Here is a 56391-nt window from a genome sequence, read left to right on the forward strand (position 1 = left end):
GTGGCGATGAACACTACCCCGAGCAAGGCCAGGGTGAAGTTGTCGAGCAACATGCGCAAATACTTCATAACTACTTCCATCTTGTCGTTGTGCAGGGGCAGACAATAAGGTGTGGCGCTTTTTCCTGCTAACGCCGGAACCCCCACCGGTGTCGCTCAACGGACACATACCAGAAAAGGAACGCTGCATGCCCCCACTTCGCCTTGCGTCGATTACGCTAGCCACGGCTCTGGCCTTGAGCAACATGACGGCGCACGCCGCCGACCCGTTGCAGGCGCAGGTCGACCAAGTCATCCGCCCGCTGATGCAGAAGCAGGACATCGCCGGCATGGCAGTTGCGTTGTACGTCAACGGTCAGGCGCACTACTTCAACTATGGCGTGGCCAGCAAGGCCGACAAAAAGCCGGTCACCGCCGATACGGTGTTCGAGATCGGGTCACTCAGCAAAACCTACACCGCGACCCTCGGCGCCCTGGCCAGTGCTGAAGGCAAGCTGGACCTTGACGCCCCCGCCCGGCGCTACCAACCCGCCCTGGCCGGCACACCGCTGGGCGAGGCAAGCGTGCTCGAACTCGGCGCGTACAGCGCCGACTGCCTGCCCTTGCAGTTTCCCGACGCCGTGCAGACGCCCGAACAGGTCCTGGACTTCTACCGCAACTGGCAGCCCCGCTCCAAGCACGGCACCCAGCGCTGCTATTCGAACCCAAGCATTGGGTTGTTCGGCGACCTGGCCGCGCGTGCTCAGCAACGGCCCTTTGCCGAGCTGATGAACCAAAGCCTGCTGCCGCAGATGGGCCTGAAACACACCTACCTGCACGTTCCGGCATCCGCCCAGGGCCTCTATGCCCAAGGCTACGACGCACAGAACCGCCCGGTGCACGTCGGCCCGGGGCCCTATGCCGACGAAGCCTATGGCATCAAGACCAGCGCCAGCGACCTACTGCGCTTCGTGCGCCTGCACATGCAGCCTGGCGAGCTGTCACCGGCGTTGCAAAAAGCGACTGCCATCACCCAGGCAGGGCACTTCCAGGTGGGTGCGATGACCCAAGGCCTGGGCTGGGAACGCTACCCCTATCCCACCACGCTCGAGACCCTGATCGACGGCAACGGCCCCCGGCTCATCCGTGAACCCCAAGCTGCTCGCCGCCTCGCCCCAGCGCTACCGGTACTACCCGCCGCCTGGTACAACAAAACCGGCTCGACCAATGGTTTTGGTGCCTACGCGGTGTTCATTCCAGCCGAAGGCAAGGCCATCGTCATGCTCGCCAACCGCAATTACCCCAATGAAGAACGGGTGCGCGCCGCCTACCGAATCCTCACCCACATTGGGGGCTGACAGGCCGTTCATGGTGGATTGTCCGACAAGATGTAGTGAGCAAAAATATTCACTACAAAACGATTGACGCCGCCGATCAGCCTTGGGCATGATGAAGCCGTCTCCCTGATCGGGAGCGGTGGCAAGGGTATTCCAGTCGGCTTGCGCGGTAACGCAGCCGTCCGTGGAGAGGGAACTGTCCAAAAGGCAGCGTGAGAAAGCCCCTGTTGCGATGCTGCGGTAGCAGCCTTGGTAGCGCGCTACATCTGTAGCGCCAACTGTGAAAACACCAACAAAAACGGGTAATGGGGGCTTTATGATGAACTTGAACAACAATCCAACCATCGACCAACTGGCTCAGCTGTTCGCCGCACGCAAGGACAGCCTCGACGACCACCTGCTGTGGGTCAACCAGACCGGCGAGGTACGCCTCGACCGCCTGCCGCCGAACACGGTCGAAGATGAATTCGATGCGCACCTGCCCAGCATGCGCGCCCGCTTCAAGGTCTACCGCCGTGGCCAGGGCTACGTCGGCAAGAAGGCCGCCGCCGACACCGAATTCGTCGGCCGCGTGCTGCAGACCCTGCAACAAGAATGGCCCGCCGCCCGTGAGCGGCAGGCAGTCAAGGTGATCGAGCCGCTCAACTGATTTGTCAGTAAGCAGCCTCACCACTTCCAGAGCCCGGCCTGCATAGGCCGGGCTTTTTCATGCCTGCCGACGCTGGCGTTGCCGCGGCGGCAACGCCAGCGCACCGGTCGCCAACGCCCTGGCCCGGTCGACACCCCACACCAGGGTCCGGGTCATGGTCTCGCCTGGCCGTGCTGGGTAGTACTCTTCCAGCAACGCCCTGCCATCCTGGCCATACAGCCCAAGAAACAGCTGCGTGGCGCCAAGCCGTGACAGGCGCACCTGAACATCCAGGGTAGTGCCGTCGCTGAGCGCTTCATCATGGCAGCGGCTGTGCAATTGCGTATCGGCCCACTGCCAATAGGTCTCTTCCCTGACTCGCATGGAACACAATCCTCCTTTCCTGAAATTTCACGCAAGAAAAGCACAGCATCATCGATTCGGCGAGTGCAACCTGCCAATACCATGAGCAGGGTCAATCAAGGCCAACAAAAACCCCGCCAGCGGGCGGGGTCGTGTGAACGGGTTCACTTTCTGGTCGGAACCCGCGGCGTGAAGCGGCCCTTTTTGCTGCGCTGCAGGTGTGCCGGCTGCAGCTGCTCCGAATCGTCCAAGGTCATGTGGGCGAAGCCCAGGCGGAAGGCCGCCTGACCGCAACGCACCTGGCTGTTGATCGGGAACGCATCATTCATGTCTTCGAAAAAGGACTCACTCATGCCCTGTTCTCCCTTCAGTGGCGACCGCGCCGGCACGTTGAGCGTTGCCTGGAAAAACGCGACCCGTGAAAAAGAGACTAGCCGGTCACATGCGGACCGCCTGGCCAAAAGCGCCAGAACCGACCAGTGGCACTTCGCCTTATTTCAAGCGCACAGCCGTGCCCGTGGCGAACACCACGACCATGCCGCCTTGCACCGAGGGCATGCTGATCTCAAAATCGACACCCACTACCGCATCGGCTTGCAACTGCCGTGCCCGCGCCATGAGTTCTACGGTTGCCTGCTCACGGGCCTCGCGCAGTGCGCTTTCCAACGTTTGTGAGCGGCCACCGAAGAAGTCGCGAAAGCGCGCGAAGAAATCGCGCACGAAGTTGATGCCCTGCACCGATTCGGAGCTGACTACACCGAGGTATTCCGCAATCGGGCGGCCTTCGAGCTGGCTGGTGGTGGAGATGATCATCGGGAAGCTCCGTTGGCTTGGCAAAAGAGGCCAAGTCTAACAAAGCGTTGGCCCCTTCGCGGCGGTCTGCCGCGAAGGGGCCAACGAGCAGCGCCACGGGCAAGCAGCCACTGGACAACGCGATGCATCTACTGATTGCAAGGAGATCCCCGAACCATCAACCCGCACTTGCCGCCCGCAACCGCTGCCCCAGCTTCGGCCCGAACACATTGACCAACAACCCAAGCATGACCAGCAGCGCGCCCCACCCTTGCACCGCTGTCAACCGCTCCCCCAGCAACCACGCCGAAGAACTCAACCCGATTACCGGCACCAATAAGGAAAACGGCGCCACCTTGCCCGCCGGGTGGCGTGACAGCAGCGTGCTCCACAGGCTGTACCCCAGCATGGTGGCAACGAACGCCAGGTAGATCAGCGCCAGCACCGAACTCCAGCCGATGTTGGCCAACGCATGGCCAATACGCTCCGGCCCTTCCAGCCACCACGACAAGGCCAGAAACGGCAGCGGCGGGATCAGCCCACCCCAGATCACCAGCGCCACCAGGTCCACCGAACCGAAACGGCGGGTGATGATGTTGCCCATGCCCCACATGGCACCGGCGCACAGGGTCAGCACCAGCGCCACCAGCGGTACATGGCCGCTGTCTTCACTGCCGATCAGCGCCAGGCCGCTGGCCGCCACCAACAACCCCAGCACGCTCGCCAGGCGCAGGCGCTCACCCAGAAACAACGCTGCAAAACCGAGCGTGAAGAAGGCCTGCGACTGCAGCACCAGCGAGGCCAGGCCTGGCGGCATGCCGCTGTACATGGCCTGGAACAGGAAAGCGAACTGGCCCAGAGAGATGGTCGCACCGTAGGCAATCAGCCAGCGCCACGGCAAGTTCGGGCGCTTGACCAGCAGGATGGCCGGAAACGCGACCAGCAGAAAGCGCAATGCCCCCAGCAGCATCGGCGGCAGGCCGTCGAGGCCCACCTTGATGACCACGAAATTGACTCCCCAGGCGACGATCACCACCAGGGCGATCAGCAGGTCCTTGAGCGGCATTGCGACTTCCTTCTTCAGGCGTTCTAGACATATTTCGTAACAGCATAAGGCCAATTCACATCAGCGGACCGGCACAGTTACCCGCCAGCCTTGCACAACAGTCCATCTGCAAAGGCCTGCAAGCTTCACTTGACCGGACTTGTATAGACATGCTCATATCGATGACAGGCCATTCGTGCCGCGTCCTGCCAATGGCCCTCTCCCACACAAAAACAATGAAGCGGAGCCGTCAATGTCCAGCAAACCCGTGCTCGAGCGGCGCTCGATCGACTACATTCCCGAAACTGAACGCCATGGGCGGGTGTATAGCCAATTCACCCTTTGGCTCGGCGCCAACCTGCAGATTACCGCCATCGTCACCGGCGCCCTGGCCGTGGTGCTCGGCGGCGACGTGTTCTGGTCGTTGATCGGCTTGCTGCTGGGGCAATTGATCGGCGGCGCCGTCATGGCCTTGCACGCCGCCCAGGGCCCACGCCTGGGCCTGCCGCAGATGATCTCCAGCCGCGTGCAGTTCGGCGTCTACGGTGCGGCCATCCCGATGGTGCTGGTGTGCCTGATGTACCTGGGCTTCACCGCCACCGGCACGGTGCTGTCCGGGCAGGCCATCGGCCAGTTGCTCAGCGTCAGCGACAGCGCCGGCATCCTTATCTTTGCTGCCGTAATCGTCGCCGCCACGCTCGCCGGCTACCGGGTCATCCACTGGATCGGCCGGGTCGCCAGCGTGTTGGGCATCATCGCCTTCGTCTACCTGTTCAGCCGCATCCTGGTGCTCGCCGACATTGGCCAGTTGCTCGACAACCGCCACTTCAGTTGGGCGACGTTCTTGCTGGCGGTTTCGCTGTCGGCGTCCTGGCAGATCGCGTTCGGCCCCTATGTGGCCGACTATTCGCGCTACCTGCCAAGCAGCACTTCGGCGGTCAAAACATTCTTCGCCGCCGGCCTGGGTTCGGTGATCGGTGCCCAGGCCTCGATGATCCTCGGCGTGTTCGCTGCAGCCACCGCCGGTGGCCAGTTTTCCGGGCGCGAGGTGGCCTACATCGTCGGGCTGGGTGGCGCCGGCACCACGGCGGCGCTGCTGTACTTCTGCATCGCCTTCGGCAAGGTGACCATCTCGACGCTGAATTCCTACGGCAGCTTCATGTGCATCGCCACTATCATCAGCGGTTTCCGGGGCCACCTGGCCATCAGCCGCACGCAACGCCTGGTGTTCGTGCTCGCCATCGTCGGCGCCGCCACCTTGGTGGCATTGCTCGGCCAGCATTCGTTCCTGAGCGCATTCAAGTCGTTCATCCTGTTCCTGCTGACCTTCTTCGTGCCCTGGAGCGCAGTCAACCTGGTGGATTATTACTTCATCACCAAGGAACGCTACGACATCCCTGCCCTGGCCGACCCCGACGGCCGCTATGGCCGCTGGAACTGGCCGGGCATCAGCGTCTATACCGTGGGCGTGCTGATTCAGATGCCGTTCATCGACACCAAGCTGTACACCGGGCCCATGGTCGCCTACCTGGGGGGTGTGGACGTGTCCTGGCTGATCGGCCTGGTGGTGCCGAGCGTGTTGTATTACTGGGTGGCGCGCCGCCGCGCGGCTGACGCGCCGGCCAGCATGATCGTACCCGACGCACTGTGACTGCCATGGCGCGAAAAATCGCGTATTAAGCTCCCGTTAAGCATCACTTCATAGACTGGCCAGGAAAACGGCGCTGAGCGTTCGCCTCCATCCTGGATACTGGAGTGATGCAATATGGAAGCTGCATTGATGAGCAAATGGAAATGCCTGTCCCGTACCATAACCTATGTCGGCTGGTCGCTCTTCTGGTTGATGGTGTGGGATATCGCGGTCACCTTCGATGCCATGCTGGTAGAAGGTTACGGCATCGAGTTACCGCTCATGCCGTTGACGCTCCTGTGTTCGGCACTTGTCGTGTTGATCAGCTTTCGCAACTCCAGCGCTTACAACCGTTGGTGGGAAGCCCGAACCCTGTGGGGTTCCATGGTCAACAGTTCAAGAAGCTTCGGCCGTCAGGTGTTGACGCTCATCGACGATGAAGACGGCATCAACCCGTGCAAGGCTCTGCTCATCCGACGTCACGTGGCTTACCTGCATGCTTTGCGCATGCACCTGCGGGGCCAGAAGAATGTTGCTGCGCTGGCGCCATTGCTGCATGACCAGGACCTTGACCGGCTGGCGGCAACCCACAATCTCCCTAACGACATACTGAGCGGTTCGGCAGAGCTGATCGCTGCGCAGTTCAAACTAGGGCATCTGGACAGCATCCGCTTGGCCCGCCTCGAGTCGACCCTGGTCGACATCTCCAACTGGCAAGGCGGCATGGAGCGGATAGCCAACACGCCGCTTCCTTATCCGTACACCTACTTCCCAAGGCTTTTCAGCGCCCTGTTCTGCGTCATCATGCCACTGAGCCTTGTGCCGACACTGGGCTGGTTCACCCCGATCGTTTCCACGGTGGTGGGCTGCATGCTGCTGGCCATGGAGCGCATCGGCACCGACCTGCAAACGCCTTTTGGCTGCAGCCAGCACAGCATTCGCACAGATGAGTTGTGCCGCAATATCGAGCACAACCTGCGGTCGATGTTCAACTCACCCGAACGCGGTGCGTTGTACCTGTGCAGCGATGTCGAGAGCCTTCAGCTGCAGCGCAGCGGAGCAGCCGCGTAGCGCCGAGGGTTGATACCCGTGGCCTGACAGTTGCCTGGGCGCGCCGAGGCTGTCCATACTCGTTGGACCGAAGCGCCTCTCAGCCAGCGGGCCCAACCATGACCGATATCGCCGCTCAGCTTGAACCCCCGCTCCTGCCCATCGACCACCCCCGGGTGGTGGTTTTCGTCGCGTATGAGGCCATGGGCCTGCTCGACCTCAGCGGCGCACAAACAGTGTTCTGGGCTGCCACAAAGGCCATGGCCGAGCGTGGCTTGCCGGGCTATCGCCTGCACACCGCCAGCCTCGACGGTGGCCTGCAGCCCACTGCCGAAGGCCTGACGGTGGCCACCGAGCGCCTGGATGATGTAATGGCCCAGGCCGTCGATACGCTGATCGTGCCCGGCGCCCCGGACATTATTCGTACCCTCCCCGGCCACGGCCCGCTGGTGGCCTGGCTGCGCCGCGCCAGCCTGCACGCCAGGCGCACCGCGTCGGTGTGCAGCGGCACCTTTCTGCTGGCCAGCGCCGGCCTGCTCGATGGCCGCCGCGCCGCCACCCACTGGGCCATGTGCGAAGTGCTGCGCCGCGACTTCCCGGCGGTGCAGGTGGACCCTGAATCCATATTCGTCCAACACGGCACGGTGTGGACCTCTGCAGGGGTGAGTGCCGGTATCGACATGGCCCTGGCGCTGGTCGAACTGGACTGCGGCCGCGACGTGGCGATGCAGGTGGCGCGCGAGCTGGTGGTGTTTCTCAAGCGCCCGGGCGGCCAGGCGCAGTTCAGCGAGCTGCTCAAGCTGCAGGGCCAGGACTGCGCCGAATTCGAAGCCTTGCACCTGTGGCTCAACGCCCACCTGGGCGACCCGCAACTGACCGTCGAGCGCCTGGCCGAACAGGCGCACATGAGCCTGCGCAACTTCACCCGCGTGTACAAACTCAAGACTGGCCGCACCCCGGCCAAGGCCATCGAGGTGTTCCGCCTTGAAGCGGCGCGGCGCCAGCTGGAAAACACCGACAGCCACATCGAACAGATCGCCCGGCAGTGCGGTTTCGGCAGTGAAGAGCGCATGCGCCTGGCGTTCCAGCGCCACCTGGCAGTCACCCCGCGCGACTACCGCGCACGCTTCGCCCGCTGTGTGCCGCTGGCCGAAATTCAGGGTTCTTTGGCCTAGGGTGCGCGCTTCGTCGCCCGTAACATCGTTGACCGCAAACACGGACTACCTTGTTTATCCGGACCTTCCAGGAGCACAACGATGAAAAATATCCTGATCATTGGCGCAGGCTTCGCAGGCCTGTGGAGCGCCCTCGGCGCCGTCCGCCAACTGGACCTGCACGGGCGCACGGATGTCGAGGTGACGCTGCTCGCACCGCAGGCCGAACTGCACGTGCGCCCACGCTTCTACGAACCCGAAGTGCACACCATGGCTGCCCCGCTGGAGGCGCTGTTCGAAACCGTGAATGTACGCTTTGTGCAAGGCACGGCGTTCCATATCGATGAAGCCAGCAAGCGCGTCAGCTACCGCACCCAGAGCGGTACCGAATGCAGCCTCGGTTACGACCGGCTGATCATGGCCTGCGGCAGCGTGCTCAACCGGCCGGACATGGTCGGCATCGAGCATGTGTTCGATGTCGACAAGATAGACAGTGCAGCGCGTCTTGAAGCGCACCTCAAGTCGTTGGCCAACCAGCCCGACACGCCCGCACGCAACACCGTGGTGGTGGCCGGCGGCGGCTTTACCGGCATCGAGACCGCGACCGAACTGCCGGCGCGCCTGCGCGCCATTCTTGGCGAGCAGGCGCAACCGCGGGTGGTGGTGATCGACCGCGGGGCCAGGATTGGTGCGGCCCTGGGCGACGGCATTCGCCCGGCCATCGAGCAGGCATCCGAGGCGCTGGGCATCGAGTGGATCTGCGGTGCTACCGTAGCGTCGGTAGACCGCGACGGTGTGCTGCTGGACAACGGCCAGCGCATCGACGCGAGCACGGTGGTGTGGACCGTGGGCTTCAAGGCCAACCCGTTGACCGAGCAGATCAGCGGCGAACGAGACCGCCAGGGCCGCTTGCATGTGGATGGCAACCTGAAGGTCAAGGGCAACGGTGCGGTGTATGCGGCAGGTGATGTGGCCTATGCGGCGTGCGATGAAGCCGGCAACTACGCGGTGATGTCGTGCCAGCACGCCATCCCGCTGGGCCGCTATGCAGGGAACAATGCCGCAGCCGAATTGATCGGCGTGGCACCGATGACCTACAGCCAGCCCAAGTACGTGACCTGCCTCGACCTGGGTGCCTGGGGCGCGGTGTATACCGAAGGCTGGGAGCGCACGGTGTCGCCGCCGACGGACAAGGCCGAGGCCAAGCTGCTCAAGTCGCAGATCAACACGGTGTGGATCTATCCACCAGCCGCCAATGACCGCGCCGCGGCGCTGGCGGCGGCAGACCCGACCATTCCGGTGGCGTAGTCCACACAGCGCCTGCAGGGGCGGGCCCGCCCGCTCCTGCAGCGCCCATTGCATTTGCACATCGCACAGAACCCATGGCATAGATGCAGGTCCACGTCTGTACGTGACCGCATTGCGCCTTTGAAGGAGTTCCAGGCATGAGCAAGCACCCTTACGTCCCGCCCAAGGTCTGGCGCAACGACGCAGCCTCCGGTGGCCAGTTCGCCAGCATCAACCGGCCGATCGCCGGCCCTACCCATGACAAGGACCTGCCCGTCGGCAAACAGCCGCTGCAGCTGTATTCGCTGGCCACCCCCAACGGCGTGAAGGTCACCATCCTTCTTGAAGAACTGCTCGCCCTTGGCCACAGCGGCGCCGAGTACGACGCCTGGCTGATCCGCATCGGCGAGGGCGACCAGTTTTCCAGCGGCTTCGTGGGGGTCAACCCCAACTCGAAGATCCCCGCCCTGCTCGACCGCAGCGTCGAGCCGCCGGTACGGGTGTTCGAATCGGGTTCGATCCTGCTGTACCTGGCCGAAAAGTTCGGTGCCCTGCTGCCCAAGGCGGGCGCTGCGCGCACCGAAAGCCTGAACTGGCTGTTCTGGCAGATGGGCTCGGCGCCATACCTGGGCGGTGGTTTTGGCCACTTTTATGTCTATGCACCGGAGAAAATCGAATACGCCATCAACCGCTTCACCATGGAAGCCAAGCGTCAGCTGGATGTGCTGGAGCGCCGCCTGGCTGAAAGCCGCTACCTCGGTGGCGATGAATACAGCATTGCCGATATCGCCGTGTGGCCCTGGTATGGCCAGCTGGTGCGCGGCAACCTGTACGACGCTGCGCAGTTTCTTGCGGTGCAGGAGTATCCGCACGTGCAGCGTTGGGCTGAAGACATTGCTCAGCGGCCAGCGGTGCAACGGGGTACCCGGGTCAACCGCACTTGGGGCGATGAACAAAGCCAGGTGCCCGAGCGGCATTCAGCGGCGGACCTGGCCTGAGTGTATCGGGGCCGCTCTGCGGCCCGCTTCCGACCGGTCGGGCGGCAAGGCCGCACCCATAGATTGGGCTGCGGGCGGGCGGGGCGAATCGCACCGACAATGCCGGGTTGCAAAAATCCATTTGCCCCGGCGCAAACCTGCGTCCCCCGTGCCCTTCTTGTACACTCCTCGCAAAAGCCCCCACCTGCACAAATTTTGGTGAAAGCATGATCGAGGTAACCGAGGTTTCCATTGCCGAGCTGCGCGACGCGCTCGAAGCCGGCCGCACGACGGCGGTCGAGCTGGTCCAGGCCTACCTGGCGCGTATCGACGCCTACGATGGAGCCGATACCGCCACTGCGCTGAACGCCGTGGTAGTGCGCAACCCAGAAGCACTCAAAGAAGCCGAAGCCTCCGACGCCCGCCGCGCCCGTGGCGAACTGCTCGGCCCGCTGGACGGCATCCCCTACACCGCCAAGGACAGCTACCTGGTCAAAGGCCTGACCGCCGCCTCCGGCAGCCCGGCTTTCAAAGACCTGGTCGCCCAGCGCGACGCGTTCACCGTCGAGCGCCTGCGCGCTGGCGGCGCCATCTGCCTGGGCAAGACCAACATGCCGCCCATGGCCAACGGTGGCATGCAGCGTGGCGTTTATGGCCGCGCCGAAAGCCCGTACAACGGCAACTACCTGACCGCACCGTTTGCCTCTGGCTCGTCCAACGGCGCCGGTACCGCCACCGCCGCCAGCTTCAGTGCCTTTGGCCTGGCCGAGGAAACCTGGTCGAGCGGCCGCGGCCCAGCCTCGAACAACGGCCTGTGCGCCTACACGCCGTCGCGCGGGGTGATCTCGGTACGCGGCAACTGGCCGCTGACGCCGACCATGGACGTAGTGGTGCCTTACGCCCGCACCATGGCCGACCTGCTGGAAATCCTCGATGTCGTGGTTGCCGACGACGCCGACAAGCGCGGCGACCTGTGGCGCCTGCAGCCATGGGTACCGATCCCGGCTGCCTCTTCGGTGCGCCCGGCTTCCTACCTGGCCCTGGCCGTTGACGCCAGTACCCTCAAGGGCAAGCGTTTCGGCGTGCCGCGCATGTACATCAATGCCGACGCCGAAGCTGGCACCTCCGAAAAACCTGGCATCGGCGGCCCGACCGGCCAGCGCATCAACACCCGCGCGACCGTCATCGACCTGTGGCAGCAGGCGCGCCAGGCCCTGGAAGCGGCCGGTGCGCACGTCGTGGAAGTGGACTTCCCGCTGGTGTCCAACTGCGAGGGCGACCGCCCGGGCGCACCGACCGTGTACAACCGCGGCATCGTCAGCAAGCAATTCCTCCACGACGAACTGTGGGAGCTGTCCGGCTGGGGCTTCGACGACTTCCTGCGCGCCAACAACGACCCCAAGCTCAACCGCCTGGCCGACGTCGATGGCCCGCAAATCTTCCCCCACGACCCCGGCACCCTGCCCAACCGTGAGGACGACCTGGCGGCCGGCATGGACGAATACGTCAACATGGCCAAGCGCGGCCTGAAGACCTGGGACCAGATCGAAACCCTGCCCGACGGCCTGCGCGGGCTGGAAAAAACCCGCAAGCTGGACCTGGAAGACTGGATGGACGCCCAAGGCCTGGACGCAGTGCTGTTCCCCACCGTCGCCGACGTGGGCCCGGCCGATGCCGACGTCAACCCGGCATCGGCGGACATCGCCTGGAGCAATGGCATCTGGGTGGCCAACGGCAACCTTGCCATCCGCCACTTGGGCGTACCGACCGTCACCGTGCCGATGGGCGTGATGGCCGACATCGGCATGCCGGTGGGCCTGACCTTCGCCGGCCGCGCCTACAGCGACAACAACCTGTTGAGCTTCGCTGCGGCCTTCGAGGCGACCGGTTCGCGCCGAATCATCCCGCCGCGTACGCCTGCTTTGGGGTAATCGTGCGCTGAAGGTTTGCGCCATTGCCCACATCGAGCGCCGCCCATGCGGCGCTCGATTTCAACAACATCACAGATTCAACGACATACACCCCGCAGCCCGCGTTACCATCCAGCTCTTACTGAAGCATGGAGCTACGTGATGACGCTGCATATCCACACCCCCCTGATCGAATCCCGCCCGCTGTCGCTGGCCGCCGGCCGTACCGTGTGGCTCAAGCTCGACGCGCTGCAGCCTTGCGGCTCGTTCAAACTGCGCGGGGTAGGCCATGCCTGCGAAGTGCACCATGCCCGTGGCGCACGGCATTTCGTGTCCTCGTCTGGTGGCAACGCCGGCCTTGCGGTGGCCTATGCCGGCCGCAAGCTTGGCGTGCCGGTGACCGTCGTGGTGCCTGAAACCACCACCGAGCGGGCAAAGGAACTGTTGCACCTGGAGGACGCCAAAGTGGTCGTGCATGGCAGCTCCTGGCAAGAGGCCAACGCGCTGGCACAAACCCTGGTCGGCCCCGACGATGCCTTTATCCACCCGTTCGATGACCCGTTGCTATGGGCGGGGCACACCAGCCTGGTGGATGAAGTCGCCGCAAGCGGATACAAGCCCGATGCGGTGGTGCTGTCGGTGGGCGGCGGCGGCTTGCTCAGTGGTGTGGTCGAAGGGCTCAAGCGCAACGGTTGGGGCGATGTGCCGGTGCTGGCGGTGGAAACCGAGGGCGCAGCGTCGCTGCATGCGGCAGTGCAGGCGGGCCATCCGGTGGAGCTGGAGCGCCTGGCTTCGGTGGCGACATCACTGGGCGCCAAGCGTGTGGCCGATCAAGCCATGGTGTGCGTACGCGAACACCCGGTGCACAGTGTTCTGGTCAGTGATCGTGCAGCACTCGAGGCATGCGAACGGTTTTTGGCGGACCATCGGGTGCTGGTGGAGCCGGCCTGTGGAGCGGCGCTGGCGGTGGCTTACAACGCCGAAACGCTGGGTGATTACAGCAATGTACTGATTGTGGTCTGCGGCGGCGCGACGGCGACGCTGGGGCAGATTCAGGCATGGTTGAAGCAGGTCGACTGACATTGACTGTTCTGGCCTCATCGCGGGCAAGCCCGCTCCTACAGAGGCGGCGCTGGGTATGTAGGGGCGGGCTTGCCCGCGATGAGGCCGGAACTGTCAATCCAGTAACGGAATGATCCGCGGTACCAGCCGCTCCCCCTCGATTTCGATCACCGCTACTGTCACCGGCAACTTGAACCGCCGCGGCCCGGCACTGCCGGGGTTGAGATAGAGCCGCCCTTCCCGCCAGTCGATCAGCGGTTTGTGCGAATGCCCGGTAATCACCACCCGCACCGGCTCATCCAGTGCCGCCGGCACATCGGCGATGTCGTGCACCAGCAGCGTCTGCCAGCCGCCCATGTCGAAACGCAACACATCGGCAAGTGGCGCCGCCCAAGGCAGTTTCACATCGTTGTTGCCCCGCACGATCTGCAACGGCGCCAGCGCCTTGAGCACCTCGATGACCTGCGGTTTGCCGATATCCCCCGCATGCACGATCAGCTCGCAGCCCACCAGCGCATCGACCGCTTCAGGGCGCAGCAAGCCGTGGGTATCAGAGATGACGCCAACCCTCATGCTCAGCTCCTGTACGCATCTGCTCGGTAACGGCTACTCATCGGATTCTTCCTTTATCTGCAGCGCCAGCGCTCAGGATGTCACATAGCGTTGTTCGAATGAGCCTGCGGCCTTCGGGAAAATTCCCGCCCAACGGCAAAGACCGCGACGAAATGCTTATCTCGCCCTTTCGATCTGTAGCAAGTGAAGGCACAATGCGTGTCCTTTTTTTGGCCGGCCTGGCCGGGGGCCTTTAAATGATCAAGACGCCGTATTACCTCATCGATAAAACCAAGCTGCTGAGCAACATGGAGAAGATCGCGTACGTGCGCGAGAAGTCCGGTGCCAAGGCGCTGCTCGCCCTCAAGTGCTTCGCCACCTGGTCGGTGTTCGACCTGATGCAGCAGTACATGGACGGCACCACCTCTTCGTCGCTGTACGAGCTCAAGCTCGGCCGCCAGAAGTTCGCCGGCGAGACCCACGCCTACAGCGTGGCCTGGTCCGACGACGAGGTGGAGGAGATGCTCGAGAACTGCGACAAGATCATCTTCAACTCCATCGGCCAGCTGCAGCGCTTTGCCGAACAGTCCGAAGGCAAGGTCCGCGGCCTGCGCGTCAACCCGCAGGTGAGCAGCTCCGACTACCTGCTGGCCGACCCGGCGCGCCCGTTCAGCCGCCTGGGTGAGTGGGACCCGGAGAAGATCGAAAAAGTCATCGGGCAGATTTCCGGCTTCATGTTCCACAACAACTGCGAGAACGGCGACTTCGGCCTGTTCGACAAGATGCTCACGCACATCGAAGAGCGCTTCGGCCACCTGCTGCACAAGGTCGAGTGGGTCAGCCTGGGTGGCGGCATCCACTTCACCGGCGAAGACTACGCGGTCGATGCGTTCTGCGAGCGCCTCAAAGCCTTCTCGGAACACTATGGCGTACAGGTCTACCTGGAGCCGGGCGAAGCCGCCATCACCAACAGCGCCTCGCTGGAAGTGACCGTGCTCGACACCCTGTACAACGGCAAGCACCTGGCCGTGGTCGACAGCTCGATCGAAGCGCACCTGCTCGACCTGCTGATCTACCGCCTCAACGCCAAGATGGCGCCCAACGATGGCGAGCACACCTACATGGTCTGCGGCAAATCGTGCCTGGCCGGTGACATCTTCGGCGAGTATCAATTCGACCGTCCGCTGGCCATCGGCGATCGCCTGTCGTTCATCGACACCGCGGGTTACACCATGGTCAAGAAAAACTGGTTCAACGGTCTGAAAATGCCTTCCATCGCAGTCAAGCAGCTCGACGGCAGCGTCGAACTGGTGCGCGAGTTCGGTTTCGAAGACTATGTTTCCAGCCTGTCGTAAGACCGGCCCTCAAAAGTAAGGAGCAACAGGTAAATTGAAGAAGAACGTTCTTATCATTGGTGCAGGAGGTGTCGCCAAGGTGGTGGCCCACAAGTGCGCGCAGCATAACGACGAACTGGGTCGTATCGCTATCGCGTCACGGAACATCTCCAAATGCCAGGCCATCATCGACAGCGTCAAGGCCAAGGGTAGCCTCAAGGTACCCGCCGACATCCAGGCCTTCTCGCTCAACGCCCTTGATGTCGAGGCCACCAAGGCCCTGATCCGCGAGACCGAATCGCAGATCGTGATCAACGTGGGCTCCGCTTTCCTCAACATGTCGGTGCTGCGTGCCTGCATCGATACTGGTGTCGCCTACCTGGACACCGCCATTCACGAAGAACCGGGCAAGATCTGCGAGACGCCGCCCTGGTACGGCAACTACGAGTGGAAACACCTCGAAGAGTGCCAAGAAAAGAACATTACCGCCATTCTCGGCGTCGGTTTCGACCCGGGTGTGGTGAACAGCTACGCAAAACTTGCGCAGCAACAGTATTTCGACAGCATTGATTCGATCGACATTCTCGACGTCAATGCCGGTTCGCATGGCAAATACTTCGCCACCAACTTCGACCCGGAAATCAACTTCCGCGAGTTCACCGGTCAAGTATGGAGCTGGCAGAACAGCCAGTGGACCAGCAACACCATGTTCGAAGTCAAGCGCACCGACGACCTGCCGGTAGTCGGCTCGCAAAACCTGTACCTGACCGGTCACGACGAGGTCCACTCGATCTCGAAGAACCTCAACGTACCGAACGTGCGCTTCTGGATGAGCTTCGGCGAGCACTACATCAATGTGTTCACCGTGCTGAAGAACCTTGGCCTGCTCTCCGAACAGCCGGTCAAGACTGCCGAAGGCCTGGAAGTGGTACCGCTGAAAGTGGTCAAGGCCGTGCTGCCTGACCCGGCTTCGCTGGCCCCGGGCTACACCGGCAAGACCTGCATCGGTGACCTGGTCAAGGGCACCAAGGATGGCCAGCCACGCGAAGTGTTCATCTACAACGTGGCCGACCACGAAGAAGCCTACGCCGAGACCGACAGCCAGGGTATTTCCTACACTGCTGGTGTGCCGCCAGTGGCCGCGGCCCTGCTGGTCGCCCGTGGCGAGTGGGATGCCAAGCGCATGGTCAACGTCGAGGAGCTGCCAGCCGAGCCGTTCCTCAAGGCGTTGGACGTCATGGGCCTGCCAACCCGCGTAAAAGATGAAAAAGGCGATCGTCCCTGGGACGCTGAAGCCTAAGCCGCAGCAACAGAAAGGGCGCCAGCAAGGCGCCCTTTCTGCTTTTGCAGGCCTTTATTTACGGGCCTCCAGAATCAGGTTGAACGGCGTCTGCGTCGCTCGCCGGAACTGCCTGAACCCCGCCTCCTCGAACACTGCCCGCAGACGCGCCTCCCCGGCCTGCGCACCCAACCCCAACCCAACTTCCTGGGACAGCGAGTTCGGCGTGCAGATAAACGTCGAAGCGGCGTAGAACAAACGCCCGACGGGTGTCAGGTTGCCGTCCAGTGAATCCTCGGCAAAGGGCTCTACCAGCATCACCGTGCCGTCCGGTTTCAACGCCCGATACGCATGCCGGGCCGCGCCGACCGGGTCGCCCATGTCGTGCAGGCAATCGAAGAAGCACACCAGGTCATGGTCAAAGCCTGGGTAATCCTTGGCCGACGCTTGCTGGAAGCTCACCCGCTCCGACACCCCAGCCTCGAGGGCGCGCTCACGCGCTGTGGCGATGGACGGCGCGTGGTAGTCGTAACCGACAAACGTCGATGCCGGATACGCCTGGGCCATGACCAGCGTCGAAGCGCCATGCCCGCAGCCGACATCCGCCACCTTGGCACCGGCCGCAAGCTTGCCAACCACGCCGTCGAGCGCTGGCAGCCAGTCAGCCACCAGAAAGGTGCGGTAACCGGGCCGAAAGAACCGCTCGGTGCCACTGAACATGCACGGGTGGTGGTCGCCCCAGGCCAGCCCGCCATCACCGCGCATCGCCGCCACCAGCTTGTCCTTGTCATGAAACAGCGCGGCGACAACCGCCGCGCCGCCAGCCATATAGGCCGGTGAATCTTCCAGCGCCAATGCCATGGCCTGTTCCTCGGGCAGCACGAAACTGCCCTGCTCATGGACCATGTAACCCGACGCCGCCTGGGCATTTAGCCATTCGCGCACCAGCCGTGGGTGGCAGCCGGTCCTGGCCGCGAGCGCCTCGGGGGTGGTCGGCTGGCTGTCGGCCATGGCCCGGTACAAGCCCAGCTCGTCACCGAGAATCACATTGGCCAGGGTCGCCGCAGCGCCCATGTCGCCCACCAACTTGCCCATGAAATCGTGGAGCCTTGCCTCGTCCATGACCTGCCCTCCTCTGCAAGAAGGCCACCGTCAGCGAGGGATGTCCGGTCCGGGGTAGCGGTGGTCGGATGAATGGTGAGGGCCCGCGGCTATGAGAGCAGCGGCGGGCTATTTGTAAGTTTAGATGTGCTGATCGAACGGCATTGAGATTTGGCCTACACCACAAGCTCGAGCCCATCGCCATCAAACCGGCGACGGGCCCTGCAGTGGCGTAAGCACTGACAGCTACTGCACCGCCCCGGTGCCCGCCGGGTTCAACTGCAGCACCTCATTGGTATACGCCCACTCCTTCTGCACCTCGTCGGGATGGTCATTCAGGCGCATGCCATAGGACGGGATGATCTGCTTGATCTTGGCTTGCCACTGCGGCGACGCCACCTTGTCCTTGAACACCTTGTTGATCACATCGAGCATGATCGGTGGCGCAGTCGAGGCACCAGGCGAAGCGCCGAGCAGGCCGGCGATGCTGCCGTCCTTGGAGGTCACCACCTCCGTGCCCAGCTTGAGCACGCCGCCCTGGCTGTCGTCCTTCTTGATGATCTGCACCCGCTGGCCCGCCTGCCACAGGCGCCAGTCCTCTTTCTTCGCTTGCGGGAAGTACGTGCGCAGGGCTTCGAAGCGGTCGTCGTCCGATTGCAGCACTTGGCCGACCAGGTACTGCACCAGGTCGAACTCACGCACGCCCACACGCACCATCGGCCAGGTGTTGTGCACGCTGACGCTGGCGAACAGGTCGAGCAGCGAGCCCTGCTTGAGGAACTTGGTGGAGAAGGTCGCGAAGGGCCCGAACAGGATCATCCGCTTGCCGTCCAGCACGCGGGTGTCCAGGTGCGGCACCGACATGGGCGGCGCGCCGCTCGCGGCAATGCCGTACGCCTTGGCCATGTGCCGCTGGGCAAGGGCCGGGTTGTCGGTGACCAGGAACGAGCCGCCGACCGGGAAACCGGCATAGTCCTTGGCCTCATCGATGCCCGACTTCTGCAGCAACGGCAGCGCCGCGCCGCCAGCGCCGACGAACAGGAACTTGGCGTCGGTGCTGGCCTTGTTGCCATCTTTGAGGTTTTTGTACTCCACGTGCCAGGAGCCATCATCGTTGCGGGTGATGTTCTCGACCTCGCTGGACAACTTCAGGTCGAAATTCGGCCGGGTCTTCAGGTAGCCCACGTACTGGCGGGTGATCTCACCAAAGTTGACGTCCGTGCCGATCGGCGTCCAGGTCACCGCCAGCTTCTGGTTGGGGTCGCGGCCCTCCATCATCAGCGGCACCCACTTGGCGATCTGCGCAGGGTCTTCGGAGTACTGCATGGGCTTGAACAGCGGGCTGGCCTGCAACGCTTCGTAGCGTTTCTTCAGGAAACGGATGTTGTCATCGCCCCATACAAAGCTCATGTGCGGGGTGGTATTGATGAAGGAATGCGGGTCTTTCAATACCCCCTGCTTGACCTGCCAGGCCAGGAACTGACGGGTGATCTGGAACGATTCGTTGATCTCCACCGCCTTGGTGATGTCGATCTTGCCGTCCTTTTCCGGGGTGTAGTTGAGCTCTGCCAAGGCCGAGTGGCCGGTACCGGCGTTGTTCCAGCCGTTGGAGCTCTCTTCGGCCACCTTGTCCAGCCGTTCCACCATCTGCATCGACCAGCCGGGCTCCAGCTCGTTGAGCCAGACGGCCAGGGTAGCACTCATGATGCCCCCACCCACCAACAGCACATCGACCTTTTTGCTCTCGGCGGCCTGGACGTTAAGCATGCCGAAAGCCAGCGTCAGGCCGGCCAGGGCAAGCTTTGACTTGTGCGTGATATTCATGTCGCCTCCCGCAGCTATCGGTAATGTCCTGCACAAGCTTAGCTGACGGTTTTGCTCGGGTATCGGCCTTGCGCAAGCGCCGTTGATCACCCGCTATTGCAATCAACCCGATCTCAAAATACTGTATGAATAATCAGTGCAGCGAGACAGCCCCAATGCAACTTATCGCCAAGCTCGGGATTCTTGCCGACGCCGCCAAGTATGACGCTTCCTGCGCCAGCAGCGGCGCGCCCAAACGCAGCTCGCGCGGCAGCGAGGGCCTGGGCGCCACCGATGGCATGGGCATCTGCCACAGCTACACCCCCGACGGTCGTTGCGTGTCGCTGCTCAAGGTGCTGTTGACCAACTTCTGCCTGTACGACTGCCAGTACTGCGTCAACCGCCGCTCCAGCAACGTGCCGCGGGCGCGCTTCACGCCTGAAGAGGTGGTGCGCCTGACCCTGGATTTCTACCGGCGCAACTGCATCAGCGGCCTGTTCCTCAGCTCCGGCATCATCCGCTCGGCCGACTACACCATGGAGCAGTTGATCCGCGTCGCCCGCCTGCTGCGGGAGGAGCACAACTTTCGCGGCTACATCCACCTCAAGACCATCCCCGACGCCGACCCGCTGTTGATCGAGGAAGCCGGGCGCCTGGCCGACCGCCTCAGTGTCAACATCGAACTGCCCACCGACGCCAGCCTCAAGCGCCTGGCCCCGGAAAAACAAGCGCACACCATTCGCCAGGCCATGGGCGTTATTCACCGGGGCCAACAAGCCGTGGCAGGCGAACCCAAAGCACCGCGCTTCACGCCGGCAGGGCAAAGCACCCAGGTTATCGTCGGGGCCGACGCCACCGACGACAGCACACTGCTGCGCAACGCCGAATCGCTGTACCAGGGCTACGGCCTGAAGCGCGTGTATTACTCGGCCTTCAGCCCGATCCCAGACAGCCCTGGCAGCGTGCCGCTGGCCGCCCCGCCGCTGCTGCGCGAGCACCGGCTGTACCAGGCCGACTTCCTGTTGCGCGGCTATGGCTACAAGGCCGGCGAGCTGCTTGGCGAGGTAGGCAACCTGGCGCTGGACATCGACCCCAAGCTCGCCTGGGCGCTGGCCAACCGTGAGGTGTTCCCACTGGATGTGAACCGCGCCGACGCCGCGCTGCTGGCCCGCATCCCCGGTATCGGTCTGCGCAGTGTGCAACGGCTGGTAGCGCTGCGCCGCGAGCGGCGGGTGCGCTACGACGACCTGATCCAACTGCGCTGCGTGCTCGACAAGGCGCGGCCGTTCATCATCACCAGCGACTACCGCCCCGCCGAAGGGGAGTTGCGCAGCGGCCTGCTGCGCGCGCGCCTGCGTGAGCCGCAAGCGCCTATGCAGATGGGCTTGTGGGGATGATCGCGCTCGATTGCAACGACCTGTTCGCCACCTGGCGCGACCAGGCCCGCACGCTGCTCGGCCATGGCATCGACCCCGCTGAGGTGAGCTGGGCACAGGGCCCGATCGACGACCTGCTGGCGGTGCCGACGGCACTGCCCGACGGGCCCGGCCCGTTTCGCGCCAAAGTGCCGGCGGCGCTGTTGAGCCTGCTGGAACAGGCGGCACGCTACCGTGGCGAGCAACGTTGGAACCTGCTGTACGAAGTGCTCTGGCGCGTCGCCCATGGCGACCGCACGGCTATGCTTGCCGGTGACCGTCTGGGCAGCGAACTGCACCGGCGCGTCAAACAGGTCAGCCGAGAAGCGCACCACCTGCATGCTTTCGTTCGTTTCGTCCCGCTACCGGGCGCATTGGCAGAGCGGTTGCAACTTGACCTGGTGGCCTACCACGAGCCGGCCCATGACATTCTGCACAGTGCCAGCGCACATTTTGCAGACCGCCTGGGGCGCCAGCGCTGGTTGATCGCCACCCCGCAGGACGGCGTTCGCTTTGATGGCCAGGCTTTCGATTATCGACGCGTTTGCCCTGAAGACTGGCGCCAATGGGCGCGCAATGCCGATGATCCTGGTGCCGAGTTGTGGCGCACCTACTACCGCCATACCTTCAATCCTGCCCGCCTCAACCCTGATGCCTTGCGCATGCACATGCCCGGGCGCTTCTGGCGGCATTTGCCAGAGGGCATGCTGATCCCACAGCTGGAGGGGTTGGCGCGCCAGGGCAAGCAACGCGATGGCCAGGCCGTTGAAGTCGCCGGTCAGCGCGGCAAACAGATCACCCGTCCGACGCCCTGATGGGGCGTCGCTGGCCGCAGCTGCTCTACTGCGCGCTCCGAATGTGAAAAAAATGTAAAAAAATTGGCATACCAGACTTTCACGGTGCGACAAATCCTGACACACTAATTGTTAATCGTTCTCATAAGCACTTTGAATAACGTTTAGCAAGTACAGGAACCCGCCCCTCATGCCGTCGTCTTTCGCGCCCACGCGCACCCTCCCAGCTCGCAATCTGCTCGCCATGGCCGTGTGCATGGCCATCGTCACACCGGCCCTGGCCGAAGACGACCAGCCCGTTACGTTGGAACTGGGCGCCACAGAGATCAGCTCCAACCAGCTGGGCAGCACCACCGAGGGCTCGCAGTCCTACACCACCGGCTCCATGTCCACCGCCACCAAGCTGCCGCTGAGCCTGCGTGAAACGCCACAAGCGGTGACCGTGATGACCCGCCAGCGCATGGACGACCAGGCGATGACCAGCATCAACGACGTGGTCAAGGCCACGCCGGGGCTGTACCTCGACTATTCCAACGGCCCTGGGCGGCAGGCGTATTCTTCGCGCGGTTTCGACATCGACAACCTGATGTACGACGGCATCCCGAGTGGCTACCAAGGCTGGACAGTCGGGGCGCAGCCCAACCTGGCCATGTTCGACCGTGTCGAGATCGTGCGCGGTGCCACCGGCCTGGTGACCGGCTCCGGCAACCCGTCGGCGGCGATCAACCTGGTGCGCAAGCGCCCGTTGGCCGAACAGAAAGTCACCCTCACCGGCGCCGCTGGCAGCTGGGACAACTACCGCGGCGAAATCGATGCCTCCAGCCCGCTCAACGACAGCGGCACCCTGCGCGGCCGAGTGGTGGCGTCGTACCGCGATGCCAACAGTTACATCGATGATGTGGAAGAAGACCACGGCCTGTTCTACGCCGTGACCGAGGCGGACTTGTCGGAAGACACCACGCTGACCCTCGGTTTTTCCCACCAGAAGGACAAGACCAATTACTTCTGGGGCGCCATGCCCACGGCGCTGGACGGCCATCACATGGGCTTCCCACGCTCCTACAACCCGGGCAGCGACTGGGAGAACAAGGACCAGGAGATCAACACCGTCTTCGCTGAAGTGCGCCAGCGACTGGCCAATGACTGGAAACTGCAGGTCAACGCCAACTATTCCCAGCAGGACGCCACCTTCACCGGCTCTTACCAGTCGCGCTGGGCTGGGCTGAATGCGCCGCTGTCGCGCACCGCATACCAGTCCAAGCACCAGGAAAACCAGGCCGGCGTCGACGGCTTCGTCAGCGGGCCGTTCGAGGCCTTCGGCCGCACCCACGAGCTGGTAGTCGGCGCCAGCAAGCGCATCTACGACATGGACACGCGCGACTACAGCCCGTACGACACGAACTGGCCGCTCAATGCTGGCAAACCGAACTTCGTGCACACCGGCAACACCCGCGAAGTCACAACCCAGGAAGGCGTGTACATGACCACCCGCCTGAGCCTGGCTGACCCGCTGAAATTGATCCTCGGCGGCCGCCTGGACTGGTACGACTACGACAACAAGGAAAGCGCCACCGCCGACTACAAGGTCACCCGCAATGTCACCCGCTTTGCCGGGCTGATCTACGACCTGGACGATCACCATTCGGTGTACGTCAGCTACAGCGATATCTTCAACCCGCAGAGCTACAAGGACGCCTCCGGCAGCCCGGTCAAGCCGATCGACGGCAAGAACTACGAAATCGGCGTGAAGGGCGAGTACTTCGACGGCGCGTTGAACGCCAGCGTGGCGCTGTTCCGTATCGATCAGGAAAACCGCGCCGTCTCGCAGACGGACCTGGCGAGCTGCAGCGACCCGACCAACTGCTACGTCGCTTCCGGCGAAGTGCGCAGCCAGGGTATCGACATGGAACTGCAAGGTGCGCTGACCCGCAACTGGCAAGTCGGTGCCGGCTACACCTACGCCCGTGCCCACACCATCAAGGACGCCGCCAACCCAGGTAACGTGAACCAGCGCTTCGACACCGATACGCCGGAGCACATGTTCAAACTGACCACCACCTACCGCTTCGAAGGCCCGCTGGAGAAATTGCGCATTGGTGGCAACATCGCCTGGCAGAGCCGCATCTACAACGACTTCACCGTAGCCGATGGCAGCGAATACCGCCTGATCCAGGGCTCGTATGCGGTTACCGACTTGATGGCCGGTTATCAGGTCAACAAGCATCTGGACTTGCAGCTCAACGCCAACAACGTGTTCGACCGCAAGTTCTATTCGGCTGTGGCCAACTCGGTGAGCTATGCCGGCGACACCTGGGGGGCACCGCGCAACATGATGCTGACGGCCAAGTACAGTTTCTAATACCTAGGGGCTACCCTGCAGCCCATCGCCGGCAAGCCGGCTCCCACAGGCGGGGATTCTGTAGGAGCGGCTTCAGCCGCGAACACCGGCGAAGCCGGTGCCATCCACCGCGGCGCCTGCTTCGCGGCTGAAGCCGCTCCTACAGGGTATGCGGCGCGCTCGCGGGCTTTGTTCTCTGCGCGACAGCGCAGCCCGAAGGGCTGGGTAATCTCCCACAGGGTCCGCAGCGCAGCGGATACTGTGGGCGCAGGAACCGCTGGCCTGGCAGATCAGCTGAACAACCTGCCCAGATACCCCAGTTTCTTCTTGTACGACCGCCGCGCCTCAAGCGCCTCTTCCATGCTCACCGGTAAAAACCGCGCCTGCTGGTTAGGCTGCATCTGCCCGACCAAGTCCAGGTCAGCGCTGATCACCGTGCCGATCATGGCATAGCCCCCACCCGACACCGCATCACGGTGCAGGATGATCGGCTCCAACCCCGCCGGTACCTGGATCGAGCCGATCGGGTAGCAGCTGTCGACGATGTTGGAAGGGTCCGAGCCGGCTCCAAACGGCTGCTCACGCGGCTGGAAGCTCAACGCACCGCCACCGCGGTAGCGGTAGCCGATGCGGTCGGCCTCGGAGCCGACCGTCCAGGCATCGGTAAAGAAGCGCTTCGCTGCGGCCTCGGTCAGGCGGTGGAAGTACAAGCCCGGCACCACCCGCAACACCACTTCGCCGCCCAACGCCTGGCGCAGGGCCATGGGCAGGCTGGCACCGGCCCGGGTCTTGCCGCTGGGCACGCCGACCGGCAGCACATCACCGGCCACCAGCTTGCGCCCATTGAAACCACCCAGCGCCCCCAATGCGTATGTAGAGCGGCTACCCAGCACCTGCGGCACATCGATCCCGCCCGCCACCGCAATGTAGGCCCGCGCCCCAGCCGTGGGGAAGCCAAAGCGCAGCACTTGCCCAGCCCGGACTGCAAACGCGGTGTCAGGCCGCTGCTCACGGCCATCGAGCAACGCCGGCATCTGCGCGCCGCACACCGCCACCAGCGCGTCCTGGGTAAATTCCAGTTCCGGCCCTACCAGCGCACACTCAAGCCCGGCCGCACCTGCCGGGTTGCCAACCAGCTGATTGGCGGCGCACAACGCGTACTGATCGAGCGCGCCGGACGGCGGGATACCGAGGTGGTAATAGCCTTCGCGGCCGAGGTCCTGCACCGAAGTCGCCAGGCCAGGTTTGCGTACCTTGATCATGCCAGCGCCTCCTGCAACGACTTGGGATAGCCGACCGGGTCGGCGAGAAATGCATCGAGGGAAAACTCCACCGCGCGAATGCGCAGGTCGAAACGGCCCTCCTCGACATCTGCCACGGCCTGGTCGTAGGCCTGGCGGTCGATGGGCTTGAACTGCACGATGTCGCCCGGGCGGAAGAACACCATGTGCGCCTTGAGGTAGTTCAGCGTCTGCTGCGGGTCGTAGATGGGGGCTGGGGTAACACCGAACATCTGGTAGCCCCCTGCCCCACGCACCGAATAGATACAACCGAAGCAACCGCCATGGCCGAGGGTCAGCTTCGGCGTGTCAGTGCGCGGGCGCAGGTACTTGGGTACCTGCAACTGGCGCTCGCGCTCGACCATCTGGAACATGAACGGCAAACCGGCGACGAAGCCGACCATCGACACGAACCATGGCGCACCACTGTGCGCAGCGATGAACGCTTCGACGTCGGCCAGGCCATTGATGCGGGCCGCGTATTCCAGGTCGGTGCTGCTCGGGTCCTGGTGGCGGTCGCGAAAGCGCATCAGGGTTTCATGGGTCCAGGGGTCGTTGTACAGCACCGGAATCTCGATGATGCGGGTGTGCAACGAGCGCTCGGCCACCGCCTCGGCCTCGGCGCCGCGCACGGCTTCGAGCAGCGCATCAGGGGCGATGCGGTCGGGGTCGAAACGGATCTGAAACGAGGCGTTGGCCAGGCAGATGTCGAGCACGCCCTCCAGCGCCAGGCGCTCTACGGCACGGGTGACGGCCATGCCTTTGAAGAAGGCCTCCAGCGACATGCTGTCGCTGACCTCGGCGAACAGGTGCTCGTCGGCACCGAAGCTGTAGCGGATCGGGGTACTGGCAAGCGGCTCGGCCATGTCTGCTCCTTTTTTGGAATCTTTATCGTAAGGCAGGCAAAAACAATGCTGTGCGGTGGCACCGGTGTCTGCGCATCGGCGGCCCTTGAAACTCAACGGGGTGTGCGCACCTCGATGGCTGCGGCGTCCAGCGCCGCCCGCGTGGCCTCGACCAGGCAGAGTGCCCCTGGGGTATCGCTGTGCAGGCAGATGGAATCGAACTCGATGGCCAGGTCCTGGCCTTCTACCGTACGCACCACGCCTTCCCGGCAGGCGCGCAGCACACGCTCGGCGACCGCCTGCGGCTCGTAGCCACGCACATTGCGGGTAAACACGATGGAGCCGCTCAAATCGTATTCACGGTCGGCGTAGAACTCACGCACCACCGGCTGGCCCAGTGCCTGGGCAACGCGGCAGATCACCGAACCAGGCATGCAGTACAGCAACAGTTCAGGCTCGATCACCCGCAGGTTCTGCACCAACAGCAGGGCGGCTTCTTCGTCGCGGGCCAGGTGCATGTACAGCGCACCATGCGGTTTGATGTGCTGCAGGCTGACGCCCTGCGCACGGGCAATTTCACGCAGCGCACCGAGCTGGTAGAGCATGTCGTCGACCAGTTCCTGGGCCGGTGCGTTGATGTGCCGACGGCCAAAACCGACCAGGTCACGGAACCCTGGGTGGGCGCCTACCGCCACGCCCAGCGCCTTGGCCCGCTCGACCGTGCGGCGCATGGTGCCCGGGTCACCGGCATGAAAGCCGGTGGCGATATTGGCCGAGCTGATGAAGGCCATCAGCTCATTGTCGACACCGTCGCCGATGGTCCACGGGCCAAAGCCCTCGCCCATGTCCGAGTTGAAGTCTACTGCCTGCATGCCTGCTCTCCTGGTGCTTGTGACTGCGTGCTGGCCACGTTAGATTCTCTGCCACCCCTTGGGAAGATCTATAAACAGATAGGGTATCTTCTGAAAATCAGATACCCGGGAGTGCCTTCGTGTCATTGACCCTGCGCCAGGTCCGTTATTTTGTCGCCACCGCCGAAATCGGCCAGATCTCCCAAGCGGCGATCCACCTGAACATATCCCAGTCGGCAGTGACCACTGCGATCAAGGAACTGGAGGCCATGCTGGGCGCGCTGTTGTTCCAGCGCTCACCCCAGGGCATGAGCCTGACCGACGCAGGGCGGCACTTTCTGAACCGCGCCTACGTGATCTTGCGCAGCGTCGACGATGCGCTGAACAGCCCCCTGCCCGATGTGCGCGCCAGCGGCCTGCTGCGCCTGGCAGCGAGCTACACGGTGCTCGGCTACTTCCTGCCACATCACCTGCAACGGCTGGAGCACTGGCACCCGGACGTGACCCTGGAGGTGCACGAGCAAGAACGCAGCGCCATCGAGCAAGGCCTGCTCGAAGGCCGCTTCGACATGGCCGTGGTACTGACCGCCAACCTCACCCACCCGGATATCGTCTCCGAAACCCTGTTCAACTCCGAACGCCGGCTGTGGCTGCCCAGCCACCACCCGCTGTGCGAGCGCTCGGCGGTGAGCCTGGCGGACGTCGCCCACGAGCCGTTCATCCTGCTCACCGTGGACGAAGCCGAACAAAGCGCCATGCGTTACTGGGAACTGGCCAAACAACGCCCCAGCGTGCGAGTACGCACCAGCTCGGTCGAGGCGGTGCGCAGCATGGTCGCCAATGGCAGCGGCGTGGCGATCCTCTCGGACCTGGTGCACCGGCCCTGGTCGCTGGAGGGCAAGCGCATCGAAACCGTGACCATCAGCGACCCGGTCACGCCCATGAGCGTCGGCCTGGCCTGGCACCGCGAGCGGGCGTTCAGCCCGGCGATGCAGGCGCTGCGCAACTACTTCCACGATGCCTTCCTGGCGCCGCAGCAGCTGTCGGCCCGGCGATAGCAGCCCGGCGCAATGCCCGCCAGGAAAACCTCAGCCGAACGTTCAGCGTCCACTATCGTCATACCTTGAGCCGGTTGCCGACACGCAGAGAGGACGCGAAATGACTTCACCCGACCCGTCATACGTCAAATGGCTCGAAGAGCGCTCCATGCTCAAGGCTTCGCAAGAGCGGGCCCGGCTGTACTCGGGCCAGTCACGCCTGTGGCTCAACCCCTACGCCGAAGCGCAACCGCGCCGCGCCACCGACATCGCTTCGGTGTGGCTGACGGTCTACCCCGACGCTATCATCGCCCCCGAAGGCTGCTCGGTGCTCGGCGCCCTGGGCCACGAAACCTTGTGGAAGCGCTTGTCAGAGATTGGTGTACAAGGCATTCATACCGGCCCCATCAAGCAGTCCGGTGGTGTAAGCGGGCGCGATTTCACGCCCAGCGTGGACGGCAACTTCGACCGCATCAGCTTCGACATCGACCCGCTCTACGGCAACGAACAGGAACTGGTGCAGATGAGCCGCATGGCGGCGGCGCACAACGCCGTGACCATCGACGACCTGATCCCCTCGCACACCGGCAAGGGCGCCGATTTTCGCTTGGCCGAGCTGGCCCATGGCGCCTACCCAGGGCTTTACCACATGGTCGAGGTGCGCGAGGAAGACTGGCCGCTGCTGCCCGAGGTGCCGCCCGGCCGTGATGCGGTCAACCTGCTGCCGGCCCAGTGCGACGAGCTCAAGGCGCGCCACTACATCGTCGGCCAACTGCAACGGGTGATCTTCTTCGAGCCGGGGGTCAAGGAAACCGACTGGAGCGCAACCCCGCCCATTACCGGCGTCGACGGCAAGACCCGGCGTTGGGTGTACCTGCACTACTTCAAAGAGGGCCAACCGTCGCTCAACTGGCTGGACCCAAGCTTTGCCGCCCAGCAGATGATCATCGGCGATGCCCTGCACGCGCTGGACTGCCTGGGCGCGCGCGGCCTGCGCCTGGATGCCAACGGTTTTCTCGGGGTCGAAACACGCGCCAGCGGCACTGCCTGGTCGGAAAGCCACCCGCTGTCGATCGTCGGTAACCAGATCATCGGCGGCATGATCCGCAAAGCCGGTGGCTTCAGTTTCCAGGAGCTGAACCTCACCCTGGACGACATCGCGCAGATGTCCAAGGGCGGCGCCGACCTGTCCTACGACTTCATCACCCGCCCGGCCTATCAGCATGCCCTGCTGACCGGCGACACCGAATTCCTGCGGCTGATGCTCAAGGAAATGCATGGCCTGGGCATCGACCCGGCGTCGTTGATCCACGCGCTGCAGAACCATGACGAGCTCACCGTCGAGCTGGTGCACTTCTGGACCCTGCATGCCCATGACATGTACCTGTTCAAGGGCCAGACCCTGCCCGGCAACATCCTGCGCGAGCACATCCGCGAAGAAATCTACGAACGCCTGTCGGGTGAGCATGCGCCCTACAACCTGCGCTTCGTCACCAACGGCATCTCCTGCACCACTGCCAGCCTGATCACGGCGGCCTTGGGCATTCGTGACCTGGAGCAGATCGGCCCGGCGGATATCGAGCTGATCCAGAAGGTGCATTTGCTGCTGGTGATGTACAACGCCATGCAACCCGGGGTGGTCGCGCTGTCGGGCTGGGACATGGTAGGTGCCCTGCCGCTACCGGCCGAGGCGGTGGCCGAGAGGATGCTCGACGGCGATACCCGCTGGATCCACCGGGGCGGTTACGACCTTGCCGGGCTCGACCCGCAGGCCGAAACATCGGTGCGCGGCATGCCGCGGGCGCGCTCGCTGTACAGCAGCCTGGACAGCCAGCTGGAAAACCCTGATTCGTTCGCCAGCAAAGTGAAAAAACTGCTCGCCGTGCGCCAGGCTTACGGTATCGCTGCCAGCCGCCAGGTGCTGGTACCCGAGGTCAGCAGCCCCGGGTTGCTGGTGATGGTGCACGAACTGCCGGCCGGGCGCGGCATTCAGATCAGCGCGCTGAACTTTGGCCAGGAGGTGATCGCCGAAGAGCTGGTGCTGACCGGCTTCACACCGGGGACGGTGGTGGACATGGTCAACGAGACGGTCGAGGGCGACCTGACCGAGGATGGGCGGCTGGTGGTCAACCTGGACCCCTATGAAGCCCTGTGCCTGAGGATCGTGAACAGCAGTGGGCATGTATGAGCACCCTGACACCATGGTTATTGTAGGGGCGGCCTTGTGTCGCGACGGGGCCGCGCGGAGGCCCCGGCACTAATTGCGGCGCCGCAGAAACGGGGGCCGCCTGGCGGCCCATTGCTACCGGTCCGGCGCCCCGGCAAGGCCGACCCCACAGGGTGACGTTGCGGCGGCAACCGCTTGCATTCCTGGCCTTACCGGCATAGTTTCCGGGCAATCAATTTGCACGCCAGGAGCCCATCCATGTACACCGGCATCGTCCAGGCCGTTCGCCCTCTGCTTGCGGTAAACACCTACCCGGGCCACAACCAGTTCACCATCGACCTCACCCCGGAGCTGCTCGAAGAGCTGAAGATCGGCGCGAGCGTCAGTGTTGAAGGCACCTGTCTGTCGGTCACTGAAATCGATGGCACTCAGGTGAAATTCGATGCCATGACCGCCACCCTGGAACGCACCAACCTGCGCTTCTTCAAGGCCGGCCAGGGCGTCAACATCGAGCGGTCAGCGAAGATGAACGCGGAAATCGGCGGGCACCTGATGGCCGGCCACATTGCCTCCACCGCCGAGATCGTCGAGCTGTCGATCAAGGAAACCGGCGCCTTCATCCAGTTCCGTATGCCGCCGGAGTGGGCCAAGTACGTGTTCCCCCGTGGCTTCCTCGGCGTCAACGGCTGCAGCCTCACCGTGGCCGAGGTGGACGACACGCTGATCACCATCAACCTGATCCCCGAGACCCTGCGCCAGACCACCTTCGCCAACTACAAAGCTGGCGAGCTGATCAACATCGAAGTCGACCACCAGACCATGGTGCTGGTCGATGTGGTGGAGCGCACCCTCAAAGGCACCCTCGCCCGGGAAAAATTGTTGCCCTGAACGGCTTCATCAAAGCCCGCGAGCGCGCCGCACCCCCTGTGGGAGCCGGCTTGCCGGCGATGAGGCCTGACCAGACAACCTCAGATACTGCGGGTAATGCCGCCGTCGACCTTGATGTTCTGCCCAGTGATGTACGCCGCGCCATCGCTGGCAAGAAACGCCACGGTCGCGGCGATTTCCTCACAGGTGCCATAGCGCTTGAGCGGCACGCTGTCGCGGCGCGCGTCGGTGGCCGGCAGGCTGTCGATCCAGCCCGGCAGCACGTTGTTGATGCGGATATTCTCGGCGGCGTACTTGTCGGCAAAAATCTTGCTGAACGCCGCCAGGCCCGCGCGGAACACGGCCGAAGTGGGGAACATCTCGCTGGGCTCGAACGCCCAGGCGGTGGAAATGTTGATGACCACCCCGCCCTGCTGACGCTGCATGACCGGCGTCACCAGGCGGGTCGGGCGGATGACGTTGAGCAGGTAGGTGTCCAGGCCCTGGTGCCAGTCTTCGTCGCTGATTTCCAGGATCGGCGCACGCGGGCCGTGGCCTGCGCTGTTGACCAGTACATCGATACGGCCCCACTTGGCGACCACAGCATCGACCAGGCGCTTGATATCGTCATTGGACTGGTTGCTGCCGGTTACGCCGATGCCGCCCAACTCGTGCGCCAGCGCCTCACCCTTGCCCGAAGACGACAGTATGCCGACCTTGAAGCCGTCGGCAGCCAGGCGCCGCGCCGCTGCTGCGCCCATTCCACTGCCGCCTGCGATCACGATTGCCACTTTTTCGATAGCCATGAAGCCCTCCCACTCGAACGTTGTTCTGGAAAAGTGATGGGCCCAGACTAGCACTCGGTTCCCGCCTCGAGAGAGGCAGCCAACCTTCAAACACTCGATAGAAAAACTACTGACTAAGACGCCTGTTGAAGCAACCAGGCACGCACAGTGTCCAGTGCCGGGGGCTGATAGGCAGTGCGCGGCCACACCAGGTAGAACGCCTGGTCCAGGCTGAGCTCGTGGTCGAACGCCAGTGCCAGCCGGCCCGCCTCGATATCGCGCTTCACGAAATGATAACTGGCCAGCGCCAGCCCTTGCCCATCAATGGCCGCGTCGATTGCCAACGCCGTCTGGTTGAAACGCACGTTGCGCGCCGATGCCTGCAGCGGCTGCAGAAAGACTTCGCTGATGAAGTCGGGCCAGAAGTTGTGGGCGTCGTGCAGCAAGGTGTAACGCTGCAACTGCTGAAGATCCGCAGGTTCCCCCTGCGCCTGCAACAATGACGGGCTGGCGACCGCGACAATGCGCTGCGGCAAAAACAGCTCGGTATTCAGCGCCGGGCCAAACGGCGGCCGCCCGTAGCGCACGGCAATGTCCACGCCCTCCGGGCGAAACTGTGAAAGGCGATCGGTGGCCAGCACCTGCAGGTCAATGCCGGGGTGTTGCTCGGCGAAGGACGAGAGCCGAGGGATCAGCCACTTCGCCGCAAAGGTCGGGGTAACGCTGATGGTCAGCTGCGCGCCGTCGGGCCTGAGTGCCTGGGTGGCGCTGCTGATCAGGGCGAAGGCGCTGCGGATATCGCTGCTGTAACGCTGGCCGGCACCCGTAAGGCCAAGGCCCCGGGGCAGGCGCTCGAACAGCTTGATCCCAAGGTTGGCCTCGAGCCCGCGAACCTGCTGCGCCACCGCCGCCTGGGTGACGCCAAGCTCCTGCGCCGCCAGGCGAAAATTGAGGTGCCGCGCCACCACCTCGAATACCCGCAAGCCATTGAGCGGCGGCAGCGCGGAAAAACCCTCGGCCATATAGATAATCTACTGAGAGAACAGACCCCCCACCTTAATCGATGCGGGGGTGCTGCTGCACCAGCAACTTGCGCTTGGCCTCAAGCTCGGCAATCTGCTCGTCGATGTCCTCGATCTTCTGCTCGATGTTGTCGTGGTGCTCCTGCAACAGCTCGCGGGCTTCTTCAATGTCCGAAGCGGCAGGCGCGGCACCGCGCAGCGGCTTGTTGGCGGTCTCTTTCATGGTCACGCCGGTGATCAGGCCGATTGCAGCAATCACCATCAGGTAGTAGGCCGGCATGTACAGGTCGCCGGTAGTTTCCACCAGCCACGCGGTGAGGGTCGGGGTCAGGCCGGCGATCAGCACCGAAATGTTGAAGGCGCTGGCCAGGGCGCTGTAGCGAATGTGCGTGGGGAACATCGCCGGCAGCGTCGACGCCATCACGCCAATGAAGAAGTTGAGCATCACCGCAATAATCAGCAACCCGGCGAAGATCACCCCCAGTACGCCACTGTTGATCAGCATGAACGCAGGGATGGCCAGGACGAACAGGCCTACGCTGCCGACCATGATGAACGGGCGACGGCCCCACTTGTCGCTGAGCAGGCCGATGATCGGCTGCACGAACAGCATGCCGACCATGATCGCGATGATGATCAGCACGCCGTGGTCTTCGCTGTAGTGCAGGTTGTGCGACAGGTAGCTGGGCATGTAGGTGAGCAGCATGTAGTAGGTGACGTTGGTGGCGATCACCACGCCGATGCAGGTCACCAGGCCGCGCCAGTGCTGGGTAGCAACCTCCTTGAACGACACTTTGGGCCCCGAGGCCAGGCCTTCGCGGTCACCCTGTTCAAGCTTCTCGACATGCTGCTGGAACGCCGGTGTTTCCTCCAGCGCATGGCGCAGGTAGAGGCCGATGATGCCCAGCGGCAACGCCAGGAAGAACGGCAGGCGCCAGCCCCATTCGAGGAACTTTTCCTCGCCGAGTATGGTGGAAATCAACACCACCACGCCCGCGCCCAGCACGAAGCCTGCGATCGAACCGAAGTCCAGCCAGCTGCCCAGGAAGCCGCGCTTGCGGTCCGGGGCGTATTCGGCGACGAAGATCGAAGCGCCGGTGTATTCGCCGCCCACCGAGAAGCCCTGGGCCATTTTCGCCAACAGCAGCAGGATCGGCGCCCAGATACCAATCGAGGCGTAGGACGGTATCAGGCCGATGGCGAAGGTGCTCAGCGACATGATCACGATGGTCGCGGCAAGGATTTTCTGCCGGCCGAACTTGTCGCCCAGGGCACCGAAGAACAACCCGCCCAACGGGCGGATCAGGAACGGTACCGAGAAGGTGGCCAAGGCCGCGATCATCTGCACGCTGGGGTCAGCGTTGGGGAAAAACACCTTGCCCAGGGCATAGGCGACGAAGCCGTAGACGCCGAAGTCGAACCACTCCATGGCATTGCCCAGCGCCGCAGCGGTGATCGCCTTGCGCATCTTGGCGTCGTCGACGATGGTGATGTCTTTCAAGCCAATCGGCTTGACGCTTTTCTTGCGTGATTTCATTCCAGTGTCCCTGTAGCTGTGGCTCTTTGGCATCAGATACACAGGGACACAAAATAATTCCACGCAAAGCGATTTCTTGCTGCTTTTAGCGTCAGATCCCTTGTTGCGCCAAGTCCATGGCGAAGTACGTCAGGATCAGGTCGGCACCGGCCCGCTTGATCGCACCGATGCTTTCACGCACCACACGCCCTTCATCGATGGCACCGGCCAGGCCGCCGAACTTGATCATCGCGTACTCGCCGCTTACCTGGTACGCCGCCAGCGGCAGGCGCGAAGCCGCACGGATGTCGGCGATCACGTCGAGGTAGGCACCGGCCGGCTTGACCATCAGCACATCGGCCCCCTCCTGCTCGTCGAGCAGCGACTCGCGCACGGCTTCGCGGCGGTTCATCGGGTTCATCTGGTAAGCCTTGCGGTCACCTTTGAGCACAGTGCCGCCGGCCTCACGGAACGGGCCGTAGAGCGACGATGCGAACTTGGTGGAATAGGCCATGATCGCCGTGTCGTGGAAGCCTGCGGCATCCAGCGCACCGCGGATCGCCTGGACCTGCCCGTCCATCGCCGCCGACGGCGCGATGAAGTCGGCACCGGCCGCTGCCGCGATCACTGCCTGCTTGCCCAGGTTGGCCAAGGTGGCGTCGTTGTCCACGCCATGGTCGTGCAGCACGCCGCAGTGGCCGTGGCTTGTGTATTCGCAGAAGCAGGTATCGGACATCACCACCATTTCGGGCACGCTGTCCTTGCAGATGCGTGCCATGCGCGCCACCAGGCCATTCTCGTTCCAGGTGTCGCTGCCGGTAGCATCCAGGTTGTGCGAAACGCCGAAGGTCATCACCGACTTGATGCCGGCACGGGCGTAGCGCTCGATTTCCTGGGCCAGCAGTTTTTCAGGGATGCGGTTGACCCCGGGCATGCTGGAGATCGGCACGAAGTCGTCGATGCCTTCTTCGACGAAGATCGGCAGGATCAGGTCTTCGAGGCGGAACTCGGTCTCCTGGAAGATCGTGCGCAGGGACTCGTTCTGACGCAGACGGCGGGGGCGAACGGAAGGGAAAATGTTGGACATGACAGCTCCAGGGAATACGGACGGCGTACACCATATGCCTGTTGTGCGCCAGTGAAAAGGCTGGGTGACGAGATTGTGTCTTGCGCGGGGGGTAATAGCCGGGATATGCGGTGGCCAATCTGGCCTCATCGCCGGCAAGCCGGCTCCCACAAGGGAGCGCAGCGCAAGCGAATCCTAGACTGCCCCCGAGTGTTGGGGTGGTGTCCAACATCTTGGGGGCAGTCCATCCTGTGGGAGCCGGCTTGCCGGCGATGAGGCCAGTACCGCCACTACATTACTGCAACCAAGGCGGCGGTGGTTCTTCGCCCTTCACCGGCCCATGCTCGGCTTCGGCCAGGGCAGCGCGGCGGCGGGCATCATCCAAGCGCGCCGCTTCGATCTCGCGCATCACCCCACCCACGTCCGCTTCATGCTCGTCATCGGCGAATTCGCCGGTCAACGGGCTGTCGGCGCGCAACTCACCCGCCTCATACAGCGCCCACATTTCCTGGGCATAGCGGGTGCCTTTCAGCTCCGGGGCAAAGCGCCCGAAATAGTGGGCCATGTTCGCCACGTCGCGCTGCAGCATGCTGAACGCATGGTTGTTGCCGGCGGCATCCACCGCCTGCGGCAGGTCGATGATCACCGGACCGTCAGGGCCCAACAGCACATTGAATTCCGAAAGGTCGCCGTGCACCAGCCCGGCACACAGCATCAGCACGATCTGGCGAATGACGAAGGCGTGGTACTCACGCGCCTCCTCGGCCTCCAGGTGCACGTCGTTCAAGCGTGGGGCTGCGTCGCCGTCGGCGTCGGTCACCAGCTCCATCAGCAGCACGCCGTCCTGGAAGTCGAACGGTTTGGGCACCCGCACCCCGGCACTGGCCAGGCGGAACAGCGCCGCCACTTCGGCGTTCTGCCAAGCATCCTCGGCCTCTTTGCGGCCGTACTTGCTGCCTTTGGCCATGGCCCGGGCCTGGCGGCTATTGCGCACCTTGCGGCCCTCCTGGTACTCGGCGGCCTGGCGGAAACTGCGTTTGTTGGCCTCTTTGTAGACCTTGGCGCAACGTACCTGGGCGCCGCAACGCACCACGTAGACGGCAGCTTCCTTGCCGCTCATCAAGGGTCGCAGTACTTCGTCGACCAGTCCGTCTTCAATCAGCGGTTCGATTCGTTTTGGCGTCTTCATCAGGCTTGTGTTCGGGGTCCTGTCTGGCCTTATGGCTGGGTTGGCGGACATCCTCTCACAGCCTGATGCGACTTGCTCGTTTGTCTGCTCAGGCGGCTGCCCGACGCTGCTCGATCATGTACCGGCCACGGTCGAACGCCCAGTTGTAGACCACTGTGTAGGGCAGAATGATCACGAAGAAGCCCAGCTCGACCATGAACGCCTGCCACAACGAAATCTCGAGCATCCAGGCCGCCACTGGCAGGCACCACACCACCAGCCCCGCCTCGAAGCCCAAGCCGTGAACGAAGCGCGACAGCGCCTTCCACTGAATGCGCGGCGTCACAACGAAACGGTCGACCAGCGCGTTGTACACCATGTTCCAGGCCATCGCGATCAGCGAAAGCGTGACGGCCAGGCCACCGGCGGTGGCCAGCGACTTGCCCATGATCCAAGACAACAGCGGCGCACACAGCAGCACGGCAAAGACTTCATAGCCAATGGCATGAACCAGACGTTCGGTGAAAGCGGCTTTTTTCATGACAAATTCCATCCAGATAATGACCTCTTGCTTCACATTTTCTTTGATGGAACTGATACTCACCACATAGCACCTATCGGTTTTATCAATACCTATGCGCTACTCACCCGAAGCCCTCGTTGCCTTTGTCGAAGCCGCTGCCCTCGGCTCGTTCTCCGCTGCGGCGCGCAAATTGCGCAAGAGCCAGTCGACCATCAGCATCGCCATCGCCAACTTCGAGGCGGATGTGGGTTGCCCGCTGTTCGACCGCGCAGGCCGCCACCCTACGCTCAACACAGCGGGCCGCCAGGTGCTGGGCCACGTGGAGGCGATCCTCGATGCCAGCGCCAGGCTGGATGCCTTGGCGGTGCGCCTGGCCGGGCAGGTCGAGCCACTGGTGTCGGTGGTGATGTCCGACAGCTACAGCGTGACGTTCCAGGGCGCGGTGATCAGCCGCTTCGCAGCCAGCTACCCGCACACCGAGCTGCGCTGCGGGCCAGCCGAAGACGCCGACGTGATCGACATGATCCAGCAGGGCATGGCGCACATCGGCATCCTCGCCGCACAGCCGCAGTACCCGGCCGACGTGGCCGTGGCACGCCTGCCAGAGCAGGCGGAGTTTGCGGTGTATGTCGGCACCGGGCACCCGCTGGCCACGCTGGCGGCAGTGCAACCGCAGCACCTGGAGAACGAGCGCCAGCTGTATATCCGGACTTACGCCCCCAGCCTGCACCACGGGCGCGGCCAGGCCTGGTCGGCGCCCGACTACCTGACCTTGCTGGAATTCGCCGTGCGCGGCTTTGGCTGGGCCGAGCTGCCCAGGGCGCTGGTGTCGCGCTTTGGCAGTGGCCTGGTGGAATTGCCAGTGGCCGGTTACCCACGGCGGGTCGCCATGGATGTGGTCTGGTCACGCGGCCGCCCACTGGGGCCGGCTGGGCAGTGGCTGGTGCAGCAACTGCTCGAGCGCTAAGCCGGTCAGTCGCTGCCGTCGACAGCAACCACCTGCCAGCTGTCATCAGGGTCAAAGCGCTGCATGGCCTTGGCCAGCTTGTCGCCCTGGGGCCCCAGGTCTTTCTCGAACACCTGGCCGTCGTGGCTGACCATGAAGCTCATCACCCCGGTGTCGTCGTACCTTGCAGGCCAGGCGACCATGGCGAAGCCACGGCTCATCTGCGTGCCGATCAGGTAGCTGTAGGCACCGCCCGGGGCCGACGGGCCTTGGGCATCGAGGATGCGGAAGTGATAGCCGTACCAGTCGTCACCCACTGCATCCTGGCCGAACAGCGGGCCTAACGGGCTTACCTGTCCGTCGGCCTCGCCCTCCCAGTACAAGCCGTCGTGCTTGCCGGGGGTGCTGAAGATCTGTTGGGCGTACTCCAGGGCACCGTTGCCGTTGCGGTCTTGCGAGGCGTATTCCATCTGCGCATCGTGGTAGGCAAGCAGCGACTGCACGGCCGCCAGCTCATCGCGGCCGATGCGCCGTGCACGGATCTCGGCGCTGCCAGCCTTGAGGTCGAAGCGCCAGCCGCTGGCACTCTGTGCCAACGGAATCGGCAAGGTCCAGTGCTCGCTGCCTACCGCCAGTACCGCCTGGCGATCACCTTTCTGTTCGACCTGATGCTGCTGGTGGTACTGCTGCAGGAAGGCATCGACGTCGCTGCGCTGCACGCCTTCGCGAGGGATGTAGGTGCGCCAGTCGTCGCCGAGCAACTGCGCCAGGCGCGCCTGGTCGGCACGCTCCGTGCCCAACGCCTGGACGAAGGCTTCGACGGCCTTTTCAGGTGTCGGGAATGCCTGCTGAGCGGCGGCCAGGCTTGACCCTGCACTGCCCAGGGCAACCAGGCAAACCGTGAGGATTGTCTTGTTCATCGCCGGCCTCCTCCGCCGCCGCGGCGCATGGGCGCGCTGGGCCGGGAGATGGCGTGCCCCGCCGCGCGCGATGTATTCGGCCGTTGCGCGAGCGTCTGGCTGGTGCGGCCGCGATCGGCCTGGGCCGTGGTGCGCGCTGGTGAGCGTACGCCCTCGAAGGCATTGTTGCGCGCCCTGCCGGCACTGTTGTTCGGCCTGTTCTGCAGCGTCTGGCGGGCCTGCGGATTGTCGCGGTTGCTCCTGGCCTGCGGCTGGCGGTCGGTGGCACGCGGGCGGTTGGCCTGGGCATCGCGCACCTGGTCACGGGCCTGGCGGTTGCTGGTGGCCGGCCGTTCGATGCCCGCCTTGTCCATCGACGCGCGGGCGCGGTCGCGGGCCTGGGCGCGCTGGGCGTCGTCGCCTCGGAACGCCGCACGCTGGCTTGCCCCGTCAAGCTGTCGCCCATATTGCTGGCGGCTGCGGTTGTCGCGGTACGGCACGCCATCACGGTGCACGGCGTTGTGCTGCCAGGTGTTCTGGTTGTTGCCGATGCGGTTGTTGACGTTGATGTTGTTGTAGCGGTTGACGTCGATATCGATGTCGTTGCGCCCCCAGTCGCAATCGCCCCACAGCGAATTGACGATTGCCACCCCGGTGCCAAAGGCCAGCCCCGCCATCAGCGCCGTCCCCGCGTAATACAGCGGCGACGGCGGGTAATACACGGGCGGCGAAGCCGGGTAGGCCCAGGTGCCGTAGCTAGTGGTCGGGTTGTAGGTGGGCACATAGACCACTTGCGGGTCGGCCGGCTGGATGATGATGGTGCTGGCCGGCGCACTGCTGGCGGTAGAAGCCGGTGCAGCCTGCACCGTGACGTTCTGGTACTGGTTGCTTTGCAGGTTGCCTGCCGCCTTCGCTTGCTGGCGCAAACGCTGCACGGCGCCCATCACATCATCGGGCTGGGCCAGAAAGGCATCCCCCAGGCGCTGCACCCAGACCGGGTCCTGCCCGAGCACCACCAACACCTGCGGGAACGCTACCAACGCCTGGACGCTCGGGTCCCAGGGCTGCTTGGCCACTTGCTTGACGGCATCATCACCCTGGGCCTTGGGGTTGGCCTTGGACCAGGTCACCGCTTCGGCCACTTCCCCAGGGTAGGTGGCGGCCATCAGCACCTGCGCCAGCAGTGCATCGGGGTACAACGCGATGGGCGCCAGCATCTGGTCGAGCTGTTCTTGGTTGAACACCGCCTGCTTGGCCGGGGGGACTTCAGCGGCCGAGGCCGCAGGGGCGGGAGGCGATTCGCCTTGGGCAAAACCCGACGCAGCACTCAGGCAGAGCACCGCCGACACGATACATAGCAATGGCATGCGCATCACAGTTCCCTCGGGTGAAGCCGCGTGGGGTGTAAGCCTAGCAAAAGCTGCGTTTTGCACACCGTACTTGCCAGCATCAATAGTCACTATCGAGAAGGGCAATTTCTACTGATGACGCTCACCCAATAACCTAACTCCATCGATTCGCCACTTGCCCCCCGTATCCTGGAGCTTCCAATGAACACCAAGGCCCGCCTGCTGCTCGCTGCCCTGACCGCCACTGGCATTGCCGTGCTCAGCGGTTGCACCAGCCACCCCGAACTGCGCCCTTACACCGCCGAAGAAAACCGCCAGCTGCAACTCGAAGCCATTCAGCGCCAAGCCCTGTCGCTGGATGAGTACGAACTGCGCAAGCGCGTGATCCTGCGCGCGGCGAGCCCGCAAGTGGTGACCGAGGTGGCCGAGACGCAACCGGGGTTCAGTGGCTGAGTTGAAAGACGTGCGGGGCGCTCTATCATGGTGGCTGCCGGGCTGAACCTTTCAGCCCTTACCACTGAGGTTGCCAATGATCGACCACCTGGACCATCTGGTGCTGACGACCGTCGACGTGCAAGCTTGCACCGACTTCTATACCCGAGTGATGGGCATGCAGCTGGAAACCTTCGGCGCCGGCCGCCTGGCCTTCCGCTACGGCAACCAGAAAATCAACGTGCATGTGCGCGGCCATGAGTTCGAGCCCAAGGCTCACCTGCCCGTGCCTGGGGCACTCGACCTGTGCTTCATCGCCAGCGTCAGCCTGGAGGCAGTGATCGCCCACCTGGAGCAGGCGCAATGGCCCATCATCGAGGGGCCTGTCACGCGCACTGGGGCGACCGGGCCGATCCTGTCGGTCTACGTGCGGGACCCGGACCTCAACCTGATCGAGATTTCCCAACCCCTTCAATGAGTGCCATGTGGTTTTCCCTGCTCGGCAACACGGGTATCCTGTGCCGCTCAAGAGCAAGCCTTCCAGGACGGTGACCATGATCAGGCCCCTTCTGTTGTTGAGTGTGGCCCTTCTGTTCAGCCAGGCGCTGCAGGCGCAGCAGATCCAGCGCCAACTGGGCGATTTCGACTTCAAGCTCGGCACCACGCCTTCACGCAGCATGGCCCAAGGGCTGATTTCACCGAGCGCGGCCGGCACCTTTCACGGCGGCCTGGACCTCAGCCACCCCAGCGGCTGGTACCTCGGCCAATATGCCCCGAGCATGGGCGTTACACCCGATTCCACCCTGCGCCTGGACAGCTACCTGGGCTACAAGGACCATTTCGACAGCACATTGGGTTACGAAGTGGGCCTGATCCACTACAGCCAACCCAATATCGCCGGGCCCGACAGCTATGCCCTTTATGGCGGCATATCGATCATGGGCAGCCGCATCGGCGGCGCCTGGCGGGACAACCCGGACAACCGCACCGGTACCCTGTTCGCCGACTTCGGCCAGTTGCCGTTGCTCGATGCCGACTTCACCGTCAAGCTCGCCCACCATCGCCTGGGCACCCCCTTCACCATCGGCGACGGCAGCCAGGTGAATGGGTTTTCGGACTGGTCTTTGGAGCTGTCGCGGCCGTGGCTTGGCATCGACCTCAACCTGATCTACAGCAACTCCAACCTCAGCGGTGGTGGCTGTGATGCCTACGCGGGCATCAACACCTACTGCGATAGCATGGTCACGCTCAAGGCGCAGCGCAGCTTCTTTTAGCCTGCCGGGGGCATGGCGTCAGATCCCTCCCCCCGCCAGCAACTCTGTCATCACTTCGGCCAGCGCCTTGATCATCACGTCCGCCGTCGGCCGGTGGAGGATGACGATTTCGTAACTGTCCACCTCCGGCAACCCCTGCTGCTGCCCCATTACCCGATGTTCACGGGTGGCAGCGCGCGGTGGCAGCAGGCTGATGCCCATGCCATCGGCCACTGCCGCCTGGATACCGCTGAGGCTGGAGCTGGTGAAGCTGATGCGCCAGCGCCGGCCCATGCCTTCGATCGCGCTGATCATGTCTTCACGGTACAGCCCACGTGGCGGGAAGGTCACCAGCGGGATCGGGTCGAGCTCGAAGGACGGCATGCGCGCGCTGTCGATCCATTGCAGGCGCTCGGGCCAGCAGGCGACGCCTTCGCGGGTATTGCGCCGCTGCTTGAGCAGCACCAGGTCGAGTTCACCGTTGTCGTACGCCTGGCTGAGGTCGCGACACAGGCCGCTGGTGACTTCCAGCTTGACCTGCGGGTGCAGCCGGCTGAAGGCCGACAACGCATTGGTGGTGCGCCCACCGACAAAGTCTTCCGGCACGCCCAGGCGCACGGTAACGCCGACCATGGCCCCGGCCAGCGCTTCTAGCATCTGGTCGTTCAGCGCCAGCATGTGCCGGGCATAGCCGAGCAAGGTCTGCCCGGCGTCGGTAGGCAGCACGTCGCGGTTGCCTCGCACCAGCAGGCGGTGGCCGACCATGTCCTCCAGGCGCCGGACTTTCTGGCTGATGGTCGACTGGGTCGAGTGCAGGCGTGCAGCGGCCGTGGTGAAGCTGCCGCAATCGGCCACCACGACAATGGCGCGCAGCAGGTCGAGGTCGAACAGGGCTCTATTCGATTTCACGCTGATGGACATCTTGGTATTCAACTAATGGATGGCAAAGCTGACTTCTACCACGGCTAATCACCGAGTGCCACGCCTTCGCGGCGCGGGTCGGCGCCACCCGCCCACCCTGTGGCAGTGCGCTGGATGATCTGCATGCCACTGGTCATGGGCATGGGTGTGACCTCATGGCCCCAGGCTGCCAGTTGGCCGATCAACGCCTGGCTGGTCAACCCGGCTTCCACTTCGGTACCGGCGTTGCGGCTGCCAAAGTTCGGCAGGTTGCTGGCCTGCTGCGGGTCGAGCCGCCAGTCCAGCAGGCCGACCAGCGCCTTGTTCACGTAGCCGATGATCTGTGAACCACCCGGCGATCCGAGGCTGGCCACCAGTTCGCCCGTCTCCTGTGCAAACACCAAGGTTGGCGCCATGGCGGACAGCGGGCGCTTGCCAGGCTGCACCCGGTTGGCCACGGGCTTGCCGTTTTCCTGCGGGATGAAGGAAAAGTCGGTGAGCTGGTTGTTCAGCAGGAAGCCCCTGACCATCAGGTGCGAGCCGAACGCCGCCTCCACCGACGTGGTCATGGCCAGGGCCTGGCCGCTGTCGTCTACCGCCGACAGGTGCGAGGTGGAAATGCGCAGGGGGGAGCGGTCGGGGGCCAAGGCAAGGTCCGCGCCCTGCGGCTTGCCTGGGCGCGCGTACTTCATGCTGAAGTCACCGACCTGTTTGGCGCGCTCGGCCAGGTAGGCAGGAGCAGTCAACCCCTTGAGCGGCACCGGCACGTAGTCGGTGTCGGCCAAGTACTGGGCGCGGTCGGCGTAGGCTAGCCGCTCGGCTTCGGCGATCAGGTGGACTGCCAGTGGGGCCGGCTCCAGGCCGGCCACGGACGACGTGTCGCGCGGCGGCATGGTTGCCAGGTCGCGCGGCGGGTGGCTGCGATGCAGCGCGTCAAGGATGCCCAGGGTCTGCAGCACGGCCACCCCGCCCGAGGACGGCGGCGGCATGCCACAGACCTGCCAGGCCTTGTAAGGCCCGCACAGCGGTGTGCGCTCCCGGGCCTGGTACTGGCGCAAGTCCTGCATCGACAGTTGCCCGGCATTGGCTTGGCTGCGCACCTTGGCAACCATGGCCTCGGCGATGTCACCGGTGTAGAACGCGTCGACACCCTGCGCTGCGATCCGCTCGAAGGTTTGCGCAAGCTCCGGGTTGCGCAACAACGTGCCCACTGCCAGTGGCCGGCCCTGGCCATCGAGGAAATACCGGGCCATTGCCGGTGAGCCGGCAATGAAAGGGTCACCGGCCACCAGGGTGTGCAAGCGCTGCGAAACCGGGAAACCCTTGCGCGCCAGGGCGATGGCCGGGGCAAACAACTCACTCCACGGCAGCTTGCCATGCTGGTCGTGGGCCAGCTTGAGGGCGCGCAGCACGCCGGGTACGCCCACCGAGCGCCCACCGATCTGTGCGTCCCGGAACGGCATCGGTGTGCCGTCCGGTTGCAGGAACAGCTTTTCAGTTACCGTCGCCGGCGCCGTTTCGCGGCCGTCGTAGGCCTGCACACGCTGGCCATCCCAGTACAGAATGAACCCTCCGCCACCGATACCGCTGGATTGCGGCTCGACCAGGGTGAGCACCATCTGCATGGCGATTGCCGCATCGATGGCACTGCCGCCGGCACGCAGCATGGCCCGCCCGGCCTCGCTGGCCAGGGGGTTGGCGGCGGCGACCATATGGCGGGTGGCGTGCACGGGTTGCAGGCCGCTGCGGTAGCCGGATTGCAGCTCGGGGGGTGGGGGGAGCAGTTGGTCGGCAGAGGCGTATTGGGTGGCGAGGGCCAGGGACATGGTGCAGATGAGGTGGGTCGGGAATTGCATTGGGGGGTGTCCTTTCGAAGTGCATGACGCGAGGCTTTTGGCGCGCTTGAGATCAAGCGCGCCAAAAACCTCCCGGCATGCACCTATACACCCTTACACCACCTCCTCAAATGGCAACCCCACATAGTTCTCGGCAATGTTCACCAACCCCGCCTCGGACGACAGGTAGTACTCCCGATCCGCTTCCTGCATCTTCTGGTCCCAGGCATCCTTATGCTCGCCGAAGTCATGCAGCAACTGGGTCATGAACCAGCTGAAGCGCTCGCCTTTCCATACCCGGCGCAAGGCCAGCGGTGAATACTGCTGCAGCAGGTCGGTACGCCCCTCGCGGTAAACCTTGACCAGGATCCGATACAGGTAATTGACATCCGAGGCCGCCAGGTTGAGCCCCTTGGCGCCGGTGGGCGGCACAATGTGCGCGGCGTCGCCGACCAGGAACAGGTTGCCATACTGCATCGGCTCGACCACCTGGCTGCGCAACGGCGCGATGCTCTTTTCCAGCGCCGGGCCAGTCACCAGGCGCGCCGCCACATCCTCGGGCAACCGGGCCTTGAGCTCACCCCAGAAACGCTCGTCCGGCCACTCCTCTACGCGTTCCTCCAGCGGTACCTGCAGGTAGTAGCGGCTGCGCGTCTGCGAACGCTGGCTGCACAGCACGAAGCCGCGCTCATGGTGGGCGTAGATCAGTTCATGGTTGACCGGCGGGGTGTCGGACAACAGGCCCAGCCAGCCGAAGGGGTAGACGCGCTCGTAATGCTTGAGCACGCCTTCCGGGATGCTCTGCCGGGAAACACCGTGGAAGCCGTCGCAACCGGCAATGTAATCACAGTCCAGGCGGTGAGTTTGCCCGTCCTTCTCGAACGTGACATAGGGCCGTTCGCCCTTCAGTTCGTGTGGCTGGACATTGCTGGCGGCATAGATGATCGGCGCGCCGCTGGCCTCGCGTGCCTGCATCAGGTCGCGGGTAACTTCGGTCTGGCCGTAGACCATGACCGTCTTGCCACCGGTCAGGCCCTTGAGGTCCAAGCGCTGACGCCGGCCGCCGATCAGCAACTCGACACCTTCGTGGACCAACCCTTCGTGGTCCATGCGCTCGGCAACGCCCGCTTCGCGCAGCAGGTCGACGGTACCTTGCTCGAGCACGCCGGCACGGATGCGGCCGAGTACATACTCAGGGGTCTGGCGTTCAAGAATGACCGTGTCGATTCCGGCCTTGTAAAGCAATTGGCCAAGCAGCAGGCCGGACGGACCAGCCCCGATGATTGCAACCTGAGTTTTCATTGTTGTTGTCTCGTGCTATTAGGGTTCGCACTTGCATTTTTACTGGCAACTCTGGCCAATTAAGTGTGCTATCCAATGCAAAACCTGCACTTTTACAAAAATCGTTCGATTACCGGACAGGTATTCTTTATATGAAATCCAGCCTCCCCGGGGTACCGCTGTTCCAGCTCTATGGCGAAAACCAGGCCTGGCCTGGTACCGACCTGCTGCATTGCGAGTCGATCCCCGCGCGCAGCCGCTTGCACCATTGGGAGATCAAGCCGCACCAGCACGCCGAGCTGTTCCAGTTGCTGTATGTACAGCGCGGCCAGGCCCAGGTGGAGATCGAAGGCGTGCGCACTGTCGTCGACGAGGCCGCAATCCAGGTGGTGCCGCCGCTGACCGTGCACGGCTTTCGCTTCAGCGCCGACATCCAGGGGCATGTGCTGACCTTCGGTACGGCCTTGGTGGCCGACCTGGAGCAACGTCTGGGCGCGCCGCTGAGCGTATTGACGAAGGCTGCGTGTTACCCGCTGGGCAAGGACCGCGTGCGGCTGCGCAACCTGATCGAGACGCTGCAGCAGGAATACCAGGGCCACGAGCCATCACGGGTGACCCTGCTCGAAGCCCTGGTAACCGCGCTGATGGTGTGGATCAGCCGCCGCCAGCAACTGGGCCAGGCGCCGCGTAACCGCGATGAACGTGACCGGCAGCTGCTGGGGCAATACCTGCGCCTGGTCGAGGCGCATTACCGGGAGCATTTGTCGGTGGAGGACTTCGCCGCCCGGATGAACATCCAGAGCCTGCAGCTCAACCAGCTGTGCCGGGCATTGAGCGGGCAGACCGCATTGCAAGTGGTGCATCAACGGCTGTTGCTGGAGGCACGGCGCAACCTCATCTACACACGCATGAGCATCGGGCAGCTGTCGGACAGCCTGGGGTTCAGTGACCCGACCTACTTTGCGCGGTTCTTCAAACGCCTGAGCGGGCAGACGCCTAATGGCTATCGGCGATCAGTGCAGCCTGAATGATTGGCGGTAGCCCGAAGAGGCCGTAAACGAGCACATCTCCACCGCCCTGCTTGACGTATACGTCAACCTGCATTCAGGATACTGGCATACCCCACGCCGAGCCCAAGCATGAGTAGCCAGACCTACAGCATCTCCGACCTTTCCCGCGAGCTGGACATCACCACCCGCGCCATCCGCTTTTACGAGGAACAGGGCCTGCTGAGCCCGGAGCGGCGCGGCCTGGAGCGCATCTATTCGGCACGCGACAAGGTCAGCTTGAAGCTGATCCTGCGTGGCAAGCGCATCGGCTTCTCACTGGCCGAATGCCGTGAACTGATCGAGCTGTACGACCCCACCAGCGGCAACCTCAAGCAGCTCAACAGCATGTTAGGGAAGATCGCCGAGCGTCGCGCCCAGCTTGAGCAACAGATGCTCGACATCCACCAGATGCAACTGGAGCTGGACACCGCCCAGGAACGCTGCGAACAAGCCCTGGCCGCCACCTTGAACAATAACGACAACCGTTGACCCGCCACAGGAACCCCGCCATGCCTTTGCCCGAAAAAGTCCGCCTGGTCGAAGTCGGCCCCCGCGACGGCCTGCAGAACGAAGCCCAGCCCATCAGCGTCGCCGACAAGGTGCGGCTGGTCGACGACCTGACCGACGCTGGCCTGGCCTATATCGAAGTCGGCAGTTTCGTCTCGCCCAAATGGGTGCCGCAGATGGCCGGCTCCGCCGAAGTGTTCGCCGGCATCCAGCAGCGCCAAGGTGTTACCTATGCGGCCCTGGCACCCAACCTGCGCGGCTTCGAGGACGCCCTGGCGGCGGGGGTGAAGGAAGTGGCCGTGTTCGCCGCCGCCTCCGAAGCGTTTTCCCAACGCAACATCAATTGTTCGATCAGCGACAGCCTGAAGCGCTTCGAACCGATCATGGAGGCAGCGCGCAGCCACGGTGTGCGGGTGCGCGGTTATGTTTCCTGCGTGCTGGGCTGCCCGTATGAGGGTACGGTCAGTGCCGAACAGGTCGCCCCGGTGGCCAAGGCCCTGCATGAGATGGGCTGCTACGAGGTATCGCTGGGCGACACCATCGGCACGGGCACCGCAGGTGACACCCGGCGGCTTTTCGAGGTGGTCTCGGCCGCGGTACCGCGTGCGCAACTGGCCGGGCATTTCCACGACACCTACGGGCAGGCGCTGGCCAATGTGTACGCCAGCCTGCTCGAAGGCATCAGTGTGTTCGACAGTTCGGTGGCCGGGCTGGGGGGCTGCCCTTACGCAAAAGGCGCCACGGGCAACATCGCCAGCGAAGACGTGGTGTACCTGCTGCACGGCATGGGGATCGATACCGGTATCGACCTCGACCGGCTGATCGCGGCCGGGCAACGCATCAGCGCCGTACTGGGCCGGGCCAATGGTTCGCGCGTGGCGCGGGCACGCAGCGCGCACTGAGGTTCACACGCCTGTCACATCTGTGTGGGTGGAGTGTTACCGCCCCCACAGGCTCCAGCAAAAAATCGGGTAACAGGGAAACAATTCGACAGAATTTCAGGTGGCCCGATTTTCCCATTTTCGATCAAGCCTTTGATTTTAAAGGGTTTCCTAAAGTTGGCACGGCACCTGCTATATCTTTGGTACAACAACAACAAAAAACGTGACACCCAATAAAAACAACATGTACCGGCTCTGACATAACAAAAACAACACGGCAGAGGCGCAGCAAGCAGATCTTTTTGAAGTAGGCAGGTTTTTCAGGGGTACGCCCCCGCGAGCTGGCACAGAACAATAAAACTACCTCAAGGTAGCGGCAGTCAGCATCGGATCCTCAGGATGAAAGCAGGTCAGCGCTCAAAAAAATACGTTTGCTCTTGACCCCGGGTGGGGGTCGCTCGCAACACCAGGACAGGCTTACAAAAACAACAAAAGGCCGGTCTCAATAATAAGAAAAGAGCAGGCAACAACGCTTTGAGGGGAGCTTCGGCTCCCCTCAGTGCTTCCCGCTCCCCTCCTCTCTCTGCTTCTCTTCGTTCTCCCTCTCCACCTTTTCCACGACCAACGGCATCGTTGCCAGCACCAGCAATGCCATCAGCGTGCTGATCAGTGCCGTGGCCTCACGCCCCATACCCGCCGCCGTGCCGATCGCAGCCGTCATCCATAGCCCGGCAGCGGTGGTCAGGCCTTTGACATGGCTGGGGTCCCGACCGTTACCTTTGAGAATGGTACCCGCGCCGAGAAAGCCGATGCCCGCGACGATACCCTGGACCACACGGCTCAGCGCCTGATCGTCGGCACCGGCCATGCTGGGCGCCAACACGAAAAGCGCGGCCCCCATGGACACCAGCATGTGCGTGCGCACACCGGCAGATTTGCCTTTGTGCTCGCGCTCGAAGCCCAGCACAGCGCCCAGCACCGCTGCCATCAATAGGCGCAGGAGGATGCGCGTGACTTCCTGTTCGTCGGTGATGTCGGCGAATTCCGCCTGGATGGTTTGCCAGATGAGGTCCATGGGTAGTACTCAGGCTGAGGCTATGTGTTGCCGCTACAGGCTTGCCCGCGAAAAAGCCGATACAGGCACCTGGATGGTTGACCCCTGCACATTAGGCAAAGTGCCCGCCCGGCCGAACAATGCAGCAACCCTGCATGGCCTGCGGTCACAACTGTTAACCGCACCCCGGAGGAGCCACCCCATGCCCGTCGAAATCGAAGAAAGCACCCGCCGTTGCACGCTCATTGGCGAAGACCTGCGCATCGAAGGCGAAGGCCCGGACATCGAGATCATCACCGATGAACAATTGCATATGTCCGTGGCACTGCTGGCCGGTCAGCGTGTGCCGATTACCGAAAGCGAAGCCGACGCGCTAACTGTAGCGGGTGCGGTGGATAGCCGCAGGCATTTAAAGGCCAGCGTTCCAGGCTCGGTGATTTAAGGCTTCAGCAATATTTGGCGGCAATCTGATACGGTTTTAATGGCGAAATCTGAGCCTGTGCTGGAAACAGCTCGGGGCTCATAGTGCTCATGCCTGATCTAGGCGTGATGAGCACCGAAGCCATGAACGACCGAATCGAAGTCATCGAACTGGCCGCCCCCAAGCGGCCTGCCGTCAACGGTATCCACACCCGCAGTTTCACGGGCGTGTACCGCAACCTGCGCATTGGCTTCGCCGGCCTGTTGTTCGTACTGTTCTTCGGGACGGCCTGGTTCGACTGGGACGGCCGGCAGGCCGTGCTGTGGGACTTGTCCAGCAGCAAGTTTCACATCTTCGGCGCCACCTTCTGGCCGCAAGACTTCATCCTGCTTTCGGCACTGCTGATCATCTGCGCGTTCGGCCTGTTTGCCATCACCGTGTACGCCGGCCGGGTGTGGTGCGGCTACAGTTGCCCGCAAAGCGTGTGGACCTGGCTGTTCATGTGGTGCGAAAAAGTCACTGAAGGCGACCGCAACCAACGCATCAAACTGGCCGCCGCGCCCTGGGGCCTGAACAAGCTGGCGCGCCGTACGTTCAAGCACAGCCTGTGGCTGGCGATTGGTGTGCTCACGGGGCTGACCTTCGTCGGCTACTTCACACCCATCCGCCCACTGGCCCAAGCGCTGTTCAGCCTGCAACTGGGCGGCGTGGCGTTGTTCTGGGTCGTGTTTTTCACCGCTGCCACCTACATCAACGCCGGCTTGCTGCGCGAGGCGGTGTGCCTGCACATGTGCCCTTATGCGCGCTTCCAGAGCGTGATGTTCGACCAGGACACCTTGGCCGTGGCCTACGACCCGCGCCGCGGCGAATCACGCGGCCCACGCAAAAAGGGCAGCGACGCGCGCGCGCAAGGCCTGGGCGATTGCATCGACTGCACCTTGTGCGTGCAGGTCTGCCCCACCGGCATCGACATCCGCCAAGGCCTGCAGATGGCCTGCATCGGCTGCGCCGCCTGTATCGATGCTTGCGACAACGTGATGGCCAAGATGGGTTACCCGCGCGGCCTGATCGGTTACAAGTCAGAGCACAGCCTGCAAGGCGGCACCACGCACTGGCTGCGGCCGCGGCTGCTGGGTTACGCGGCGGCCCTGCTGGTGATGATCGGTGCGCTGGTGGCGGCCTTGCAGTTGCGCCCGATGGTGTCGCTGGATGTGATCAAGGACCGTGGCCTGTTCCGTGAGAACGCCCTCGGCCAGATCGAGAACATCTACTTGCTCAAGGTCATCAACAAGACCGAGCAAAGCCAGCGCTATCATTTGCGCCTGCTGGACGCCAACGGCTTCGAGCTGCATGGCAAGGCCGAGTTCGTCATCCCCGCCGGCGAGATGAGCGAACTGCCGGTGTCGGTGGCCATGCTTGCCGAGCGCCCCGCCAGCAGCTCGCAGCCACTGGCCTTTGAAATCCAGGCCAGCGATCTACCGGCGATCCGCAGCGTGGCTTACAGCCGCTTCGTCGCACCGGTCAACCGCTGATCCCTTACACTCACTGTTCACCTTGCTTGCCGAGCCCCCATGAAACGCTACGAACGCTTTGCCGACGACATTGCCGAACTGATCCGCTCCGGGGTGCTCGGCCCCGGCCAGCGCGTGCCTTCGGTACGCTATGCCAGCCAGGCCCACGGGGTCAGCCCGTCGACGGTGTTCCAGGCTTACTACCTGCTGGAGCGCCGCGGGCTGATCCGTGCACGGCCGCGCTCGGGCTATTTCGTCAACGCCCATGCGCCACGCCAGTTCAGCGAACCGCAACCGCTGGAGCCGCTGAGCGAATCGACCGACGTGGATGTCAGCGCGCTGGTGTTTTCCATTCTCGAATCGATCAAGGACCCGAACACCGTGCCGTTCGGCTCGGCCTTCCCCAGCCCCGAACTGTTCCCGCTGCAGCGCCTGTCGCGCTCGCTGGCCAGCGCCAGCCGGGCCATGGACCCGCGCATGGTGGTCACCGACCTGTCGCCGGGCAACCCGCAGTTGCGGCGGCAGATCGCCCTGCGCTACATGGTCGGCGGGCTGATGTTGCCGATGGAAGAATTGCTGATCACCAACGGCGCACTGGAAGCGCTGAACCTGTGCCTGCAGGCGGTCACCGAGCCTGGCGACCTGGTGGCGATCGAGGCGCCGGCCTTCTACGCCTGCCTGCAGGTGCTCGAGCGGCTCAAGCTCAAGGCGGTGGAGATCCCGGTGCACCCGCGCGAAGGCATGGACCTGGCCGCGCTCGCCCAGACGCTGGACAAGCACCCGATCAAGGCCGTGTGGTGCATGACCAACTTCCAGAACCCGGTAGGCGCGAGCATGCCCGAGGCCAAGAAACAGGCGTTGGTCGAGCTGCTGCGGCGTCACCAGGTGCCATTGATCGAAGACGATGTGTACGCCGAGCTGTACTACTCGCAACAGGCGCCCAAGCCGGCCAAGGCCTTCGACACCCAAGGCCTGGTGATGCACTGCGGTTCGTTTGCCAAGAGCCTGGCGCCCGGCTACCGCATTGGCTGGGTAGCCGCCGGGCGCTTCGCGCAGAAAATCGAACGGCTCAAACTGATGACCTCGCTGTGCGCGTCGATGCCGGCCCAGGCCGCCATCGCCGACTACCTGCAACACGGCGGCTACGACCGCCACCTGCGCAAGCTGCGCTACGCCCTGGAAGGGCAACAAGCCAACATGCTCGCCGCCATCGCCAACTATTTTCCGCCGCAGACGCGGGTCAGCCAGCCGTCCGGCGGTTACTTCCTGTGGCTGGAGTTACCCGAGCAGATGGATGCCTTGAAACTGTTCCACATGGCCTTGGCCCAGGGCATCAGCATCGCACCGGGGCCGATTTTCTCACCCACCCGACGCTTCGGTAACTGCATCCGCCTGAACTACGGCAGCCCCTGGCATGACGATGCCGAGCGTGCCATGGAAACCCTGGGGCGCATCGTGCGATCGTTCTAGCCGCCACCGGGGCGCTCAGGCTAAAGTTGAGCACTGCTCTGTGCCGGACGCCCCAATGCCCCACCGCGAATTGCAGCAACTGCGCCAGCAGGTCGAAGCCCTGCAACGGCGCAATGCCGAGCTTGAGTCAGCCCAGGCACACCAGCAGGCGCTAGGTGGTGACCTGTTCCGCTTTCTGTTCGACACCATGGACGAAGGCTTCTGCGTCATCGAGTTCTTCGACGGCCCGCATGGGCCGCTCAGTGACTATATTCACGTCGTGGCCAATGCGGCCTATGCCAAGCATGCCGGGATCCCGAACGTGGTCGGGCAGAAGCTGCGCGAGATGGTCCCCGACGAGGCCGACGACTGGGTGGCACGTTACGGCGCCGTGCTGCGTACCGGCGAACCCCTGCAGTTCGAACAGGAGCTGATTGCCACCGGCCACGTGCTTGCCGTTTCGACGTTTCGTATCGAACCCCCTGAGCGTCGCCAAGTGGCCGTGTTGTTCCAGGATGTGACGGAACGGCGCAAGGCCGAGCAAGCGCTGCAACGGCTCAACGAAGAGCTCGAACAGCGGGTCAGCGAAGCGCTGGCCGAGCGCCGATTGTTTGCCGAGTTGGTCGACCACAGCGTGGTCAATGTGCATGTACTCGATAAGCGCATGTGTTGGCTGGCAGTCAATCGCCAGGCACAGCAGGACTTTCACGACCTGTACGGGCGCATGCCAGACGTCGGCGACCACATGCCAGCGCTGATGGGTAACGATTCGCCGGACTACTGCCTGATACTACCGATGTGGCAACGTGCCCTGGCCGGTGAGCAGTTCACCACAACAGGGGCCTTTGGCCAGGCGCCGAACCGGCGTCACTTCGAGTTGCGCTTCAATGCCTTGCGCGCGCCCGAGGGCACTGTTCAGGGAGCCTACCTGTTCGCCTATGACATCAGCGAGCGTGTGCAGGAGCAGCAACGGCTGGCCAAGGCCGAACAGGCGCTGCGCCAGGCGCAGAAGATGGAGGCGGTGGGCCAGCTGAGCGGCGGTATCGCCCACGACTTCAACAACCTGCTGGGGAGCATTCTCAATGCTCAGGAATTGATGCACCAACGCCTGGCCCAGGCCCGTTACGAGGAGTTGGCCCCCTTGCTGGACCTGTCCAGCAACTCCGCGCAACGGGCCTCGTCGCTGGTACACCGGTTACTGGCCTTCTCGCGTCAGCAGACCTTGCAACCGCTCGCCACCCAGGTCACGGCGCTTGTCAGCGGCATGGAAGAACTGATCCGCCGCACCATTGGCCCATCCATCACACTGCGCAGCTACTTCGCCAGCGAACTGTGGCCCACCTTCATCGACCCTCCGCAACTGGAAAGTGCGCTGCTCAACCTGTGCATCAATGCCCGCGATGCGCTGCCAGCCGGCGGCACGGTCGATATCCTGGGTGAGAATATCGTGCTGGACACCGAGCTCGCGCAACCTCTGGAGCTCCAGCCCGGGGACTATGTGCGCCTGAGTGTGGTCGACAACGGCTGCGGCATGAGCGCCGAGGTGGCAGCGCGGGCCTTTGACCCATTCTTCTCGACCAAACCCATGGGCCATGGCACGGGCCTGGGGCTCTCGATGACCTACGGTTTCGTCCGCCAGTCGGGGGGGCAAGTGCGTCTGCTCTCCACGCCTGGCGAAGGCACTCGGATCACGCTGTACCTTCCGCGTCACCCTGAGCAGCCCAAGGAGCCGGCCAGCGCGCCCAGACGAACATTGCTGGACAGCCGCCGCGCCAGCGGCCAACGCATCCTGCTGGTCGAAGATCAGATGGCCTTGCGCCTGGTCGTCGCCGAGGTACTGGGGGAGCTGGGCTACCAGGTCGAGGCGTTCGAGAGTGGCCCGGCAGCGCTGGCCTACCTGCAACATGCCGAGCCGCCAGCCCTGCTGCTCAGTGACATCGGCCTGCCCGATGGCCTTAACGGCCGCCAGCTGGCCGAGCGTTGCCGCCTTGAGTACCCTGACCTGAAAGTGTTGTTCATCACCGGTTACGACGAGAGCGCGGCGCTGAGTGACGGCCAGCTGCTGCAGGGGACCAGCGTGCTGACCAAGCCTTTTGACCTGGACGTACTGGCCGAACGTGTGCGCCAGTTGCTGGTCGATGAGCTGCCCTGAGGGCCGCGATCAGCGGCCGCCGCCGAGGTCGATGAAGCTGCCGGTACTGTAGGAGGCTTTTTCCGACAGCAGCCAGAGAATCGCCTCGGCCACTTCTTCGGGGCGCCCACCGCGCCCCATGGGCAGGCCTGGCTCGAGCTTGGCCACCCGGTCGGGGTCACCAGACAGGGCATGAAAGCCGGTGTGGATGTAACCGGGGCGCACGCCATTGACGCGCACGCCCTCGCCCGCCACTTCCTTGGCCAGGCCGATGGTGAAGGTGTCGAGGGCGCCTTTGGAGGCGGCGTAGTCGACATATTCGTTGGGTGAGCCCAGGCGCGAGGCCACCGAGGACACATTGACAATGGCGCCACCCTGGCCGCCGTGCCGCCGGGCCATGCGCAGCAGCGCATGCTTGGCGCAAAGCATCGGGCCGACGACATTGGTTTTCATCACCTTGAGAAGGCGAAACTCGGACATGTCCTCGACACGGCTCTGCAGGCCGATGGTGCCGGCATTGTTGACCAGCGCGGTGACCGGGCCGAGTTCGTGGTCGACGCGTTGGAACAGCTGGATCACCTCATCTTCGACGCTGGCGTCGGCACGCACGGTGATGGCCTCGGCACCCAGCGCACGGACCTGTGCAAGGAGGTTTTCGGCGGCCTGGTCGTCGGCGTGGTAGTTGATGCAGATGCGGTAGCCCTCTCGGGCGGCCTGCAAGGCGGTGGCCGCGCCGATGCCGCGGCTGGCGCCGGTGATGACGATGACTTTGTGCATGGTGTTTAACGGATCGTTCAGGGGACGGACCTTCGACGATAGGGGAAAAAACCTGTTATTGGAACGATCGTCACGACTTGACAAACTATGGCTCGACGCGTTGCGTCGGGTTTTGTCGCAACCTGTGATAGGTTGCGCAGCTTGTTTTGCCAAGGAATCCAACGTCGATGGAATTGACGAGTATTTTTGCACCCCAAAACCGCCGCCTGATCAAACTCACTACCCCTATTCAGGATGACCAGGCGTTATTGCTGGAGCATTTCAGCGGCAATGAAGGGTTGTCCACGCTGTTCAGCTTCGAGCTGGCACTGATCAGCCAGGATGCCAGGCTTGAACTCAAGTCATTGATGGGGCAACCCGCCCATCTGGAGATCGAACTGGCCGACGGCGGGGTGCGCCATATTCATGGTCACATCACTCGGTTCAACCTGCTGGGCAGTGACGGTGGCCTGGCGCGTTACAGCGCGACCCTGAGCCCATGGCTATGGATGCTGTCGCGTCGTGTGGATTCGCGGATCTTTCAAGAGAAGACCGTTGAAACGGTCATCCGCACGGTGTTCGAGCATTATGGTGGGTTGCGCGAATACGAGTTTCGCCTGCTCAGGCCGCTCAAGTCACACAGCTACATCACCCAGTACCGCGAAACCGACCTGGATTTCGTGTTGCGCTTGCTGGAGCAGGACGGCCTGTTCTTCTACTTCGATCATTGCAAGGACGGCCACAGCCTGATCATCACGGATAGATCCCAAGGCCTGGAAGC

At 63.6% G+C, this 56391-nt stretch carries 53 protein-coding genes (2 of these 53 only partly in view); 29 read left to right on the top strand and 24 right to left on the bottom strand.

The genetic code is table 11. The annotated features are described in order from the left end of the window. Positions 1–68, bottom strand: partial view of a bile acid:sodium symporter family protein gene (locus ACFY68_RS16970; RefSeq protein ID WP_387529484.1) — the start only. It extends 925 nt beyond the left edge of the window; 68 of the gene's 993 nt are visible here — the first part of the coding sequence; the start codon lies at positions 66–68; its stop codon lies off the left edge, out of view. Between the two features lie 119 nt (positions 69–187). Here ACFY68_RS16970 and ampC point away from each other — a divergent pair, with 119 nt between their 5' ends. Both ampC and ACFY68_RS16980 read left to right on the top strand, forming a co-directional pair. Further along, positions 188–1336 carry a class C beta-lactamase gene (gene ampC, locus ACFY68_RS16975; RefSeq protein ID WP_387529486.1) on the top strand — a complete coding sequence of 383 codons (1149 nt, stop codon included), beginning with the start codon at positions 188–190 and terminating at the stop codon, positions 1334–1336. A gap of 295 nt (positions 1337–1631) precedes the next feature. Beyond that, complete coding sequence (locus tag ACFY68_RS16980; RefSeq protein ID WP_387529489.1) at positions 1632–1964, top strand: hypothetical protein; 333 nt, start codon at positions 1632–1634, stop codon at positions 1962–1964. 57 nt (positions 1965–2021) lie between these two features. Here the strand turns inward: ACFY68_RS16980 and ACFY68_RS16985 are convergent, their stop codons facing one another. From ACFY68_RS16985 to ACFY68_RS17000, 4 genes are all read right to left on the bottom strand, one after another. Beyond that, positions 2022–2327 (bottom strand): hypothetical protein, encoded by a 306-nt coding sequence (locus tag ACFY68_RS16985; RefSeq protein ID WP_387529491.1) that lies wholly within the window; start codon positions 2325–2327, stop codon positions 2022–2024. Positions 2328–2470: 143 nt separating this feature from the next. Beyond that, positions 2471–2659 (bottom strand): hypothetical protein, encoded by a 189-nt coding sequence (locus tag ACFY68_RS16990; RefSeq protein ID WP_346613126.1) that lies wholly within the window; start codon positions 2657–2659, stop codon positions 2471–2473. A gap of 139 nt (positions 2660–2798) precedes the next feature. Continuing rightward, positions 2799–3119: a YbjQ family protein gene (locus ACFY68_RS16995; RefSeq protein ID WP_387529494.1), complete on the bottom strand. Its 321-nt coding sequence runs from the start codon at positions 3117–3119 to the stop codon at positions 2799–2801. Positions 3120–3276: 157 nt separating this feature from the next. Further along, complete coding sequence (locus tag ACFY68_RS17000; RefSeq protein WP_346613120.1) at positions 3277–4164, bottom strand: EamA family transporter; 888 nt, start codon at positions 4162–4164, stop codon at positions 3277–3279. A gap of 232 nt (positions 4165–4396) precedes the next feature. Here ACFY68_RS17000 and ACFY68_RS17005 point away from each other — a divergent pair, with 232 nt between their 5' ends. The 7 genes from ACFY68_RS17005 (at position 4397) to ACFY68_RS17035 (ending at position 13231) form a co-directional block, all read left to right on the top strand. After that, positions 4397–5794 carry a purine-cytosine permease family protein gene (locus ACFY68_RS17005; RefSeq protein WP_387529497.1) on the top strand — a complete coding sequence of 466 codons (1398 nt, stop codon included), beginning with the start codon at positions 4397–4399 and terminating at the stop codon, positions 5792–5794. 114 nt (positions 5795–5908) lie between these two features. Then, positions 5909–6844: a bestrophin family protein gene (locus ACFY68_RS17010; protein WP_387529500.1), complete on the top strand. Its 936-nt coding sequence runs from the start codon at positions 5909–5911 to the stop codon at positions 6842–6844. Between the two features lie 98 nt (positions 6845–6942). Continuing rightward, positions 6943–7998 (top strand): GlxA family transcriptional regulator, encoded by a 1056-nt coding sequence (locus tag ACFY68_RS17015; protein WP_387529503.1) that lies wholly within the window; start codon positions 6943–6945, stop codon positions 7996–7998. Between the two features lie 81 nt (positions 7999–8079). Beyond that, positions 8080–9285 carry an NAD(P)/FAD-dependent oxidoreductase gene (locus ACFY68_RS17020; protein WP_387529506.1) on the top strand — a complete coding sequence of 402 codons (1206 nt, stop codon included), beginning with the start codon at positions 8080–8082 and terminating at the stop codon, positions 9283–9285. A 137-nt stretch (positions 9286–9422) separates the two neighbouring features. Beyond that, positions 9423–10262, top strand: coding sequence for a glutathione-dependent disulfide-bond oxidoreductase (gene yghU / locus ACFY68_RS17025; RefSeq protein ID WP_387529509.1), 840 nt, complete (start codon positions 9423–9425; stop codon positions 10260–10262). Positions 10263–10468: 206 nt separating this feature from the next. Continuing rightward, entirely contained in the window at positions 10469–12172 is a 1704-nt protein-coding gene (locus ACFY68_RS17030) for an amidase (RefSeq protein WP_387529512.1), read from the top strand. Positions 12173–12313: 141 nt separating this feature from the next. Beyond that, positions 12314–13231: a pyridoxal-phosphate dependent enzyme gene (locus ACFY68_RS17035; protein ID WP_387529515.1), complete on the top strand. Its 918-nt coding sequence runs from the start codon at positions 12314–12316 to the stop codon at positions 13229–13231. A 96-nt stretch (positions 13232–13327) separates the two neighbouring features. Here the strand turns inward: ACFY68_RS17035 and ACFY68_RS17040 are convergent, their stop codons facing one another. Continuing rightward, the gene (locus ACFY68_RS17040; RefSeq protein ID WP_387529518.1) at positions 13328–13786 is read right to left on the bottom strand and encodes a metallophosphoesterase family protein; all 459 of its coding nucleotides are present in this window, start codon (positions 13784–13786) and stop codon (positions 13328–13330) included. A gap of 236 nt (positions 13787–14022) precedes the next feature. On the opposite strand from ACFY68_RS17040, the gene ACFY68_RS17045 reads away from it, so the two are divergent. Further along, the gene (locus ACFY68_RS17045) at positions 14023–15120 is read left to right on the top strand and encodes a carboxynorspermidine decarboxylase (RefSeq protein ID WP_387529521.1); all 1098 of its coding nucleotides are present in this window, start codon (positions 14023–14025) and stop codon (positions 15118–15120) included. Positions 15121–15154: 34 nt separating this feature from the next. After that, positions 15155–16399 (top strand): saccharopine dehydrogenase family protein, encoded by a 1245-nt coding sequence (locus ACFY68_RS17050; protein WP_039602482.1) that lies wholly within the window; start codon positions 15155–15157, stop codon positions 16397–16399. 54 nt (positions 16400–16453) lie between these two features. On the opposite strand, the gene ACFY68_RS17055 is transcribed toward ACFY68_RS17050, so the two are convergent. Beyond that, positions 16454–17500: a class I SAM-dependent methyltransferase gene (locus ACFY68_RS17055; protein WP_387529524.1), complete on the bottom strand. Its 1047-nt coding sequence runs from the start codon at positions 17498–17500 to the stop codon at positions 16454–16456. Between the two features lie 225 nt (positions 17501–17725). Then, positions 17726–19303 (bottom strand): malate dehydrogenase (quinone), encoded by a 1578-nt coding sequence (mqo, locus tag ACFY68_RS17060; protein ID WP_387529527.1) that lies wholly within the window; start codon positions 19301–19303, stop codon positions 17726–17728. A 155-nt stretch (positions 19304–19458) separates the two neighbouring features. Here mqo and ACFY68_RS17065 point away from each other — a divergent pair, with 155 nt between their 5' ends. The 3 genes from ACFY68_RS17065 to ACFY68_RS17075 all read left to right on the top strand — a co-directional run bounded on the left by ACFY68_RS17065 (position 19459) and on the right by ACFY68_RS17075 (position 23850). Next, the gene (locus ACFY68_RS17065; RefSeq protein WP_387529530.1) at positions 19459–20679 is read left to right on the top strand and encodes a putative DNA modification/repair radical SAM protein; all 1221 of its coding nucleotides are present in this window, start codon (positions 19459–19461) and stop codon (positions 20677–20679) included. Continuing rightward, complete coding sequence (locus ACFY68_RS17070) at positions 20670–21512, top strand: TIGR03915 family putative DNA repair protein (protein WP_387529533.1); 843 nt, start codon at positions 20670–20672, stop codon at positions 21510–21512. Before ACFY68_RS17065 ends, ACFY68_RS17070 begins: the two co-directional genes overlap by 10 nt. Positions 21513–21681: 169 nt before the next feature. Continuing rightward, positions 21682–23850, top strand: a complete 2169-nt coding sequence (locus ACFY68_RS17075; RefSeq protein WP_387529536.1) for a TonB-dependent siderophore receptor — start codon at positions 21682–21684, stop codon at positions 23848–23850. 269 nt (positions 23851–24119) lie between these two features. Here ACFY68_RS17075 and ACFY68_RS17080 read toward each other — a convergent pair whose 3' ends face one another. The 3 genes from ACFY68_RS17080 to ACFY68_RS17090 form a co-directional block, all read right to left on the bottom strand. Further along, positions 24120–25091 carry a biotin-dependent carboxyltransferase family protein gene (locus tag ACFY68_RS17080; RefSeq protein WP_387529538.1) on the bottom strand — a complete coding sequence of 324 codons (972 nt, stop codon included), beginning with the start codon at positions 25089–25091 and terminating at the stop codon, positions 24120–24122. Continuing rightward, the gene (locus tag ACFY68_RS17085; protein WP_387529541.1) at positions 25088–25975 is read right to left on the bottom strand and encodes an allophanate hydrolase subunit 1; all 888 of its coding nucleotides are present in this window, start codon (positions 25973–25975) and stop codon (positions 25088–25090) included. Before ACFY68_RS17085 ends, ACFY68_RS17080 begins: the two co-directional genes overlap by 4 nt. 92 nt (positions 25976–26067) lie before the next feature. Beyond that, positions 26068–26826, bottom strand: coding sequence for a 5-oxoprolinase subunit PxpA (locus ACFY68_RS17090; protein ID WP_387529544.1), 759 nt, complete (start codon positions 26824–26826; stop codon positions 26068–26070). Between the two features lie 119 nt (positions 26827–26945). On the opposite strand from ACFY68_RS17090, the gene ACFY68_RS17095 reads away from it, so the two are divergent. From ACFY68_RS17095 to ACFY68_RS17105, 3 genes are all read left to right on the top strand, one after another. Further along, positions 26946–27863, top strand: coding sequence for a LysR family transcriptional regulator (locus ACFY68_RS17095; RefSeq protein ID WP_346613102.1), 918 nt, complete (start codon positions 26946–26948; stop codon positions 27861–27863). A 100-nt stretch (positions 27864–27963) separates the two neighbouring features. After that, positions 27964–30030, top strand: a complete 2067-nt coding sequence (gene treS, locus ACFY68_RS17100) for a maltose alpha-D-glucosyltransferase (RefSeq protein ID WP_387529547.1) — start codon at positions 27964–27966, stop codon at positions 30028–30030. Positions 30031–30267: 237 nt separating this feature from the next. After that, positions 30268–30897: a riboflavin synthase subunit alpha gene (locus ACFY68_RS17105; protein WP_346613100.1), complete on the top strand. Its 630-nt coding sequence runs from the start codon at positions 30268–30270 to the stop codon at positions 30895–30897. Positions 30898–30977: 80 nt separating this feature from the next. On the opposite strand, the gene ACFY68_RS17110 is transcribed toward ACFY68_RS17105, so the two are convergent. The 6 genes from ACFY68_RS17110 to ACFY68_RS17135 form a co-directional block, all read right to left on the bottom strand. Then, complete coding sequence (locus ACFY68_RS17110) at positions 30978–31682, bottom strand: SDR family oxidoreductase (RefSeq protein ID WP_387529550.1); 705 nt, start codon at positions 31680–31682, stop codon at positions 30978–30980. A 113-nt stretch (positions 31683–31795) separates the two neighbouring features. Beyond that, on the bottom strand, positions 31796–32683 hold the full coding sequence (locus tag ACFY68_RS17115) for a LysR substrate-binding domain-containing protein (protein ID WP_387529553.1): 888 nt from the start codon (positions 32681–32683) through the stop codon (positions 31796–31798). A 34-nt stretch (positions 32684–32717) separates the two neighbouring features. Beyond that, complete coding sequence (gene proP, locus ACFY68_RS17120; protein ID WP_346613097.1) at positions 32718–34220, bottom strand: glycine betaine/L-proline transporter ProP; 1503 nt, start codon at positions 34218–34220, stop codon at positions 32718–32720. Between the two features lie 91 nt (positions 34221–34311). Next, positions 34312–35286: a porphobilinogen synthase gene (gene hemB, locus ACFY68_RS17125; protein WP_346613096.1), complete on the bottom strand. Its 975-nt coding sequence runs from the start codon at positions 35284–35286 to the stop codon at positions 34312–34314. Between the two features lie 274 nt (positions 35287–35560). Continuing rightward, positions 35561–36454: a PA4780 family RIO1-like protein kinase gene (locus ACFY68_RS17130; protein WP_387529556.1), complete on the bottom strand. Its 894-nt coding sequence runs from the start codon at positions 36452–36454 to the stop codon at positions 35561–35563. Positions 36455–36542: 88 nt separating this feature from the next. Further along, positions 36543–36974 carry a multidrug/biocide efflux PACE transporter gene (locus tag ACFY68_RS17135; RefSeq protein WP_387529559.1) on the bottom strand — a complete coding sequence of 144 codons (432 nt, stop codon included), beginning with the start codon at positions 36972–36974 and terminating at the stop codon, positions 36543–36545. A gap of 94 nt (positions 36975–37068) precedes the next feature. Between ACFY68_RS17135 and ACFY68_RS17140 the strand changes: the two genes are divergently transcribed. Next, entirely contained in the window at positions 37069–37923 is an 855-nt protein-coding gene (locus ACFY68_RS17140) for a LysR family transcriptional regulator (RefSeq protein WP_387529561.1), read from the top strand. A 5-nt stretch (positions 37924–37928) separates the two neighbouring features. Here ACFY68_RS17140 and ACFY68_RS17145 read toward each other — a convergent pair whose 3' ends face one another. Next, on the bottom strand, positions 37929–38822 hold the full coding sequence (locus ACFY68_RS17145) for a DUF2950 domain-containing protein (protein ID WP_387529564.1): 894 nt from the start codon (positions 38820–38822) through the stop codon (positions 37929–37931). Further along, positions 38819–40174 carry a DUF3300 domain-containing protein gene (locus tag ACFY68_RS17150; protein ID WP_387529567.1) on the bottom strand — a complete coding sequence of 452 codons (1356 nt, stop codon included), beginning with the start codon at positions 40172–40174 and terminating at the stop codon, positions 38819–38821. The genes ACFY68_RS17145 and ACFY68_RS17150 overlap by 4 nt, the downstream gene beginning before the upstream one ends. 177 nt (positions 40175–40351) lie before the next feature. Here ACFY68_RS17150 and ACFY68_RS17155 point away from each other — a divergent pair, with 177 nt between their 5' ends. The 3 genes from ACFY68_RS17155 (at position 40352) to ACFY68_RS17165 (ending at position 41856) form a co-directional block, all read left to right on the top strand. Continuing rightward, positions 40352–40603 (top strand): hypothetical protein, encoded by a 252-nt coding sequence (locus ACFY68_RS17155; protein WP_387529570.1) that lies wholly within the window; start codon positions 40352–40354, stop codon positions 40601–40603. 76 nt (positions 40604–40679) lie between these two features. Then, the gene (locus ACFY68_RS17160) at positions 40680–41060 is read left to right on the top strand and encodes a VOC family protein (RefSeq protein ID WP_387529573.1); all 381 of its coding nucleotides are present in this window, start codon (positions 40680–40682) and stop codon (positions 41058–41060) included. A 76-nt stretch (positions 41061–41136) separates the two neighbouring features. Beyond that, complete coding sequence (locus tag ACFY68_RS17165; RefSeq protein ID WP_387529576.1) at positions 41137–41856, top strand: TorF family putative porin; 720 nt, start codon at positions 41137–41139, stop codon at positions 41854–41856. Positions 41857–41874: 18 nt separating this feature from the next. Here the strand turns inward: ACFY68_RS17165 and ACFY68_RS17170 are convergent, their stop codons facing one another. The 3 genes from ACFY68_RS17170 to pobA form a co-directional block, all read right to left on the bottom strand. Further along, positions 41875–42756: a LysR family transcriptional regulator gene (locus ACFY68_RS17170; RefSeq protein WP_346613068.1), complete on the bottom strand. Its 882-nt coding sequence runs from the start codon at positions 42754–42756 to the stop codon at positions 41875–41877. Between the two features lie 44 nt (positions 42757–42800). Then, positions 42801–44591, bottom strand: a complete 1791-nt coding sequence (gene ggt, locus ACFY68_RS17175; protein ID WP_387529579.1) for a gamma-glutamyltransferase — start codon at positions 44589–44591, stop codon at positions 42801–42803. Between the two features lie 93 nt (positions 44592–44684). After that, positions 44685–45872 (bottom strand): 4-hydroxybenzoate 3-monooxygenase, encoded by a 1188-nt coding sequence (pobA, locus tag ACFY68_RS17180; RefSeq protein WP_387529582.1) that lies wholly within the window; start codon positions 45870–45872, stop codon positions 44685–44687. A 131-nt stretch (positions 45873–46003) separates the two neighbouring features. Between pobA and ACFY68_RS17185 the strand changes: the two genes are divergently transcribed. From ACFY68_RS17185 to ACFY68_RS17195, 3 genes are all read left to right on the top strand, one after another. Further along, positions 46004–46882: a helix-turn-helix domain-containing protein gene (locus ACFY68_RS17185; RefSeq protein WP_387529585.1), complete on the top strand. Its 879-nt coding sequence runs from the start codon at positions 46004–46006 to the stop codon at positions 46880–46882. Positions 46883–46990: 108 nt separating this feature from the next. Beyond that, positions 46991–47389, top strand: coding sequence for a MerR family DNA-binding transcriptional regulator (locus ACFY68_RS17190; protein ID WP_346613064.1), 399 nt, complete (start codon positions 46991–46993; stop codon positions 47387–47389). A gap of 20 nt (positions 47390–47409) precedes the next feature. Next, on the top strand, positions 47410–48309 hold the full coding sequence (locus ACFY68_RS17195) for a hydroxymethylglutaryl-CoA lyase (protein WP_387529589.1): 900 nt from the start codon (positions 47410–47412) through the stop codon (positions 48307–48309). Between the two features lie 535 nt (positions 48310–48844). On the opposite strand, the gene ACFY68_RS17200 is transcribed toward ACFY68_RS17195, so the two are convergent. Beyond that, positions 48845–49363, bottom strand: coding sequence for an MgtC/SapB family protein (locus tag ACFY68_RS17200; RefSeq protein WP_387529591.1), 519 nt, complete (start codon positions 49361–49363; stop codon positions 48845–48847). Positions 49364–49544: 181 nt separating this feature from the next. Between ACFY68_RS17200 and ACFY68_RS17205 the strand changes: the two genes are divergently transcribed. From ACFY68_RS17205 to ACFY68_RS17220, 4 genes are all read left to right on the top strand, one after another. Continuing rightward, positions 49545–49784 (top strand): DUF3203 family protein, encoded by a 240-nt coding sequence (locus ACFY68_RS17205; protein WP_387529594.1) that lies wholly within the window; start codon positions 49545–49547, stop codon positions 49782–49784. Positions 49785–49906: 122 nt separating this feature from the next. After that, the gene (gene ccoG / locus ACFY68_RS17210; protein WP_387529597.1) at positions 49907–51295 is read left to right on the top strand and encodes a cytochrome c oxidase accessory protein CcoG; all 1389 of its coding nucleotides are present in this window, start codon (positions 49907–49909) and stop codon (positions 51293–51295) included. Positions 51296–51334: 39 nt separating this feature from the next. Further along, complete coding sequence (gene mapR / locus ACFY68_RS17215) at positions 51335–52744, top strand: GntR family transcriptional regulator MpaR (RefSeq protein ID WP_387529600.1); 1410 nt, start codon at positions 51335–51337, stop codon at positions 52742–52744. Between the two features lie 55 nt (positions 52745–52799). After that, a complete protein-coding gene (locus ACFY68_RS17220; protein WP_387529603.1) occupies positions 52800–54875 on the top strand; it encodes a PAS domain-containing protein in 2076 nt (691 codons plus the stop codon). Between the two features lie 9 nt (positions 54876–54884). Here the strand turns inward: ACFY68_RS17220 and ACFY68_RS17225 are convergent, their stop codons facing one another. Then, positions 54885–55631: an SDR family oxidoreductase gene (locus tag ACFY68_RS17225; protein ID WP_346613057.1), complete on the bottom strand. Its 747-nt coding sequence runs from the start codon at positions 55629–55631 to the stop codon at positions 54885–54887. A 167-nt stretch (positions 55632–55798) separates the two neighbouring features. Between ACFY68_RS17225 and ACFY68_RS17230 the strand changes: the two genes are divergently transcribed. Continuing rightward, positions 55799–56391, top strand: partial view of a type VI secretion system Vgr family protein gene (locus tag ACFY68_RS17230; protein ID WP_387529606.1) — the beginning only. It continues 1963 nt past the right edge of the window; only the first 593 of its 2556 coding nucleotides appear in the window; the start codon lies at positions 55799–55801; its stop codon lies beyond the right edge, outside the window.

Origin of the sequence: Pseudomonas sp. NPDC012596 (assembly GCF_042902325.1) — a bacterium.
Classification (GTDB): Bacteria; Pseudomonadota; Gammaproteobacteria; order Pseudomonadales; family Pseudomonadaceae; genus Aquipseudomonas.

Excerpts from the sequence above, each read along its gene's own strand:
- ACFY68_RS17140 (WP_387529561.1), top strand. The coding sequence starts at position 37,069 with ATGCGCTACTCACCCGAAGCCCTCGTTGCCTTTGTCGAAGCCGCTGCC.
- ACFY68_RS17205 (WP_387529594.1), top strand. The coding sequence starts at position 49,545 with ATGCCCGTCGAAATCGAAGAAAGCACCCGCCGTTGCACGCTCATTGGC.
- ACFY68_RS17080 (WP_387529538.1), bottom strand. The coding sequence starts at position 25,091 with ATGATCAAGGTACGCAAACCTGGCCTGGCGACTTCGGTGCAGGACCTC.
- ACFY68_RS17190 (WP_346613064.1), top strand. The coding sequence starts at position 46,991 with ATGAGTAGCCAGACCTACAGCATCTCCGACCTTTCCCGCGAGCTGGAC.
- ACFY68_RS17130 (WP_387529556.1), bottom strand. The coding sequence starts at position 36,454 with ATGAAGACGCCAAAACGAATCGAACCGCTGATTGAAGACGGACTGGTC.
- ACFY68_RS17160 (WP_387529573.1), top strand. The coding sequence starts at position 40,680 with ATGATCGACCACCTGGACCATCTGGTGCTGACGACCGTCGACGTGCAA.
- ACFY68_RS17110 (WP_387529550.1), bottom strand. The coding sequence starts at position 31,682 with ATGGCTATCGAAAAAGTGGCAATCGTGATCGCAGGCGGCAGTGGAATG.
- ggt (WP_387529579.1), bottom strand. The coding sequence starts at position 44,591 with ATGCAATTCCCGACCCACCTCATCTGCACCATGTCCCTGGCCCTCGCC.
- yghU (WP_387529509.1), top strand. The coding sequence starts at position 9,423 with ATGAGCAAGCACCCTTACGTCCCGCCCAAGGTCTGGCGCAACGACGCA.
- ACFY68_RS17035 (WP_387529515.1), top strand. The coding sequence starts at position 12,314 with ATGACGCTGCATATCCACACCCCCCTGATCGAATCCCGCCCGCTGTCG.
- ACFY68_RS17165 (WP_387529576.1), top strand. The coding sequence starts at position 41,137 with ATGATCAGGCCCCTTCTGTTGTTGAGTGTGGCCCTTCTGTTCAGCCAG.
- ACFY68_RS16985 (WP_387529491.1), bottom strand. The coding sequence starts at position 2,327 with ATGCGAGTCAGGGAAGAGACCTATTGGCAGTGGGCCGATACGCAATTG.
- ACFY68_RS17040 (WP_387529518.1), bottom strand. The coding sequence starts at position 13,786 with ATGAGGGTTGGCGTCATCTCTGATACCCACGGCTTGCTGCGCCCTGAA.
- ACFY68_RS17085 (WP_387529541.1), bottom strand. The coding sequence starts at position 25,975 with ATGGCCGAGCCGCTTGCCAGTACCCCGATCCGCTACAGCTTCGGTGCC.
- ACFY68_RS16995 (WP_387529494.1), bottom strand. The coding sequence starts at position 3,119 with ATGATCATCTCCACCACCAGCCAGCTCGAAGGCCGCCCGATTGCGGAA.
- mqo (WP_387529527.1), bottom strand. The coding sequence starts at position 19,303 with ATGAATATCACGCACAAGTCAAAGCTTGCCCTGGCCGGCCTGACGCTG.
- ACFY68_RS17015 (WP_387529503.1), top strand. The coding sequence starts at position 6,943 with ATGACCGATATCGCCGCTCAGCTTGAACCCCCGCTCCTGCCCATCGAC.
- pobA (WP_387529582.1), bottom strand. The coding sequence starts at position 45,872 with ATGAAAACTCAGGTTGCAATCATCGGGGCTGGTCCGTCCGGCCTGCTG.
- ACFY68_RS17065 (WP_387529530.1), top strand. The coding sequence starts at position 19,459 with ATGCAACTTATCGCCAAGCTCGGGATTCTTGCCGACGCCGCCAAGTAT.
- ACFY68_RS17005 (WP_387529497.1), top strand. The coding sequence starts at position 4,397 with ATGTCCAGCAAACCCGTGCTCGAGCGGCGCTCGATCGACTACATTCCC.
- ccoG (WP_387529597.1), top strand. The coding sequence starts at position 49,907 with ATGAACGACCGAATCGAAGTCATCGAACTGGCCGCCCCCAAGCGGCCT.
- ACFY68_RS17150 (WP_387529567.1), bottom strand. The coding sequence starts at position 40,174 with ATGCGCATGCCATTGCTATGTATCGTGTCGGCGGTGCTCTGCCTGAGT.
- ACFY68_RS16990 (WP_346613126.1), bottom strand. The coding sequence starts at position 2,659 with ATGAGTGAGTCCTTTTTCGAAGACATGAATGATGCGTTCCCGATCAAC.
- ACFY68_RS17155 (WP_387529570.1), top strand. The coding sequence starts at position 40,352 with ATGAACACCAAGGCCCGCCTGCTGCTCGCTGCCCTGACCGCCACTGGC.
- ACFY68_RS17220 (WP_387529603.1), top strand. The coding sequence starts at position 52,800 with ATGCCCCACCGCGAATTGCAGCAACTGCGCCAGCAGGTCGAAGCCCTG.
- hemB (WP_346613096.1), bottom strand. The coding sequence starts at position 35,286 with ATGTCCAACATTTTCCCTTCCGTTCGCCCCCGCCGTCTGCGTCAGAAC.
- ACFY68_RS17030 (WP_387529512.1), top strand. The coding sequence starts at position 10,469 with ATGATCGAGGTAACCGAGGTTTCCATTGCCGAGCTGCGCGACGCGCTC.
- ACFY68_RS17200 (WP_387529591.1), bottom strand. The coding sequence starts at position 49,363 with ATGGACCTCATCTGGCAAACCATCCAGGCGGAATTCGCCGACATCACC.
- mapR (WP_387529600.1), top strand. The coding sequence starts at position 51,335 with ATGAAACGCTACGAACGCTTTGCCGACGACATTGCCGAACTGATCCGC.
- ACFY68_RS17170 (WP_346613068.1), bottom strand. The coding sequence starts at position 42,756 with ATGTCCATCAGCGTGAAATCGAATAGAGCCCTGTTCGACCTCGACCTG.
- proP (WP_346613097.1), bottom strand. The coding sequence starts at position 34,220 with ATGAAATCACGCAAGAAAAGCGTCAAGCCGATTGGCTTGAAAGACATC.
- ACFY68_RS17075 (WP_387529536.1), top strand. The coding sequence starts at position 21,682 with ATGCCGTCGTCTTTCGCGCCCACGCGCACCCTCCCAGCTCGCAATCTG.
- ACFY68_RS17105 (WP_346613100.1), top strand. The coding sequence starts at position 30,268 with ATGTACACCGGCATCGTCCAGGCCGTTCGCCCTCTGCTTGCGGTAAAC.
- ACFY68_RS17195 (WP_387529589.1), top strand. The coding sequence starts at position 47,410 with ATGCCTTTGCCCGAAAAAGTCCGCCTGGTCGAAGTCGGCCCCCGCGAC.
- ACFY68_RS17020 (WP_387529506.1), top strand. The coding sequence starts at position 8,080 with ATGAAAAATATCCTGATCATTGGCGCAGGCTTCGCAGGCCTGTGGAGC.
- ACFY68_RS17135 (WP_387529559.1), bottom strand. The coding sequence starts at position 36,974 with ATGAAAAAAGCCGCTTTCACCGAACGTCTGGTTCATGCCATTGGCTAT.
- ACFY68_RS17055 (WP_387529524.1), bottom strand. The coding sequence starts at position 17,500 with ATGGACGAGGCAAGGCTCCACGATTTCATGGGCAAGTTGGTGGGCGAC.
- ampC (WP_387529486.1), top strand. The coding sequence starts at position 188 with ATGCCCCCACTTCGCCTTGCGTCGATTACGCTAGCCACGGCTCTGGCC.
- ACFY68_RS17045 (WP_387529521.1), top strand. The coding sequence starts at position 14,023 with ATGATCAAGACGCCGTATTACCTCATCGATAAAACCAAGCTGCTGAGC.
- ACFY68_RS17090 (WP_387529544.1), bottom strand. The coding sequence starts at position 26,826 with ATGCAGGCAGTAGACTTCAACTCGGACATGGGCGAGGGCTTTGGCCCG.
- ACFY68_RS17185 (WP_387529585.1), top strand. The coding sequence starts at position 46,004 with ATGAAATCCAGCCTCCCCGGGGTACCGCTGTTCCAGCTCTATGGCGAA.
- ACFY68_RS17225 (WP_346613057.1), bottom strand. The coding sequence starts at position 55,631 with ATGCACAAAGTCATCGTCATCACCGGCGCCAGCCGCGGCATCGGCGCG.
- ACFY68_RS16980 (WP_387529489.1), top strand. The coding sequence starts at position 1,632 with ATGATGAACTTGAACAACAATCCAACCATCGACCAACTGGCTCAGCTG.
- ACFY68_RS17000 (WP_346613120.1), bottom strand. The coding sequence starts at position 4,164 with ATGCCGCTCAAGGACCTGCTGATCGCCCTGGTGGTGATCGTCGCCTGG.
- ACFY68_RS17115 (WP_387529553.1), bottom strand. The coding sequence starts at position 32,683 with ATGGCCGAGGGTTTTTCCGCGCTGCCGCCGCTCAATGGCTTGCGGGTA.
- ACFY68_RS17010 (WP_387529500.1), top strand. The coding sequence starts at position 5,909 with ATGGAAGCTGCATTGATGAGCAAATGGAAATGCCTGTCCCGTACCATA.
- ACFY68_RS17145 (WP_387529564.1), bottom strand. The coding sequence starts at position 38,822 with ATGAACAAGACAATCCTCACGGTTTGCCTGGTTGCCCTGGGCAGTGCA.
- treS (WP_387529547.1), top strand. The coding sequence starts at position 27,964 with ATGACTTCACCCGACCCGTCATACGTCAAATGGCTCGAAGAGCGCTCC.